The organism is Streptomyces sp. HUAS MS02, from assembly GCF_055702265.1.
Genome location: NZ_CM146747.1, coordinates 3,304,818 through 3,361,108 on the forward strand (window position 1 = coordinate 3,304,818; position 56,291 = coordinate 3,361,108).

At 70.3% G+C, this 56,291-nt stretch carries 51 protein-coding genes and 1 pseudogene (1 of these 52 only partly in view); 30 read left to right on the plus strand and 22 right to left on the minus strand.

Features of this window, described 5'->3' with window-relative positions:
* Window positions 1–138 precede the first annotated feature (138 nt).
* The 4 genes from ACZ9QC_RS13970 to ACZ9QC_RS13985 all read right to left on the minus strand — a co-directional run bounded on the left by ACZ9QC_RS13970 (window position 139) and on the right by ACZ9QC_RS13985 (window position 3,356).
* Window positions 139–546, minus strand: coding sequence for a (deoxy)nucleoside triphosphate pyrophosphohydrolase (locus ACZ9QC_RS13970; RefSeq protein ID WP_033525549.1), 408 nt, complete (start codon window positions 544–546; stop codon window positions 139–141).
* A gap of 45 nt (window positions 547–591) precedes the next feature.
* Window positions 592–792, minus strand: a complete 201-nt coding sequence (locus ACZ9QC_RS13975) for an SPOR domain-containing protein (protein ID WP_472920436.1) — start codon at window positions 790–792, stop codon at window positions 592–594.
* Between the two features lie 446 nt (window positions 793–1,238).
* Window positions 1,239–1,991, minus strand: a complete 753-nt coding sequence (locus ACZ9QC_RS13980; RefSeq protein ID WP_472920437.1) for a GntR family transcriptional regulator — start codon at window positions 1,989–1,991, stop codon at window positions 1,239–1,241.
* 147 nt (window positions 1,992–2,138) lie between these two features.
* Window positions 2,139–3,356: a DUF4190 domain-containing protein gene (locus ACZ9QC_RS13985; protein WP_472920438.1), complete on the minus strand. Its 1,218-nt coding sequence runs from the start codon at window positions 3,354–3,356 to the stop codon at window positions 2,139–2,141.
* 250 nt (window positions 3,357–3,606) lie between these two features.
* On the opposite strand from ACZ9QC_RS13985, the gene ACZ9QC_RS13990 reads away from it, so the two are divergent.
* Window positions 3,607–4,713 carry a threonine synthase gene (locus ACZ9QC_RS13990; protein WP_472920439.1) on the plus strand — a complete coding sequence of 369 codons (1,107 nt, stop codon included), beginning with the start codon at window positions 3,607–3,609 and terminating at the stop codon, window positions 4,711–4,713.
* 36 nt (window positions 4,714–4,749) lie between these two features.
* Here the strand turns inward: ACZ9QC_RS13990 and ACZ9QC_RS13995 are convergent, their stop codons facing one another.
* Window positions 4,750–4,917: a hypothetical protein gene (locus ACZ9QC_RS13995; protein WP_230220345.1), complete on the minus strand. Its 168-nt coding sequence runs from the start codon at window positions 4,915–4,917 to the stop codon at window positions 4,750–4,752.
* 306 nt (window positions 4,918–5,223) lie between these two features.
* Between ACZ9QC_RS13995 and fxsA the strand changes: the two genes are divergently transcribed.
* The 7 genes and pseudogenes from fxsA to ACZ9QC_RS14030 all read left to right on the plus strand — a co-directional run.
* A complete protein-coding gene (gene fxsA / locus ACZ9QC_RS14000; RefSeq protein WP_472920440.1) occupies window positions 5,224–5,394 on the plus strand; it encodes an FxSxx-COOH cyclophane-containing RiPP peptide in 171 nt (56 codons plus the stop codon).
* A gap of 158 nt (window positions 5,395–5,552) precedes the next feature.
* Window positions 5,553–6,854, plus strand: coding sequence for a TIR-like protein FxsC (locus tag ACZ9QC_RS14005; protein ID WP_472920441.1), 1,302 nt, complete (start codon window positions 5,553–5,555; stop codon window positions 6,852–6,854).
* Window positions 6,844–10,815, plus strand: coding sequence for an FxSxx-COOH system tetratricopeptide repeat protein (gene fxsT, locus ACZ9QC_RS14010; RefSeq protein ID WP_472920442.1), 3,972 nt, complete (start codon window positions 6,844–6,846; stop codon window positions 10,813–10,815). The genes ACZ9QC_RS14005 and fxsT overlap by 11 nt, the downstream gene beginning before the upstream one ends.
* A 90-nt stretch (window positions 10,816–10,905) precedes the next feature.
* On the plus strand, window positions 10,906–12,186 hold the full coding sequence (locus ACZ9QC_RS14015) for an FxsB family cyclophane-forming radical SAM/SPASM peptide maturase (protein ID WP_472920443.1): 1,281 nt from the start codon (window positions 10,906–10,908) through the stop codon (window positions 12,184–12,186).
* Window positions 12,183–13,235 carry an aKG-HExxH-type peptide beta-hydroxylase gene (locus ACZ9QC_RS14020; protein ID WP_472920444.1) on the plus strand — a complete coding sequence of 351 codons (1,053 nt, stop codon included), beginning with the start codon at window positions 12,183–12,185 and terminating at the stop codon, window positions 13,233–13,235. Before ACZ9QC_RS14015 ends, ACZ9QC_RS14020 begins: the two co-directional genes overlap by 4 nt.
* A 227-nt stretch (window positions 13,236–13,462) precedes the next feature.
* Window positions 13,463–14,560 carry an alpha/beta hydrolase gene (locus ACZ9QC_RS14025; protein ID WP_472920445.1) on the plus strand — a complete coding sequence of 366 codons (1,098 nt, stop codon included), beginning with the start codon at window positions 13,463–13,465 and terminating at the stop codon, window positions 14,558–14,560.
* Window positions 14,557–14,685, plus strand: a pseudogene (locus ACZ9QC_RS14030) (FAD-dependent monooxygenase); the annotation flags it as partial. The gene ACZ9QC_RS14025 and the pseudogene ACZ9QC_RS14030, both read left to right, overlap by 4 nt.
* 9 nt (window positions 14,686–14,694) lie before the next feature.
* Here the strand turns inward: ACZ9QC_RS14030 and ACZ9QC_RS14035 are convergent.
* Window positions 14,695–15,594 carry a LysR family transcriptional regulator gene (locus ACZ9QC_RS14035; RefSeq protein ID WP_472920446.1) on the minus strand — a complete coding sequence of 300 codons (900 nt, stop codon included), beginning with the start codon at window positions 15,592–15,594 and terminating at the stop codon, window positions 14,695–14,697.
* A 228-nt stretch (window positions 15,595–15,822) separates the two neighbouring features.
* Between ACZ9QC_RS14035 and ACZ9QC_RS14040 the strand changes: the two genes are divergently transcribed.
* From ACZ9QC_RS14040 to ACZ9QC_RS14050, 3 genes are read left to right on the plus strand one after another with little or no spacing between them, the layout of a single operon-like run.
* Window positions 15,823–17,091 carry an acyl-CoA dehydrogenase family protein gene (locus ACZ9QC_RS14040; RefSeq protein ID WP_472920447.1) on the plus strand — a complete coding sequence of 423 codons (1,269 nt, stop codon included), beginning with the start codon at window positions 15,823–15,825 and terminating at the stop codon, window positions 17,089–17,091.
* Window positions 17,088–17,660, plus strand: a complete 573-nt coding sequence (locus tag ACZ9QC_RS14045) for a flavin reductase family protein (protein WP_472920448.1) — start codon at window positions 17,088–17,090, stop codon at window positions 17,658–17,660. Before ACZ9QC_RS14040 ends, ACZ9QC_RS14045 begins: the two co-directional genes overlap by 4 nt.
* A gap of 26 nt (window positions 17,661–17,686) precedes the next feature.
* Entirely contained in the window at window positions 17,687–19,216 is a 1,530-nt protein-coding gene (locus ACZ9QC_RS14050) for an acyl-CoA synthetase (RefSeq protein ID WP_472920449.1), read from the plus strand.
* 89 nt (window positions 19,217–19,305) lie between these two features.
* Here the strand turns inward: ACZ9QC_RS14050 and ychF are convergent, their stop codons facing one another.
* Window positions 19,306–20,394, minus strand: a complete 1,089-nt coding sequence (ychF, locus tag ACZ9QC_RS14055; RefSeq protein ID WP_472920450.1) for a redox-regulated ATPase YchF — start codon at window positions 20,392–20,394, stop codon at window positions 19,306–19,308.
* A gap of 454 nt (window positions 20,395–20,848) precedes the next feature.
* Between ychF and ACZ9QC_RS14060 the strand changes: the two genes are divergently transcribed.
* On the plus strand, window positions 20,849–21,316 hold the full coding sequence (locus ACZ9QC_RS14060; RefSeq protein WP_472920451.1) for a DUF6542 domain-containing protein: 468 nt from the start codon (window positions 20,849–20,851) through the stop codon (window positions 21,314–21,316).
* 570 nt (window positions 21,317–21,886) lie between these two features.
* On the opposite strand, the gene ppgK is transcribed toward ACZ9QC_RS14060, so the two are convergent.
* Window positions 21,887–22,633 carry a polyphosphate--glucose phosphotransferase gene (gene ppgK, locus ACZ9QC_RS14065; RefSeq protein WP_472920452.1) on the minus strand — a complete coding sequence of 249 codons (747 nt, stop codon included), beginning with the start codon at window positions 22,631–22,633 and terminating at the stop codon, window positions 21,887–21,889.
* Between the two features lie 140 nt (window positions 22,634–22,773).
* Window positions 22,774–23,784, minus strand: coding sequence for a 4-hydroxy-3-methylbut-2-enyl diphosphate reductase (locus ACZ9QC_RS14070; RefSeq protein ID WP_107072362.1), 1,011 nt, complete (start codon window positions 23,782–23,784; stop codon window positions 22,774–22,776).
* Window positions 23,785–23,935: 151 nt separating this feature from the next.
* On the opposite strand from ACZ9QC_RS14070, the gene xseA reads away from it, so the two are divergent.
* From xseA to ACZ9QC_RS14085, 3 genes are all read left to right on the plus strand, one after another.
* Window positions 23,936–25,186 (plus strand): exodeoxyribonuclease VII large subunit, encoded by a 1,251-nt coding sequence (gene xseA, locus ACZ9QC_RS14075; protein WP_472920453.1) that lies wholly within the window; start codon window positions 23,936–23,938, stop codon window positions 25,184–25,186.
* Window positions 25,187–25,196: 10 nt separating this feature from the next.
* Window positions 25,197–25,475, plus strand: coding sequence for an exodeoxyribonuclease VII small subunit (locus tag ACZ9QC_RS14080; RefSeq protein WP_472920454.1), 279 nt, complete (start codon window positions 25,197–25,199; stop codon window positions 25,473–25,475).
* Window positions 25,476–25,655: 180 nt separating this feature from the next.
* Entirely contained in the window at window positions 25,656–26,246 is a 591-nt protein-coding gene (locus ACZ9QC_RS14085; RefSeq protein WP_472920455.1) for a malonic semialdehyde reductase, read from the plus strand.
* Between the two features lie 96 nt (window positions 26,247–26,342).
* On the opposite strand, the gene ACZ9QC_RS14090 is transcribed toward ACZ9QC_RS14085, so the two are convergent.
* The gene (locus ACZ9QC_RS14090) at window positions 26,343–26,852 is read right to left on the minus strand and encodes a DUF4245 domain-containing protein (RefSeq protein WP_472921681.1); all 510 of its coding nucleotides are present in this window, start codon (window positions 26,850–26,852) and stop codon (window positions 26,343–26,345) included.
* Window positions 26,853–26,986: 134 nt separating this feature from the next.
* On the opposite strand from ACZ9QC_RS14090, the gene glpX reads away from it, so the two are divergent.
* On the plus strand, window positions 26,987–28,021 hold the full coding sequence (gene glpX / locus ACZ9QC_RS14095) for a class II fructose-bisphosphatase (RefSeq protein WP_472920456.1): 1,035 nt from the start codon (window positions 26,987–26,989) through the stop codon (window positions 28,019–28,021).
* Between the two features lie 108 nt (window positions 28,022–28,129).
* Here the strand turns inward: glpX and ACZ9QC_RS14100 are convergent, their stop codons facing one another.
* Together ACZ9QC_RS14100 and ACZ9QC_RS14105 are read right to left on the minus strand one after the other, a co-directional pair.
* Window positions 28,130–28,507, minus strand: coding sequence for a WhiB family transcriptional regulator (locus tag ACZ9QC_RS14100; RefSeq protein WP_184898982.1), 378 nt, complete (start codon window positions 28,505–28,507; stop codon window positions 28,130–28,132).
* Window positions 28,508–28,691: 184 nt separating this feature from the next.
* Window positions 28,692–29,414 carry a DUF1707 SHOCT-like domain-containing protein gene (locus ACZ9QC_RS14105; RefSeq protein ID WP_472920457.1) on the minus strand — a complete coding sequence of 241 codons (723 nt, stop codon included), beginning with the start codon at window positions 29,412–29,414 and terminating at the stop codon, window positions 28,692–28,694.
* 189 nt (window positions 29,415–29,603) lie between these two features.
* Between ACZ9QC_RS14105 and ACZ9QC_RS14110 the strand changes: the two genes are divergently transcribed.
* The 4 genes from ACZ9QC_RS14110 to ACZ9QC_RS14125 all read left to right on the plus strand — a co-directional run bounded on the left by ACZ9QC_RS14110 (window position 29,604) and on the right by ACZ9QC_RS14125 (window position 36,159).
* The gene (locus tag ACZ9QC_RS14110) at window positions 29,604–31,271 is read left to right on the plus strand and encodes a fumarate hydratase (protein ID WP_472920458.1); all 1,668 of its coding nucleotides are present in this window, start codon (window positions 29,604–29,606) and stop codon (window positions 31,269–31,271) included.
* 237 nt (window positions 31,272–31,508) lie between these two features.
* Window positions 31,509–32,894 carry a class II fumarate hydratase gene (locus ACZ9QC_RS14115; RefSeq protein ID WP_472920459.1) on the plus strand — a complete coding sequence of 462 codons (1,386 nt, stop codon included), beginning with the start codon at window positions 31,509–31,511 and terminating at the stop codon, window positions 32,892–32,894.
* Between the two features lie 114 nt (window positions 32,895–33,008).
* On the plus strand, window positions 33,009–33,701 hold the full coding sequence (gene fomD, locus ACZ9QC_RS14120; RefSeq protein ID WP_472920460.1) for a cytidylyl-2-hydroxypropylphosphonate hydrolase: 693 nt from the start codon (window positions 33,009–33,011) through the stop codon (window positions 33,699–33,701).
* Between the two features lie 343 nt (window positions 33,702–34,044).
* Window positions 34,045–36,159: an ATP-binding SpoIIE family protein phosphatase gene (locus tag ACZ9QC_RS14125; RefSeq protein WP_472920461.1), complete on the plus strand. Its 2,115-nt coding sequence runs from the start codon at window positions 34,045–34,047 to the stop codon at window positions 36,157–36,159.
* 179 nt (window positions 36,160–36,338) lie between these two features.
* On the opposite strand, the gene ACZ9QC_RS14130 is transcribed toward ACZ9QC_RS14125, so the two are convergent.
* A complete protein-coding gene (locus tag ACZ9QC_RS14130; protein WP_472921682.1) occupies window positions 36,339–38,717 on the minus strand; it encodes a transglycosylase domain-containing protein in 2,379 nt (792 codons plus the stop codon).
* Window positions 38,718–39,061: 344 nt separating this feature from the next.
* On the opposite strand from ACZ9QC_RS14130, the gene ACZ9QC_RS14135 reads away from it, so the two are divergent.
* From ACZ9QC_RS14135 to ACZ9QC_RS14175, 9 genes are all read left to right on the plus strand, one after another.
* Window positions 39,062–39,586, plus strand: coding sequence for a PadR family transcriptional regulator (locus tag ACZ9QC_RS14135; RefSeq protein WP_033531809.1), 525 nt, complete (start codon window positions 39,062–39,064; stop codon window positions 39,584–39,586).
* Window positions 39,583–40,287, plus strand: coding sequence for an ABC transporter ATP-binding protein (locus tag ACZ9QC_RS14140; protein ID WP_230219871.1), 705 nt, complete (start codon window positions 39,583–39,585; stop codon window positions 40,285–40,287). The genes ACZ9QC_RS14135 and ACZ9QC_RS14140 overlap by 4 nt, the downstream gene beginning before the upstream one ends.
* Window positions 40,284–42,638: an ABC transporter permease gene (locus ACZ9QC_RS14145; RefSeq protein WP_472920462.1), complete on the plus strand. Its 2,355-nt coding sequence runs from the start codon at window positions 40,284–40,286 to the stop codon at window positions 42,636–42,638. The genes ACZ9QC_RS14140 and ACZ9QC_RS14145 overlap by 4 nt, the downstream gene beginning before the upstream one ends.
* 100 nt (window positions 42,639–42,738) lie before the next feature.
* The gene (ahpD, locus tag ACZ9QC_RS14150) at window positions 42,739–43,272 is read left to right on the plus strand and encodes an alkylhydroperoxidase, AhpD family (RefSeq protein ID WP_472920463.1); all 534 of its coding nucleotides are present in this window, start codon (window positions 42,739–42,741) and stop codon (window positions 43,270–43,272) included.
* A gap of 232 nt (window positions 43,273–43,504) precedes the next feature.
* Entirely contained in the window at window positions 43,505–44,287 is a 783-nt protein-coding gene (locus ACZ9QC_RS14155) for a class I SAM-dependent methyltransferase (RefSeq protein ID WP_472920464.1), read from the plus strand.
* 610 nt (window positions 44,288–44,897) lie between these two features.
* Complete coding sequence (locus ACZ9QC_RS14160; protein WP_316726035.1) at window positions 44,898–45,671, plus strand: isoprenyl transferase; 774 nt, start codon at window positions 44,898–44,900, stop codon at window positions 45,669–45,671.
* 326 nt (window positions 45,672–45,997) lie between these two features.
* Window positions 45,998–47,323, plus strand: a complete 1,326-nt coding sequence (locus tag ACZ9QC_RS14165; RefSeq protein WP_472920465.1) for a PhoH family protein — start codon at window positions 45,998–46,000, stop codon at window positions 47,321–47,323.
* Between the two features lie 386 nt (window positions 47,324–47,709).
* A complete protein-coding gene (locus ACZ9QC_RS14170) occupies window positions 47,710–48,435 on the plus strand; it encodes an aggregation-promoting factor C-terminal-like domain-containing protein (RefSeq protein ID WP_472920466.1) in 726 nt (241 codons plus the stop codon).
* A gap of 164 nt (window positions 48,436–48,599) precedes the next feature.
* A complete protein-coding gene (locus tag ACZ9QC_RS14175; RefSeq protein WP_472920467.1) occupies window positions 48,600–50,009 on the plus strand; it encodes an AI-2E family transporter in 1,410 nt (469 codons plus the stop codon).
* An 18-nt stretch (window positions 50,010–50,027) separates the two neighbouring features.
* On the opposite strand, the gene ACZ9QC_RS14180 is transcribed toward ACZ9QC_RS14175, so the two are convergent.
* Both ACZ9QC_RS14180 and ACZ9QC_RS14185 read right to left on the minus strand, forming a co-directional pair.
* A complete protein-coding gene (locus ACZ9QC_RS14180; protein ID WP_472920468.1) occupies window positions 50,028–50,225 on the minus strand; it encodes a hypothetical protein in 198 nt (65 codons plus the stop codon).
* A complete protein-coding gene (locus ACZ9QC_RS14185) occupies window positions 50,222–50,557 on the minus strand; it encodes a hypothetical protein (protein ID WP_472920469.1) in 336 nt (111 codons plus the stop codon). Before ACZ9QC_RS14185 ends, ACZ9QC_RS14180 begins: the two co-directional genes overlap by 4 nt.
* 157 nt (window positions 50,558–50,714) lie before the next feature.
* Between ACZ9QC_RS14185 and ACZ9QC_RS14190 the strand changes: the two genes are divergently transcribed.
* Complete coding sequence (locus ACZ9QC_RS14190) at window positions 50,715–51,008, plus strand: winged helix-turn-helix domain-containing protein (RefSeq protein WP_472920470.1); 294 nt, start codon at window positions 50,715–50,717, stop codon at window positions 51,006–51,008.
* A gap of 42 nt (window positions 51,009–51,050) precedes the next feature.
* Here ACZ9QC_RS14190 and ACZ9QC_RS14195 read toward each other — a convergent pair whose 3' ends face one another.
* From ACZ9QC_RS14195 to ACZ9QC_RS14225, 7 genes are all read right to left on the minus strand, one after another.
* Complete coding sequence (locus ACZ9QC_RS14195; RefSeq protein ID WP_472920471.1) at window positions 51,051–51,668, minus strand: OmpA family protein; 618 nt, start codon at window positions 51,666–51,668, stop codon at window positions 51,051–51,053.
* A 2-nt stretch (window positions 51,669–51,670) separates the two neighbouring features.
* A complete protein-coding gene (locus ACZ9QC_RS14200; protein WP_472920472.1) occupies window positions 51,671–52,264 on the minus strand; it encodes a hypothetical protein in 594 nt (197 codons plus the stop codon).
* Window positions 52,265–52,279: 15 nt separating this feature from the next.
* Complete coding sequence (locus tag ACZ9QC_RS14205; RefSeq protein ID WP_472921683.1) at window positions 52,280–52,897, minus strand: pilus assembly protein TadG-related protein; 618 nt, start codon at window positions 52,895–52,897, stop codon at window positions 52,280–52,282.
* Window positions 52,894–53,103, minus strand: coding sequence for a hypothetical protein (locus ACZ9QC_RS14210; protein ID WP_472921684.1), 210 nt, complete (start codon window positions 53,101–53,103; stop codon window positions 52,894–52,896). Before ACZ9QC_RS14210 ends, ACZ9QC_RS14205 begins: the two co-directional genes overlap by 4 nt.
* 105 nt (window positions 53,104–53,208) lie before the next feature.
* Window positions 53,209–53,979 (minus strand): response regulator, encoded by a 771-nt coding sequence (locus ACZ9QC_RS14215; protein ID WP_472920473.1) that lies wholly within the window; start codon window positions 53,977–53,979, stop codon window positions 53,209–53,211.
* Window positions 53,972–55,531, minus strand: coding sequence for a sensor histidine kinase (locus tag ACZ9QC_RS14220; RefSeq protein ID WP_472920474.1), 1,560 nt, complete (start codon window positions 55,529–55,531; stop codon window positions 53,972–53,974). The genes ACZ9QC_RS14215 and ACZ9QC_RS14220 overlap by 8 nt, the downstream gene beginning before the upstream one ends.
* Window positions 55,531–56,291 carry the 3' portion of a DUF5936 domain-containing protein gene (locus ACZ9QC_RS14225; protein WP_472921685.1) on the minus strand. It continues 151 nt past the right edge of the window, so 761 of the gene's 912 nt are visible here — the last part of the coding sequence; the start codon falls outside the window, past its right edge; it ends in the stop codon at window positions 55,531–55,533. Before ACZ9QC_RS14225 ends, ACZ9QC_RS14220 begins: the two co-directional genes overlap by 1 nt.

The window sequence follows — 56,291 nt, forward strand, 5'->3', positions numbered from 1 at the left end:
GGCACGAACGGCGTAGCGGCGACAACCCTCAGATGCCGCCCCCACCCCATGAGGGCGCCGGGAACTGCGCGAACGAGGTCCGAGGCAGAGCCCCGAGTCTTCGACGCCGCCGAAGTCGGGGCGGAAGGGGCGGCGGGGTCACACTCCCCCGTCCCCCCAAGCCAGCCGCGCCGCCTCCATCACCGCCGGCACGTCCTGGTCCAGCCAGTCGACGTCCCACACCTCGTCCACGGTCAGCCAGCGCAGCTCGTCATGGTCCTCCAGCGCCCGAGGCTCACCGGACAGCAGATGCGCGATCCACACGCGCAGCACATAGCCCGGCCGCACCACCCACTCACCGGGCACCCGCTCCGCGGACTTCGCCTCGACGCCCAACTCCTCGCGCAGCTCACGCACGAGCGCCTGCTCGGGCGACTCGTCGGGCTCCACCTTGCCGCCCGGCAGCTCCCACCGCCCGGCCAGCTCAGGCGGTGCGCTGCGGCGCGCGGCGAGCAGTCGGCCGCCGCTCAGCAGAGCGGCGCCCACCACCACGATCGGTTCGGTCATGCGCGGGAGCCTACGGGAGCGGACACGGACGCCGGGCGGGGTGCGTCACTTACTCCCACTCATCCCGTTCTGGCTGTTCTGCCCGATACGTTCGACCCAGTAGAGCTGCTTGTGGCCGCGGTCGTCGAGACTGTCCGCGATCTTCTGCGCTTCTGCGCGCGTCGCGTACCTGCCCACCCGGTAGCGATTGCCGTTGTCGTCCTGCCGTATGACGAGCCAGGGAAGAGTGATCGTGCCGTCGTTCATCGACCCCCACCGCTCCTTCCCGCCCCGGCCCCTCCAGGTCCCGCCCCCGGATGTCGCCGCGCCCCGCCACCTAAGGAAACCGCAATCCGCATATGCCCGAGCGTACGCCTAACCTTCACACAGCGAATCCGACTTCTCACAAAGAGGTACGCAACCAGCCAAGACGAGGGGGGCGCACTCCGTCGAACGCGCCGCCGATCACCACCCGCGCGCCCCCCAACGCTCCGACGAGCAGCGGTCCCGCGCCCTTCGCGCGAGACGGGCACCTACCGGGCGCCCCGACGACCCGCCGCCAAGAACGACCGAATTCGAACTACGTTCGGACGGTTCCCCCAGGGCTGTGGTGGTTTCAACTTCCCTCCGGCAAGGGCCACTTGACCCATGCCCGCGTCACCGTCCGCTACACACGGATTCCGCCGGATTCCCGAACGGGCCGCTCTCCGGCTTCACTTCACCGGCAGGTGGTACGCCACCTGGTAACGGTCCGCCGGCACCACCACGTCCGCCGTCTCCACCGGGCGCCCGGAGGCGAAGTAGGTGCGGTGGACGACCAGGACGACATGCCCGGGGACACCGCCGAGGGCGAGCAGTTCGTCGGCCAGGCCGGGGCGGGCGCCGACCTCCTCGGTGACGTTGTCCACGACCACGTCGATGGCGGCCATGCGCTCGACGACGCCCATACCGCCGAGGGGACCCTCCTCCGGGAGCATCACGGGGGTGCGGCCGGTGAGGGCGAGGGGCTCCCAGGAGGTGGAGAGCATCATCGTCTCGCCCGCGTCCCGGAAGGTGTACCTGGTGCACATCACGCGGTCGCCGGGCTGGATCGCGAGCCGCTCGGCGATCGCCCCTCCCGCCTCGACCTGCTCGCTGCGCGACTCCCAGGTGCCGCGCGCCGCGGCGTCGGCCTGCTCCTGCCGGAAGGGTGTGGCGCCCCCTGCGGGCCGGAAGCCGGAGCGGGCGACCCGGCGCGGCACCGGCCGCTCTCGCACATATGTGCCCGACCCTGAGCGGCCTTCCACCAGCCCCTCGGCCATGAGGACCTTGCGGGCCTCCAGCGCGACCGTGTCCGAGACGCCGTACTCCTCGCGGATACGGGCCTGGGAGGGGAGGCGGGTGTGCGGTGGCAGCGATCCGTTCACGATCTTCCTGCGGAGATCACCCGCGACACGCAAGTACGCCGGCTGCTCACCGAAAGTCACTGGCCGCTCCCATCTGGATGTACAGACAGCAACAGCCTGGCAACCGTGGGTTCAGCCATGCAAGCAAAGGCCAGAGAATCACTCGATGTGATGACATGTGCCCGGGGAGGGCTTTACGCAGGCACTTTCTCCCCGCTATGGATGCGATCACACCTCCGCGCCGGGCCCGTCCTCGCCGCCGCCCTCGCCGGTGTCCTCGTCGTCGTACGTCGGCGGCTCGGTGGCCAGCCCCAGAGCCTCGCGCGCGGTGATGGCCTTGGATCCGTCGGTCAGTCGGTGCGCCGCGTCCCAGCGGTCGGTGAAGTCGTCGGCGTCGTCCGCCTCGTGCGCCGCCTCCCACTCCTCGCGCGCCTCGTCCAGGGCCTCGGCGTAGTCGGTGACGTCACGCTCGGCGGTGGGTTCCCAGTCGTGCGCGCGCAAGGCGGCCGTCTGCCGCTCCAAGGCGTCGACCACCTGTGAGGCCCACTCCTTGTGCCCGGCCAGGTCGTCCTCGACGTACTCCGTCTCAGGCATCCCGTCGAAGGCGCCGTTCAGGATCGCGTCGGCCTCCAGGAAGGCGAGCTGGTCGTCGTCGAGGGTCGTCCGGTCCTGCCGCAGCGAGCCCCTCAGGTGGGCCTTCGGGTCGACGTTGCCGAACATGCAGGTGATCTCGCGGTCGCCGTACCGCCAGCTCTCCCGCGTGGGCGTGAAGTAGTAGACGTCGACGTCGTCCGGGAGCGCCCAGGTGTCCATCGCGTACGCCTCCGAGTACCCGTAGCACCGGTCGTCGGCGGCATCGGTGACGGCGTCGTCGCCCGGGAAGTCACCGCCGCCGTCCGGCATCGCGAAGGAAGCGAACACCTCGGCGTCGTGCGCACCGTCGCACGGCACGATGTCGACGTCGTACGCGTACCCCTCCAGGGAGCCGCTGCGCGAGTCGAAGCACTCGCCCTTCGCCACGGAGAACGTGCCACCCGCGCCGCTCGCCACGTCGCGGAAGCCGTCGTACGCGTCGCGCGCGCCGCCCGTGGTGAAGGCGAGGGTCATCAGCAGCGCGCCCACCGTCGACAGCACGATTCCGGCCACCGCCATGCCCTTGCCGCGTTCCCCCTTCCTCCTGATCTGCGCCAGCGCGACGACGCCCAGGACCAGCCCGATCCCCGGCAGAAAGCAGAGCACCCCGAGCACGAGCGCGGCGATCGCGAGCCCGTTGACGGGCGGGGTGGGCGCCCACGCCGGATACGGCTGCCCCCAGGCCCGACCCCAGGGCCCGCCGGCCGCCCCATACGGATACGGCTGCCCACCCTCCGGCAGCGGCTGCCCCGGCGGCGGGAACGGGCCACCTCCGTGAGGCGGCTGGGGCCCGAGGGGCGGGGGTGTGGCCACGGGTGCGGGTACTCCTTGCGGCGAGTAGCGGGGAACTGAGGGGAACTGACGTACGACTGGGCGCATGGTAAGCGGGTGCCGGGCGCGTTGAACACGCCTGGGCGCCCCCGGGCGCCCCCGGGCGGCGCCAAGTACGCGGGCTCGCGGGGCTCGCGGCCGGCCTCGCCGCCCCTCCCCCTCCCCCTCCGCCGCGACCCCAGCCACCACTGCCGCATCTGCCGACCCGCCTCGCCCGAACTAACCTGCGTGCATGACCCCTCTGCCGGATCGCTTCTGCCCGACGGACGGAACGCGCGTCCCCGCCGCCTCCCTCGCCTGGTGCTGCCCGGCCTGCCGAGGCCCCCTGGACCTGGACTTCGCGCCCACACCCGCATCGCTCAAGTCCCTCTCCGGCCGGGTGAACTCGCTCTGGCGCTACGCGGAATGCCTCCCCCTGGCGTCGCCCACGGTCTCGCTGGGCGAGGGCCGGACCCCGCTCGTCGAACTGCGGGAGGGCGTCCAGGCCAAGCTCGACTTCCTGATGCCGACGCTGTCCTTCAAGGACCGGGGCGCGGTGCTCCTCGCCGAGCTGGCCCTGCGGCTGGGGCCCCGGCAGGTGATCGCCGACAGCAGCGGCAACGCCGGCACGGCGGTCGCCGCGTACTGCGCGCGGGCCGCGCTGCCCTGCACGGTGTACGTCCCGGTCGGCACGTCGGACAAGAAGCTGGAGCAGATCGAAGCGCACGGCGCGCGGCTCCACCTCGTCGACGGCGACCGCGAGGCCACGGCCCGGGTCGCCCGCGCGGCGGCGGACGAGGACGGCGTCTTCTACGCCTCGCACGTCTACAACCCGTACTTCCTGCACGGCACCAAGACATATGTCCACGAACTGTGGGAGGACCTCGGCGGGCGCCTCCCCGAAGTGATCGTCGTACCGGTGGGCAACGGCACGCTGCTGCTGGGCGCGTCCCTGGCCGTCGCCGAACTGCACGCGGCGGGCCTCATCGACCGCCGACCCGCCCTCTACGCCGTCCAGTCCGCCGCCGTGGCGCCGCTCGCCCACGCCTGGACCGAGGGAGCCGACGACCTCGTCGGAGACACACCCGTGGCACCCACCTTCGCCGAGGGCATCGCCATCCCCCGCCCGCCCCGGGCCCGCCAGATCCTCCGCGCCGTACGCGACTCGGGCGGCGCCTTCCTCACCGTGACGGAGGACCAGATCCGCCACGCCCAACGCGACCTGGCCTCCCGCGGCCTGTACGTCGAGTCCACGGGCGTGGCCTGCTGGGCGGCGGTGCGGGAGGGAGCGCTCGGGTCACGCACGGCGGTGGTGCCGCTGTGCGGCGCGGGCGTGAAGACGGGGCTGGCGGGGAGCTGACCGACGAGGACGAGGGCCCTCGGGGGCGGGCCGGGCTCAGTACGCCGCGTACAGCATCAGCGCGAGGAAACCCGCCCCGACCGCCGTCAGCAGCATGCTGCTGCGCTTGTGCCCCACCCACAACAGGAGCGCTCCGGCGGCGACCGCCAGCACCCGGAACTCTCCGTTGAACACGACGAGCACGCCGAGTATCGCCAATGCCACCCACATGTGGTCCCCCTCCCGGCCCGACACACCTACCTGCCGAAAAGCTGCCCACCCCAGGAGATCGACACCCCGGAACCCCGCCTTCCTGCAGGCCCCGCTCGGGAGCGCCCTTCTCCGGCCAGACCTGCTACAACCGATCACCGTCGGCAAAGGGCACGAATATCCTGGCACCGGGCTGCGGACTGCGTAACAGAGCCGGCTCTTGCGACTAGGCTCTGTCCCGTCGCCCGGTGCTCCGGCGTGGCACCGGACAACAGGCACGCCCGCCGAAGTCGGCGCGTGCGGGGTAGAAAGGCACTGCAGGTGCTGAGAGAGACGAGCGGCTCCGAGTACGTCTCGGACCTGGTGGACATCACCGACCTGCCCATGGACGCGTTGGACGACCTGCCGGACACGGTCCTCGCGTCGGTGCTCCACGACGTGCGCTTCCCCTCGGGCGAGAGCTTCGCCGCGTTTGCGTCAGCACTTCTCTGACACGCCGACCATCCTCGCCACCTTTCGGCCAACTACTGTCCATCCCCCCGTGGTGCGTTGAGTCCCCCCATCAGGGGGGTATCACGTTGCTACGCACGTGTCCCGGCTCATAGGCGCGGCGAAATGCCTGCGGCCGGATACGGCGGCCGGGGGGTGTTTTGGAGCGAGAGCCGTACTTCTTCCTCAGCTATGCGCGCCGGGACGATCGTGGCAGCGCCTTCGTGGGCCGTTTCTACGACGACCTGGTCGCGGAGCTGAGCCGTCTGGGCGCGGACTGCAGCGGACAACAGCCGTTCCTCGACATCGAGCGGATCGGCCTGGGCATGGACTGGGAGAGCACGCTCGGCAGCGAGATTGGGCACTGCCGGGCCGTGGTGGCCCTGTGCTCGCCCGGTTACGTCAACAGCCTCTACTGCGGCAAGGAATGGGCCGCGTTCGAATCCCGGCTGCTGAGGTACCGCGAGCAGACCGACATTGAGGTTCCGGCGCTCATACCGGTCCTGTGGACCCCCCTGCACCATGCGATGCCGCCGGAGATCAGCAAGTACCAGTACTTCGAACCGGCGATGGGTCAGGAGTACCTGGAGCAGGGTCTGATGGGGCTGCTGCGTTCCGCCCCCGGGGGCCGCGCCTACCGCGCCGTCCTGGAACTCGTCGCGAAGCGGGTGCACCACGTGGCCGATCACTTCCGGCTGCCCCGCGCGCAGGGCCTCGACCTCGGGACCGTGCGCAGCCCCTTCGAGGGACGGGAACCCGCGGGGCCGGGGAGACACAGCACGGGTCACGTCCGGATGTTCATCGCGGCGGGCGTCACCGACCCCCTGCCCACGGGCCGGCAGCGGCGCGAGTACTACGGGCCCTCGCCGCTCGACTGGACGCCGTACCACCCTCCGATCCATCCCACCGTGGCCCTACGGGCTCAGCGCGTCATCATCGACGAGGGGTGCACCACCAGTCTGGAAGTCGTCGACCGGGGCCTCGGCGAGAAGCTCGACGAGGCCATGAACAACAACCAGACGTCGGTGCTGCTGGTCGACGCGTGGGCGGCCCGGGAAAGCCAGTACCGCGCTCCGCTGTCCGACTACGACCGGCAGAACCACCCCGTCACCGGCGTACTCGTGCCGTGTCACGAGACGGACGAGGAATCCGGTGACGAGACGCTGTGGACCGACCTCCAGCAGGTCTTCAGACGCAACTGGATGCGGCGCAACGACCCCTACGACCCACTGTTCCAGGTCCAGGTCGAAAGACACCGGTTCGAGGACCGGCTGGCCCGCATGGTGGTGGTCGCCCAGAACCGTCTCATGGAGAAGGCCGCTCCGCGCCGGCTGCCCGCCACACCGTCGGTACCGCCCATGCCTGGACTCAGCGTCCCGTACGCACCACCGCCCAGCACCGACGATCCGACCGAGCAGCCGGGTCGTACCCCCCTGCAGAAGGATCAGGACGATGAGCTCTGAGGCCGAGGCTCGGGACGCCGGCAAGATAGTCACCTTCTACTCCTACAAAGGTGGCACAGGCCGCACGATGGCCCTGGTCAACGTCGGCTGGATCATGGCCAGCAACGGCAAGCGGGTGCTGCTGGTCGACTGGGACCTCGAGGCCCCCGGCCTGCACCGTTATCTGCGCCCTTTCCTCCTCGACCCGAAACTGCGGGACACCGACGGCCTGATCAACATGGTGAACGCCTTCGTCGGCCAGGTGATACGCCCCGGGGAGCCGCCGGATTCCGGCGCCGAGGCCACGGTGATGAGTGACGACGAACTGCGGTCCCACGCACGGCTCGGCGCTCGCACCACCGGCCTGGACCTCCGGTTCCCCGCGGGTGGCCGGCTCGACTTCCTGCCCGCGGGGCGCATGTCCCCGTCGTACTCCGCGGACGTCACCAGCTTCAACTGGCGCGCCTTCTACGAACGCCTGGGCGGCGGCGCCTTCCTCCAGGCGCTGCGGGAGGAGATGAAGGCCTCGTACGACTACGTCCTCATCGACAGCCGCACGGGTGTCAGCGATATCTCGGGGATCTGCACCACCGTGATGCCGGACGTCCTCGTCGACGGGTTCGTGCTGAACCACCAGAGCATCGAGGGCGGCCTGGACGTCGCGCAGTCGGTGGCCGCGGAGGCGCGCCACCCCGTACGCATCCTTCCGGTCCCCATGCGGGTCGAGGACGGCGAACAGGAACTGCTCGAATGGGGCCGGGACCTGGCTCGTGCCGAGTTCGGACCGTTCCTCGCCTGGCTGGCCGAATCGGAGCACGAACAGTACTGGGGAGAGGTCGAGATCCCCTACAAGAAGTACTACGCCTACGCCGAGATCCCGACCACGGTCCGGGACCGGCCCTCCCAGCCGGGCAACCTGCTCGCGGCTTTCGAGCGGCTCACCGCGTGGGTCACCGACGGCCGGGTGCGATCCCTCGTCCCCCATCCGGAGGAGGAGCGGCAGCGGATGCGTGCCGCCTACCTCGACCCCAGGACGTCGTGGCCGCGCATCCACGTCAGCTACGCCTCGGGCGACCGCATGTGGGCGGAGTGGATCGCGGCCCGGCTGGAGGGCATCGGGTACCAGGTCTCGCTGCACAGCACCGCCGAACCGGGCGCCGGGGCGCTGCCCGAGGTCGCCCCCGTCCTGAAGGGACGCGGGCGGCTGCTCGCCCTGCTCTCCCCCGAGTACATGGTGCAGCGGCGCGCCCAGGACATCTGGAAGCAGGTGCGAGGTCATCAGAGCGCCGACGGATCGCTGCTGGCGGTGCGCGTCCAGGAGGGCGAAACCACTGCTCGGGATCCCTTCGGGGGGCGGTTCGCCGCCGATCTCACCCACTGCACCCCCGAGGAGGCCGAGGCCCAGCTGCTGTCGGTCGTCGGCCCGGTCCGCCGCGCCCGTATCCCGGGCAGCGTCGCACCGGCTCCCGGCTCGCCCGCCCCGCCGTTCCCCGGCACGTCCCCCGCGGTGCAGCGCGTCCCCTCCAGGAACGTCTCCTTCACCGGCCGGGGTTTCCTGCTGGAGCGGCTGCGCAACGGCTTCACCTCCGGCAGCACCACCCAGGTGCTCTACGGACTCGGAGGCGTAGGAAAGACGCAAATCGCCCAAGAGTATGCACACCGCTTCAAAGCGGCCTACGACGTGGTCTGGTGGGTCACCGCCGCGCAACCCGGTCTGATCCGCCCGGCCCTCGCCGATCTCGCACCGCGCCTCGGCCTGGAGGTCGGCGAGGACATGGTGAGCACCGCGGAGTCGGTGCTGAGGGCGCTGCGCCGGGGAGAACCCTTCGACCGCTGGCTCCTGGTCTACGACAACGCCGGACGCCCCGAACAGCTCGCGGAGTTCATCCCGACCGGGCCGCCCGGCGGACACGTCCTGCTCAGTTCTCGTGACCGGACCTGGGTGAACGACGCGGGACTGGTCGAGGTCGAGGTGTTCCAGCGCCAGGAGAGCACCGATCTGCTGCACCGCCTCAACACCGGGCTCACGGCCTCCGACGCCGACGAGGTGGCCAGGGAACTGGGCGACCTGCCGCTCGCCGTCGCCCAGGCCGCGGTGTGGCTGAGCGAGAGCAGCATGCCGGTGGCCACCTATCTGGAGCTGCTCAAGGGCCGCCTCACCGAGGTGCTGCAGACGACCCGGCTACCGCAGCGGGACTACCCGCGCTCCGCGGCGGCGACCTGGAACCTGGCGGTGGACGAGCTGCGCCGGGTGAACCAGGCGGCGGCCGAGATGCTGGAGATCTGCTCCTTCTTCGGACCCGATCCCATTCCGTTGCGACTCCTCTACAGCAAGGCCGTCACCAAGGCGTTGACCCTGCCGCCGGGTGAACCGCGCGACGAGATGGCGGTGGCCCAACTCGTCCGGGCGATCAACCGGTTCGGCCTGGCCAAGAGCGACCAGAGCAGCGCGACCCTCACGGTGCACCGGCTGGTGCAGGCCGTCATCCGCGACCAGGTCGACGAGATACGCACCCCGCAGGCCCGCGGTGTGGTGCACGCCGCGCTGGTGGACGCCGACCCGGGCGACCCCGACGTACCGGGGGACTGGGACCGCTATGCGGAACTCCTTCCCCATCTGCGGCCCAGCCTGGCAGCCGAGAGCCCGGACCCCGAGGTACGCAAGTGGGTCACCGATTCCGTGCGTTACCTGTGGAAACGCGGCCTGCACACTGACGGCCAGGAGCTCGCGGAACGCACGCTGGCCCGCTGGAAGGCGTGCGGGATCGGGCACCCCGACGACCCACAGACCCTGATGCTGCGCATCCAGCTCGGCAACGTGCTCCGTTCCAGGGGGCGGCTGGAGACGGCGTACGAGATCGACCACGACACCTTCGAGCGGTTCCACCGCACCAAGGGCCCGGACTACGCGCACACGCTCGCCGCCGCCGGGAACGTCGCCGCCGACCTGCGCGCGCTGGGCCGCTACCTCGAAGCCCGGGAACTCGACCGTCAGACCCTCGAGGGAGCCCTGCGGACACTGGGGGACGACCATCCGCGCACCCTCATGTACACCAACAACCTCGGTATGTCGGAGTACCTCGCGGGCGATCGCCGGGCGGCTCTGGCTCTCCACGAACTCGCCTACCGGCAACAGAGCGATGCCCGCGGCCGGGACAACTTCTACTCCCTGCTGTTCGCCAGCAACTACGCCCGGGATCTGCGGGAGACCGGGAGTCTGCGGGAAGCCCTGGACCTGCTGCGCTCCACCGTCCAGTGGTACGAACAGACCCTCGGGGACAGCCATATGGAGACGCTGAGGACGCGCCGCAACCTCGCCGTGGCGCTGCGTCGGGCGGGTGACTACGAACAGGCGAGAAAGATCGACGAGGACATCCACTCCCGGTACGTCGAGGCGCACGGCACGGAGCACCCAGACACGCTCGCCGCGGCCTGCGGTCTCGCCTGCGACCTGGGGGCGCTCGGCGAACCGCAACGGGCACGGCAACTGGCCGAGCGGGCGATGGACCGCTACAGCGCCTACCTGGGCGCGGAACATCCCGTCACCCTGGCCTGTGCCACCAACCTCTCGGTGTACCGGCGCCTGACGGGCAGTACCGAATCCGCATGCGAACTGTCCCACAGGGCTCTGCACCAGATGTCACGGATCGCCGGGGAGAGCCACCCGTACAGCCTGAGCTGCATGATCAATCACGCGAACGACCTCTTTCTGGCGGGCGAACTGGAGCAGGCGGTCGACTGGGACCGGCGTGCGCGGCGGTACTTCCTCGACATCCTGGGGCCCGACCACTACGACGCCATCAGCATCACCTCCAACCTGGGCCTGAGCCTGCGGGCGATCGGCCGTACCGAGGAGGCTGGGCAGTTGGCGGAGGAGGCCGCGCTGAGGGCCCGGGAGAAGTTGGGAGAGGCACACCCCACGACCCGGGCGATTCTGTCCGGGAAACGACTCGACTCGGACATCGAACCGCCGACCACCTGATCAGATGACGTCATCCGCCCCACGAGCCACACGGCGTCCACGGGGTACCTATGATGGCCTCTTTCCTCCGCCGCCATAGCAGAGCGATCGATGCCGATGTCCGCCACCAACGCCCCACCCGCCGCACCTTCCGCACCCTCCGCACCGGACAGCGGGGCGAAGGCCGTGCCCTTCCGGCAGTTCCTGCTCAAGGTCCACAGCCGGTGCAACCTGGCCTGCACCTACTGCTACATGTACGAGGCGGCCGACCAGAGTTGGCGGCAACGGCCCAGGAGCATGGCTCCGGCGACGGTGCGGCGGGCGGCGCGGCTGATGGCCGAACACGCCACGGAGCACGCACTGTCCGAGGTGCACGTGGTGCTGCACGGCGGCGAGCCCCTGTTGGTCGGAGCGGAGTACCTGGAAGATCTCCTCGGGACGGTCACGGACGCCCTGGCCGGGATCGCCACGCCGCGCTTCGCCCTGCAGACCAACGGCATCCGGCTCGCCGAGGACCCGCGACTGCTCCCCGTACTCGACCGTCACGAGGTCCGCATCGGGGTGAGCCTGGACGGCACCCCCGCAGGACACGACCTGCATCGGCGGCGGGCCGACGGAAAAGGCAGTTACGCCGCCACCGCCCGCGCGCTCGAACTGCTGACGCAACCGGCCCACCGGCACCTGTTCGCCGGCCTGTTGTGCGTGATCGATCCGACCACCGGCCCGCTGGAGACGTACGAGGCACTCCTGCGGTTCGCTCCGCCCCGGCTGGACCTGTTACTCCCCCATGGGACCTGGCAGGCTCCGCCGCCCGGCCTCGGCACGCGGATCTCCCCGCCCTCGGCTCCGCCCGCGCCGGGCACGGCCGCGTGCGCCACCCCGTACGCCGACTGGCTGTGCGCGGTCTTCGACCGCTGGTACGGCGCCCCGCGCAGGGAAACCGGCATCCGGCTGTTCGAGGAGATCATGGTGCTGCTGCTCGGTGGCACCGCCCGCAGCGAGGTGGTCGGACTCACACCGGTCGACCTCGTCGTCGTCGAGACCGACGGGGCGATCGAGCAGGCCGACTCGCTCAAGGTCAGCTATCCCGGTGCCCCCGAGACCGGGTTGCACGTGCTCCGCGACACCTTCGCCGACGCCGCCGCGCATCCCGCCTTCCGCGCCCGGCAGCGAGGGCTGAGCGGGCTCGGCCCGGTCTGCCGATCCTGCACCCGCTCCCGCGTGTGCGGCGGCGGCCTGTACGCCCACCGATACGCTCCCGGAGCCACTCCGGTCTTCTCGGCGCCCTCCGTGTACTGCGACGACCTGGCGGTACTGGTCGACCACATCGGCGCCCGGCTCCGCCAGGACGTCGCGGCACTGACCGTGCCCCCACGGAAGGCGCCCCGATGAGAGCGCACACCGTGCCCGCCCCCGTCTTCACGGCGCTGGCCCGCGCCCGCGGCGGTGCGGCCGCCGTGGACCTGTTGCGAAGCGGGCAACTCAGCAAACGCATGCTGATGGTGCGGGCACTGCGCCAGGCGGCGCACGGGCATCCGGACGAGGCCGCCACGGCAGCGGTGTACCGCGGCCTGGTCGAACTGAACCGACGGGACCGCGCGGCTTGGCGCGAGGTCATGCTGCATCCCTATCTGGACGAGGGTCTGAACCGCGCCCTCATCGCGCTGGAGCGCGGGGTGCCTGGGGATCTGCGGTGGCTGGAACAGCTGATGGCGGACCCGGGCAGACGGGCATGGCACCGCGTCGAAGCCGTCTGTGACGGCGCGGCACTCGAACTGCGGCTCGCCGACCATGGCCCCTTCCGTGAGGCGCACGGACACGAACTCGCCGAGCCCCTCACCCCCGGGCAAGTCAGGGAGTGGACCCGAGCACTGGATGCGGCCTGGACCGTGCTCGTGCGGCGGCACCCCTGGCACGCCCAGACCATCGCCGCGGGCCTGACCACAGTGGTGCCGCTGCTTCCCCACCCCGACGGCACCGAGGTGAGCTCGGCGGCCCGTCGTGCCTTCGGAGCCGTAGCCGCTTCCCTCCCGGAGGACCCGGTACTTCTCGCGCTGACCCTTGTGCACGAGTTTCTGCATGTCCAACTCGGCGCACTGCTCGACCTGTTGCCGCTGCACGGTCCGCCGACGCAGGCCCGCTACCACGCACCGTGGCGCCCCGATCAGCGGCCCGCCGGAGCGCTGCTCCAGGGGACGTACGCGCATCTGGGCGTGACGGACTTCTGGCGCACCGAACTGGCCTCCGGTACGGGAGGCAAGCGTGCCCGGCGCGAGTACGACACCTGGCGTGAGCACACCGAGGCTGCCTCCCACACGCTGCTCGCGAGCGGTGAACTCCTGCCCGCGGGCGAGCGGTTCGTGACGGAGCTGCGCGAGGCCGTGCGTCGTCGGCCCGCGCGTGCAGAGGCGTTGCACGGCAGCGGCGGACCTCGCCCATGACCTCCGTGGGAACAAGCCGCCGGTCGTCGAGCAGCTGGAGGCCGCGCTCCGCACCGACGCCCTGGTCACCCTCGCCGCCACGCGCACCTTCCCGGTGAAGCAGCCGCCCTCGGGGACCGCTGATGAGCGCCATGCATCACGGCGTCCCCAACCGGCATTGGACCGCCCCGGAGCCGGTCACCAATAGTGCTGGGCATGGGCGCAGACGCCGTGACGGAGGTTCACCGATGACCATCTCCCCAGCACCCGGAACCACCGAGCCGGCCCGTGCCGCCTCGCCGTTGACGATCAGCGAGCAAGGCGCGTTCTGGGTCGGTGCCGGGCGCAAGCCGACCGAGGCCGGGACCGCCGCCGAGGCCGCGATGTACGTCCAGTACCAGATCCCGGCCGATCTCCGGCATTCGCTGCCCGTGGTGATGGTCCACGGGGGCGGCGGCCAGGGCACGGACTACCTGTCGACGCCGGACGGGCGCCCCGGCTGGGCCACCCGGTTCCTCCAGGCCGGTTACGCCGTCTACGTGGTCGACCGTCCAGGTCACGGGCGCTCCCCCTACCACCCCGATGTCCTCGGGCCCATCGAGGGCGCGGCGCCGACGTACGAGTTCATCCGCTGGCTGTTCTGCGAGGGGGCGGGACGACCTGGTGGCCAGTGGCCCGGCAGCGGCGAGATCGGCGACGACTCCGCGCTGGACCAGTTGATGGCGAGCCAGGGCCCGACGCTGCCCACCTTCGCCGAGAACGAGGAGCAGATGCGGCGCTGCGGGGCCGAGTTGCTGGACCGTATCGGACCGGCCGTGCTGATCACCCACTCCATGGGTGGGCCGTTCGGCTGGCTGGTCGCCGATGCCCGGCCCGGGCTGGTGAAGGCCGTTGTCTCCGTCGAGCCGATCGGGCCGCCGTTCACCGAACTGCCCGGCCTCGGAAAGCTGGAGTGGGGGCTCACCGCCGCCCCGATCACTTACGAGCCGCCGGTAACGACCCCGGAGGAACTGCGCCTTCGGCTGCGCGAGGCGGGGGGCGACGGGCTGCAGGACTGCCTCGTCCAGGACGAAGAGGCCGGCCCCGTGCGGTCCCTGCCAGGGCTCCAGGGCTTCCCGATCGCCGTGGTCGCGGCCGACCACTCGCCGGTCGCGTCGTTCCAGCACGGTATCGCCGACTACCTCGCCCAGGCCGGTGCCGACGTCGAGTTGCTGCGCCTGGCGGACCTGGGACTCACGGGCAACGGTCACCTGCCCATGGGCGAGAAGAACTCCGACGACGTGGCCGAGGCACTGATGACCTGGCTGAACAAGCGACTGGCGGACGGGGAGGAAACATCCCGATGACAGCCGTGACAACCGTTCCGACCGTCGAGACCGATGTGCTCATCGTGGGAAGCGGGCCCGCGGGAGCGAGCGCCGCACTGGCGCTGAGCACCTATGGCGTGCCGAACGTCATGGTCACCCGCTACTGACCCCTCCTACCGGGAGATCTCGGCGTACGGAACGCCGGTCGCGCGTCGGGCCACCCGGCGTGCGACCTCGGCGAACGCCGGGGCGGCGGGCGAGTGACCGGCCTCCGGAAACACGACGGCGGCCACCAAGCCGAGGGGCTCCTTCGGAGCGACGTTCTCCACTCCCGGGTGCGGGAACATCCGGGTGGCCGACAGCGGCATCAGTCCCACCATGTGCTGGTAGGCGATCTTCAAGGACACGTCCTGGGCCGAGCGGGCGTGGAAGCCGACCGTCGGGGCGTCGTCCCCGTTTCGTCCGCCCACCCAGAAGTCGAGGCCCGGCTCGGGGGTGACCCAGGGCTGGTCGAAGACCTCGGTCACGTCCACCGCGGCTGCCCCAGCCAGCGGATGCCCCTTCCACAGCGCGAGGGAAGCGGGCTCGGTGAAGATCGGTACTCGTGTCACGCCCGGCATGTCGACGTTCAGGGGCAACAGCGCCACGTCGTACTCGCCGGCCAGCAACGGGGCGAGCCCCTGGTGGAAGTCCGCTTCATGTACCCGGACCGTGACGCTGGGATACCGCTCGCAGAACGCCTCGATGACCGGATGAGTGAGTTCGGCCAGAGCCACGCCGTAGCACGCGACCCGCACCTCGTCCCGTCGCCTGGCCCGGATGGCGCCCGCGGCGGCGGCGAGCCGGTCGGCGTCGGCCAGCACCTCGCCCGCCCGTTGGAGCAGTTCCGCGCCGTCGGCGGTGAGCGCCACATGCCGTTTGTCGCGGTCGAACAGCTGGACGCCCAGCTCACGCTCGAGGGCGGCGATCGATCGCGTCAGCGCGGGCTGGGTCAGGTGCAGACGCTCGGCGGCGACCCGGTAATTCAAGGTCTGGGCGAGCGCTGAGAAATGGCGCAGGTTCCGGAGTTCCACTCAGCCCTCCAGAAAGGCGAGGTCCACAGCGTTGTGGTCCGCGCCAGGTTACAGCGCGCTTCCCCGCACGTCACCGGGCAGAAATGTGCGGCATTCCCGTCACCCCCACCGACCTGCTGTGATGCACGGCACTCATCAAACCCGCAGTCACCGGCATTGGACGGTCCTCCGCCGCGCTGCCAACACTCCCTTCAGGCCGACCCAGAACACCAGCGGATGGGGTGCGAATTGTCCGAGACAACCGAGACAACAAAGGCAGCCGAGGCAGCCGAGGCAGCCGAGAAGATCATCGAGATTCCGCAGCCGGAGCCGGACCTGACACCGGAGGAACTGGTGCGCCGGGCCGCCGCCATGAGGACCTGGCTACGTGATCATCAGGACGAGACCGAACAGCGGACCGGTATCCCTGAGGACACGCACAAGGCGTTCCTGGAGGCGGGTTTCTACCGGTCCCTCCAGCCACGCCGCTTCGGCGGCTACGAGTTCGACCTGCGGACCTACTCCCGGATGGTCACCGAGGTGGCCCGCGGCTGCCCGTCCAGTGGCTGGAACCTGTGTCTGGCCGCCTCCCACAGCCTGGTGGTGGCCGGCCGCTTCCCCGAGAGCACCCAGCGCGAGGTGTTCGGTCCGGACGGTGACTTCCGGGCCCCGCTGCCGATCGCCCCGAGCGCCACCGCGACGAGGACCCCCGACGGGTACCTGGTCAACGGCCGCTGGGACTACTCCTCCGGAGTCAACGTCTCCACGCACTTCCTGGGTGGCGTGCTCATCATCGACGAAGAGGGCGGCATACCCACGCCGGGCATGGTGCTCGTGCCCTCCGGCTGGCGGATGCTCGACAACTGGGGCGAGATCCTGGGCTTCCGCGGCAGCGGGTCCAACAGCGTCGTGGCCGAGGACGTCCTCGTACCGCATGAATACGTGTCCAGGACCCACCTCGCGGCGAGCGACGCCACCGACGGGCCGGGGGTGGAACTGCACGGCAACCCGATGTACGCGGGCCGGCTGATGTCGTTCTTCAACATCCAGCTGTGTTCGATCGTGGCGGGCACCGCCTGGGCCGCGGTCGACGAGTACCGGCGGATCATCACCACCAAGAACAGCCCGCTGCCGCCCTTCAAGCCGCGCAGCCACGATCCGGAACACCAGCGCAACCTCGGCCTGGCCACGGCCCTGGCCGACAGCGCGCAGCGGATCATCCTGTCGGTCGCCGACGACTACACCGCGTACGCCGCCCGGGGCCTGGCAGGGGGCGAGCCCTTCTCCGAACTGGACGACCAGGCCCTCTCCCTCACGGCCCGGCAGTCCGGCCAACTCGCCTGCCAGGCCGTTGAGATGCTGGCCTCGGCCAGTGGCTCCAGCGCGCTGGCGAACGGCGAGCGCATGCAGCGGTACCTGCGCGACGTAGCCACGTACAAGACACACATCAACGCGCAGCACGGCTCGTGGGCCACGGGGTACGCCCGTTCTCTGCTCGGGCTGGAGACCCCGGCGTGAACCGGCAGACGCCCGCCGCGACAGCGCCCGGCGGTGGCCCGGCGGACGACCCCGGCCTGTTCCGGCACGTGCTCGGCCACTACCCGACGGGTGTCACGGTGGTCACCGCGAAGGAACCCGACGGCACCCCGGTCGGCATGGTGATCGGCTCGTTCACCTCGGTGTCCCTGGACCCTCCGCTCGTCGCGTTCCTCCCCGGCCGATCCTCCACGACCTGGCCCAGGATCATGGCCGGCGGCGCCTTCTGCGTGAACGTGCTGGCCGCCGGCCAGGAGGGCCTCTGCCGGGACGTCAGCGCCAAGGCACCCGACGTCTTCGACCGCCACCCGTGGCGCGGCGCGGCCTCGGGCAGCCCCGTCCTCGCGGGCGCCGTCGCCTGGATCGACTGCGACATCGCCGACGTGTGGACCCTCGGCGACCACTACTTCGTCCTCGGCCACGTGCGGGAACTCGGAGTGGAGAAGACCGGCGTCTCGCCGCTGGTCTTCTCCCGGGGGCGGCTCGCCCCGTTGCCGCCCCGCCGGGACCACGACGAATCAGCCGACTACATATGGCCCGACTGGCTCTGAGAGCTCTGAGAGAAAAGAGACGCACCATGCGCGATCAAGGGCTCGGCTCGTGGCCCGCGCGGCGTGCCCGCATGGCACCGGAAGCCACCGCCGTCGTGCACGACGGTGGATCCCTGTCCTACGGAGAGCTGGCCGCGCGCGTGACGCGGCTCGCTCACGCCCTGCGTGCCCTGGGGGTCGGACACGGCGACCGGGTGGCCTACCTCGGCGCGAACCATCCGACCCTGGCGGAGACCCTGTTCGCCGCGAACGCGCTGGGCGCCGTCTTCGTCCCGCTCAACACCCGCCTCGCGGCACCCGAGTTGGCCTTCATCCTGGGCGACTCGGGAGCGGCGGTGCTGGTGTTCGGGGCCGAACTCACCGACACCGTCGACGCGTTCAGGGACGACGTCGAGGTGAAGCACTACGTCGAGGTGGGGAGCGCGTACGAGGAGCTGCTGGCGAACGCACCCGACGGCCCCCTGGACGAGACGGTCGGCCTCGACGAGGTGTGCATGATCCAGTACACCTCCGGCACCAGCGGCCGTCCCAAGGGGGTCATGCTCACCCACGCCAACATCGCCTGGAACTGCTTCAACATCCTGCTGGACGTGGACATCGCCTCCGACGACGTCGCTCTGGTGGTGGCACCGATGTTCCACACCGCCGCCCTCAACACCGTCTTCCTGCCGGGCTTCCTCAAAGGAGGGACGTCGGTGCTGATGGGCGGTTTCGACCCGGAACGGGTGCTCGACGTCATCGCCGAGCACCGGGTGACGAGGATGTTCGGCGTGCCCGCGATGTACCAGGCCATGGCCCGGTCGTCGCGGTGGGCGACGGCCGACCTGTCGTCGATCCGGATCCTGATGTGCGCGGCGGCACCCGTACCCAAGGCCCTCATCCACACCTACCAGGACCGTGGCCTGACCTTCCTCCAGGCGTACGGTCTGACCGAGACCGCTCCCGCCGCGCTGGGCCTGCGCGCACCGGACAGCATCCGCAAGGCCGGCTCGGCCGGTACACCCTGCTTCTTCACCGACGTACGCGTGGTGCGGCCCGACCTCACCGATGTCGCGCCGGGCGAGGTCGGCGAGGTGATCATCGAGGGCCTCAACGTGATGAAGGGCTACTGGCAGTGGCCCGAAGCGACCAAGGACGCCTTCGTCGAAGGAAGTTGGTTCCGCTCCGGAGACGCGGCCACCGTCGACGAGGAGGGGTACGTCACGATCGTCGACCGGATCAAGGACATGTACATCTCCGGCGGGGAGAACGTCTATCCGGCCGAGGTCGAGCAACTCCTCTACCAGCATCCCGCGGTCGCCGAATGCGCGGTGATCGGCGTACCCGACGAACGATGGGGCGAAGTGGGCAGAGCGCTGGTCGTGCCCCGCGTGGGCGCCGACGTGTCGCCCGACGACATCATGGACTCCCTGTCCGGCCGACTCGCCAAGTACAAGCTCCCCAAGTCGGTCGTCCTCGTCGACGCCCTGCCCCGCAACGCCACCGGCAAGATCCTCAAGGCCCGCCTGCGCAGCCGGTACGGCTCCCTGTCGGACCGCGGCGCCGAGGATGCATGACGCCAGGCCAAGGGGCCTGACCCCAAAGAGTCAGACCCCTTCTGACCTGCATTTTTGCCACATCAGCGATGTGGTGTCACTTCATCCGCTCAGACATTGAAGCGGAACTCGACGACGTCCCCGTCCTGCATCACGTAGTCCTTGCCCTCCATGCGGGCCTTGCCCTTGGCGCGGGCCTCGGCCACCGAGCCCATTTCGACCAGGTCGGCGAAGGAGATGACCTCGGCCTTGATGAAGCCCTTCTGGAAGTCGGTGTGGATCACGCCGGCCGCCTCGGGGGCCGTCGCGCCCTTCTTGATCGTCCAGGCGCGGGATTCCTTGGGGCCGGCCGTGAGGTAGGTCTGCAGGCCCAGGGTGTCGAAGCCGACCCGGGCGAGGGTGGCGAGGCCCGGCTCCTCCGCCCCGACCGACTCCAGCAGCTCCATCGCGTCCGCCTCGTCCAGCTCGGCGAGGTCCGCCTCCAGCTTGGCGTTGAGGAAGATCGCCTCGGCCGGGGCCACCAGCGCGCGCTGCTCGTTCTTGAAGTCCTCGTCGGTCAGCTCGTCCTCGTCGACGTTGAAGACGTAGAGGAACGGCTTGGTGGTGAGGAGGTGCAGGTCGTGGAGGAGCTCCTCGTTGCCGGAGCCCTGCACGATGCCCTGCGAGAAGAGGGTGTCGCCCTTCTCCAGGATCTCCTTGGCTGCCTCGACGGCGGCGACCTTCGGCGCGATGTCCTTCTTGATGCGCGACTCCTTCGCCAGGCGCGGCAGGACCTTCTCGATGGTCTGCAGGTCGGCGAGGATCAGCTCGGTGTTGATCGTCTCGATGTCGTCCTTGGGCGAGACCTTGCCGTCGACGTGGACGACGTTCTCGTCCTGGAAGGCACGGATGACCTGGCAGATCGCGTCCGACTCGCGGATGTTCGCGAGGAACTTGTTGCCGAGGCCCTCGCCCTCGCTGGCGCCGCGCACGATGCCCGCGATGTCGACGAAGTCGACCGTCGCCGGGAGGATCTTCTGCGAGCCGAAGATCTCGGCCAGCTTCGTCAGGCGCTCGTCCGGGACACCCACGACGCCGACGTTCGGCTCGATCGTGGCGAACGGGTAGTTGGCCGCCAGCACGTCGTTCTTGGTCAGGGCGTTGAACAGGGTCGACTTGCCGACGTTGGGCAGACCGACGATTCCGATCGTGAGCGACACGTTTGCGACTTCCCGTATGTAGGAGGGCCAGGCGGCCGGGGCTGGAGCGGCTGGGCCTGGGGCCGGCCCGGAGCCTGTCCGGCGGATCGTGCCCCAGCGGCCGGAAGGCCGGCCGATCCCCCAGTTTACGGCGTACCGGCACCCGCCCCGGCGAGGTATCGAACGCTTGGCCAAGGTCCGCTCGACGGCGTGTCTGTATACCCATTCGGCACATTAACCGACCTAAGTTGGGCGAGTGGACCAGCAGCAACGGACGTACCCTCCGCCGCCCTCTCGGACCGGGCCGCAGCGCGGCGCCTCTCCGCTTCCGCCGCAGGCGGGCAGAGGGGGCCGGGTTCCCGGCGCGGGGGCGCCGCGTCGTGCTCCGGTCGCGCGCGGGCCCGTGCCGCCTCCGGTCCGAGCGGTGCGGAGCGTCGCGCGAGCCGTACGGAGCGCCCGCCGGGCCGTGCGTCGGATGCCGGAACCGCGCCTCACCGGGCTGGGCTGCGGGTTGTTCTGCGGGGTGTCCATGTTCGTGCTGGCGGGGCTGGACCGGCTGCTTCTCGGTTCGTCCGCCACCGTGTACGGCGTGCTGTTCCTGCTGGTCAGCGCGTTGGGGGCGGGGTGGGTGCGGCGCGGTGACCTGGCGAGCGCGCCCGTCGTCGTGCCGATCGCCTTCGCGGTGGGGCTGCCGTTGCTCGCCGAGGGGGAGGGTGGCCTCGGGGGGCATCTGATGGCCCTCGTCACCGCCCTCGCCATGCAGGCCGGCTGGCTGTACGGCGGCACGCTCGTCGCCGGGGTCATCGTGACCGTGCGCAAGCTGCGGCTGATGTCCCGCCGGGCCGCCGAGCGGGACCGGCCTCCGTCCGACCGCCGGCCCGTGGGGCCCCGGACGCCGAGGCCTCCGGCCCAGCCGCGCCGTACGGTCCCGCGAGGCCACTGAGCGCTCCGCGCGGGGGCCGCCGTCCGGGGGCGTGCGGCTGCGGCGCCGTCGGGGTCGGTTGCGCAGTTCCCCGCGCCCCTAGTCCCCTAGGGGCGCGTCGGGCGCAGAAGGCCAACCCTCCCGGGGCTCGACCGACCGACATGCCGTCGTACGGCTGCCGCGCCGTCGGGGCCGGGCACGCAGTTCCCCGCGCCCCTGGTGGGTGCCGTCGGGCGCAGAAGGCCAACCCTCCCGGGGCTCGACCGACCGACCTGCCGTCGTACGGCTGCCGCGCCGTCGGGGCCGGGCACGCAGTTCCCCGCGCCCCTGGTGGGTGCCCGTCGGGCGGAGAAGACCAGCCCTCCCAGGGCCCGACCGACCGACCTGCCGTCGTACGGCTGCCGCGCCGTCGGGGCCGGGCACGCAGTTCCCCGCGCCCCTGGTGGGTGCCCGTCGGGCGGAGAAGACCAGCCCTCCCAGGGCCCGACCGACCTGCCGTCGTACGGCTGCTGCGCCGTCGGGGCCGGGCGCGCAGTTCCCCGCGCCCCTGGTGGGTGCCGCCGTGAGCCAGAGGGCGTAGGCCTCCTTTGGTTACTCGGCCTTTGCCGCTCTCATCGCCGCTCCCACGATGCCCGCGTTGTTCTGCAGCTGGGCCGGGACGATCTCCGCCCTGATGCCCTCGATGAGGTGGAGGAACTTCGCGGACTTGCGGCTGACGCCGCCGCCGATGATGAAGAGCTCGGGCGAGAAGAGCATCTCGACGTGCGCGAGGTACTTGGTGACGCGCTTGGCCCAGTGCTCCCACGTCAGCTCGTGGTCCTCCTTGGCCTTGGTGGAGGCGCGGGTCTCGGCGTCGTGGCCGTGCAGCTCCAGGTGGCCGAGCTCCGTGTTCGGGACGAGAACCCCGTCGGAGAAGACGGCACTGCCGATGCCCGTGCCGAAGGTGAGCAGGATGACCGTGCCCTGCCGGTCGCGCCCGGCGCCGAACTGGACCTCCGCCACACCCGCCGCGTCCGCGTCGTTCACCACCGTCACCGGCAGCCCGCCGATCCGCTCGCTCAGCAACGCACGTGCGTCGACGTCGATCCAGCTCTTGTCGACGTTGGCCGCCGTACGGATCGTGGCACCGCCCGCGACCACGCCGGGGAAGGTGATGCCGACCGGTCCGGTCCAGCCGAAGTGGCCGACGACCTCCTTGACCCCGTCGGCCACCGCGTCGGGCGTCGCCGGGTGCGGGGTCAGCACCTTGTACCGCTCGTCCGCCAGGTCGCCCAGGTCCAGGTCCACGGGAGCGCCCTTGATCCCGGAACCGCCGATGTCCACGCCGAAGATGTGCATGGCCCTACGTTACGTCGTACGACTGACAGTCACGCTCATGAGGTGGGCGACCGCCGACGGGGGCCGGAATCCTCACGTCCTCGAACGGGTACGGCCCCGGAACCTTCACGTCCCGGGGCCGTACGCGCGCATGCGGAGGGTCAGGCGCCCTGGCCGGTGCGCTCGGCGACCAGGGAGGCCGCCTCCTCGCGCAGGTCGCGGCGGAGCTCCTTGGGCAGGGAGAAGGTGATCGACTCCTCTGCGGCCTTCACCAGTTCGACGTCCTCGTAGCCGTGCTGGGACAGCCACTCCAGGACCTCCTCGACGAGAACCTCCGGCACCGAGGCGCCCGAGGTGACGCCGACGGTCTCCACGCCCTCCAGCCATGCCTCGTCGATCTCGCTGGCGAAGTCCACGAGGTACGCCTCGCGGGCGCCGGCGAGCTTGGCCACCTCGACGAGGCGGACCGAGTTGGAGGAGTTGCGGGAGCCGACCACGATGACCAGCTCCGCCTGGGCGCCCATCTGCTTCACGGCGAGCTGACGGTTCTGCGTGGCGTAGCAGATGTCGTCGCTGGGCGGCGAGACGAGCAGCGGGAACTTCTCCTTGAGCGCGCCGACGGTCTCCATCGTCTCGTCGACGGACAGCGTGGTCTGGGAGAGCCAGACGATCTTGGACGGGTCGCGGACCTCGACCTTGGCGACGTCCTCGGGGCCGTCGACCAGCTGGATGTGGTCCGGCGCCTCGCCCGAGGTGCCGATGACCTCTTCGTGTCCCTCGTGTCCGATCAGGAGGATGTCGAAGTCGTCCTGCGCGTACCGGATCGCTTCCTTGTGGACCTTGGTGACCAGCGGGCAGGTCGCGTCGATGGTGGCGAGCTTGCCGCGTGCGGCCTCTTCATGGACGGTCGGGGCGACGCCGTGGGCCGAGAACATGACGATGTTGCCCTCGGGGACCTCCTCCGTCTGTTCGACGAAGATGGCGCCCTTCTTCTCCAGCGTCTGCACGACGTACTTGTTGTGGACGATCTCGTGGCGGACGTAGATCGGGGCCCCGTACTGCTCCAGGGCCTTCTCGACGGCGATCACCGCGCGGTCGACACCCGCGCAGTAGCCGCGCGGGGCGGCGAGGAGGACACGGCGGCGGCCAGGCGAAGCGGTCATGTCCTCCATCGTAGGGGGTTCCCGCTCTGGGGCCCCGCCGTGGGGCGGGGGCGCGCAGCAGCTCGGGAGTACGCGTGTTCTGGCGGGTGCGATCCCCCGAGCTGTGTGGCGGCCTTGTCCGAACCCCCGCTGTCCGAACCCCCCCGCTACGCTCGGCCGCATGGCTCTGAACACGTCCGCCGAATCTCCCCTCCCCGTCGGCGAGGTCTCCCGCCTCATCGGCGGCTGGATCGACCGGCTCGGCGCGGTGTGGGTGGAGGGGCAGATCACCCAGCTGTCGCGGCGCCCGGGCGCGGGCGTCGTGTTCCTCACGCTGCGGGACCCGTCGCACGACATCTCCGTGGGCGTCACGTGCTACCGCCAGGTGTTCGACGCGGTGGCCGACGTCGTGAGCGAGGGCGCCCGGGTGGTCGTGCTGGCGAAGCCGGAATGGTACGCGCCGCGTGGGCAGCTGTCCTTGCGGGCCACCGAGATAAAGCCGGTCGGGGTCGGTGAACTGCTCGCCCGGCTGGAACAGTTGAAGAAGTCGCTGGCCGGCGAGGGGCTCTTCGCGCCGGAGCGGAAGAAGCCGCTGCCCTTCCTGCCGCAGCTCATCGGCCTCGTCTGCGGCCGCGCCTCGGCCGCCGAGCGGGACGTGCTGGAGAACGCCCGGCACCGCTGGCCGGCCGTCCGCTTCGAGGTGCGCAATGTCCCCGTGCAGGGCGTGCACGCGGTGCCGCAGGTCGTGCAGGCGGTGAAGGAGCTGGACGCGATGGAGGGCGTGGACGTCATCGTGGTGGCGCGCGGCGGCGGCAGCGTGGAGGATCTGCTGCCCTTCTCCGACGAGCAGCTCGTACGGGCGGTCGCGGCCTGTCGTACGCCGGTGGTGTCGGCGATCGGGCACGAGCCGGACACCCCGTTGCTGGACTACGTGGCCGACCTGCGCGCGTCCACGCCCACCGACGCGGCCAAGAAGGTCGTACCGGACGTGGGCGAGGAGTACGAGCGGGTGCGGTGGCTGCGGGACCGGGCGCGGCGGTGTGTGCAGGCGTTCGTGGAGCGGGAGGAGCGGGGGCTGGCCCACGCGCTGGCGCGTCCCTCGATGGAGGACCCGCACCGCATGATCGACGAACGCGCCGACCACGTGGCGTCGTTGCTCGACCGGGGGCGCCGCTGCCTCGGGCACCATCTGGACCGTGCCTCCTCGGAGTTGACGCACACGCACGCGCGCGTGGTGGCCCTCTCCCCCGCGGCGACGCTGCGGCGGGGGTACGCGGTGCTGCAGAAGGCGGACGGACATGTGGTCCGCGCCCCCGGCGAGGTGGGGCCGGAGGAGCCGTTGCGGGCGCGGGTGGCCGAGGGCGAGTTCGCCGTCCGGGTCGACGGGACGGGGGCCGTGCAGGAGACCGGCACTGTCGGAGGGGACGCATAGGGTGGGCCGTATGACCAGCAACGTGAGTGAGGCCGAGGGGACGACCGAGGCCGCGGGGGTCTCGGAGGCCGACCGCGCCCTCGGGTACGAGCAGGCGCGGGACGAGCTGATCGAGGTCGTCCGGCGTCTGGAGGCGGGCGGTACGACGCTGGAGGAGTCCCTCGCCCTCTGGGAGCGGGGCGAGGAGCTGGCCAAGGTCTGCCGACGCTGGCTGGACGGGGCGCGAGCGCGGCTGGACGCGGCGCTGGCGGAGGGCGAGGAGAGCGAGGGGAACGCCGAGTCCGGCTGACCGCTGACCTCGTCTTGACGGCTCTCCCAGCAGCACCTCTCACCTGCGGAGCCACTGTTCTCACCTGCCGGAGCCACTGTGAAGCAGCTCACCAGGGCTCGCTTTGGTTGAAAGTTGAATTTCTCTGCCGTACGGTTGAGGACGTACACCTCGCACCGCCCGACGCACAAAGGTTGTTCCATGTCGCTCGTTCTCGACCCCGCCGCCCAGGACCTCCTGTTCCGTGAGGCCCACACCGCCAACACGTTCACCGACGAGCCGGTGAGCGAGGAGCAGGTGCAGGCGATCTACGACCTGGTCAAGTACGGCCCGACGGCCTTCAACCAGACGCCGCTGCGCATCGTCCTCGTCCGCTCCGCCGAGGCCCGTGAGCGCCTCGTGCCGCTCATGTCCGAGGGCAACCAGGCCAAGACGGCGACCGCCCCGCTGGTCGCGATCCTCGCCGCGGACAACGAGTTCCACGAGGAACTGCCGACCCTGTTCCCGGCGTTCCCGCAGGCCAAGGACCTCTTCTTCGCCGAGCGCGCGGCCCGTGAGTCCGCGGCCGGGATGAACGCCGCCCTCCAGGCCGCGTACTTCATCATCGGCGTCCGCGCCGCGGGTCTGGCCGCCGGTCCGATGACGGGCTTCGACTTCGCCGGTGTCCAGAAGGAGTTCCTGGACGACGACCACACTCCGCTGATGATCGTCAACATCGGCCGGCCGGGCGAGGACGCGTCCTACCCGCGCTCCCCGCGCCTGGACTACGACCACGTCGTCACCACGGTCTGAGACCCACCGCAGTCATGACGAAGGGCCCCGGCGCACTCGCCGGGGCCCTTCGCGTCTCGTCCCACCGCTCGCGCGGTCTCTCCGTCCGAGCGCCGGTCACTCCGTCCTGAGCGCCTCGGCCATCTTCGTCAGCTGCGCGAAGGACGCGGAGCCGGTGACCACCGTGGTGGAGTCCGTGCCCACCAGGACCAGGGCGTCGTAGCGGTCGCCCTCGTAGCGGGTCCAGGTCTCGTCGCCGATCTCCTGCGTGGTCCCGGTCTTCTTCGCGTCCTGCGTGGCGTCCGCGATGAACCGGGACGGCTTCTCGGCGGACTGCTCGATCCCCACGTAACTCCCGTCGGGATCGTGGAACCCGAGGTGCCACCGGTCGGACTCGTCGCCCCGGAAGCGGACGGAGGTCGCCTTCCAGTCGGCGGGCAGACCCTCGGGCGCTGCCACCGGATAGGACGCCGCGCGCCGTGCCGTCAGCAGTTCGACGCGGTAGTCGACGCGCTTGGGCTCCTGCTCGGTCTCGTCATGCGGGATGAAGAGATAGATGACGCACGCCGCCAGCACGATGAGCCCCAGGGAGAGGACCATGTCGCGAACGGTCTGCTTGCCTTTCATACCTGCCACGCCCTCATCGTCGCAGGTGCCCTGGTCTGCTCATCCGTGGGGTCCCCTGCTCATTCTGTCGAACTGACGATAGAGTCGAACGGAACCCTCATCCGGCCGTCGCCGTATCAGAAAGGTGCGCTCCGATGACCGAGAACCATCATCTGCCGTCCGAGCTCGAAGTCCCCTCCGAGGCCCCCGACCGCAACCTCGCCCTGGAACTCGTACGGGTGACCGAGGCGGCCGCCATGGCCGCGGGCCGCTGGGTCGGCCGCGGGGACAAGAACGGGGCGGACGGAGCGGCCGTGCGCGCCATGCGGACCCTCGTCTCCACCGTGTCGATGAACGGTGTCGTCGTGATCGGGGAGGGCGAGAAGGACGAGGCCCCGATGCTCTTCAACGGCGAGCGCGTCGGTGACGGCACCGGCCCGGAGTGCGACATCGCCGTGGACCCGATCGACGGCACGACGCTGACGGCCAAGGGCATGACGAACGCGATCGCCGTACTCGCGGCGGCCGACCGGGGCACGATGTTCGACCCGTCGGCCGTCTTCTACATGGACAAGCTGGTCACCGGGCCCGAGGCGGCCGACTTCGTCGACATCGACGCGCCGATCTCGGTGAACATCCGCCGGGTGGCCAAGGCCAAGCGGTCCGCGCCGGACGATGTGACCGTGGTCATCCTGGACCGACCTCGGCACGAGGGGATCATCAAGGAGATCCGGGAGACCGGGGCGCGCATCAAGCTGATCTCCGACGGCGACGTCGCGGGCTCGATCCTCGCGCTGCGGGAGGGTACGGGCGTCGACCTGCTGCTCGGGGTGGGCGGTACGCCCGAGGGCATCATCTCGGCCTGCGCGGTGAAGTGCCTCGGCGGCACGATCCAGGGCAAGTTGTGGCCGAAGGACGACGCGGAGCGGCAGCGGGCGATCGACGCGGGGCACGACCTCGACCGGGTGCTGACGACCGACGACCTGGTCTCCGGGGAGAACGTGTTCTTCGTGGCCACGGGGATCACCGACGGTGAGTTGCTGCGGGGGGTGCGGTACCGGTCAGAGACCGCGACCACCGACTCGATCGTGATGCGGTCCAAGTCGGGGACGGTGCGGCGGATCGACTCGACGCACCGGCTGAGCAAGCTGCGGGCCTACAGCTCGATCGACTTCGAGAAGGCCAAGTAGGTCGAGAAGGCCGAGTAAGTCGAGTTCGCCCCTGACGGGGCGCTGCTCCTCGGCACCGACAGGGCGCCCTCTTGTGCGGAGAGGGCGCCCTTTACGGTGTCGACGGGGTCAACCCGCCGCCGCTATCGTCCCGTTCGCCCGCGCGGCCTTCTGCAGTTCGAGGTCGCGGCGGCGCCTGCGGGCCAGCACCACCCGGCGCTCGGCGGCGGTGAGGCCGCCCCAGACGCCGTAGGGCTCGGGTTGCAGGAGTGCGTGTTCCCGGCACTCGACCATGACGGGGCAGCGGGCACAGACCCGCTTGGCGGCTTCCTCGCGGGAGAGCCGGGACGCGGTGGGTTCCTTGGAGGGGGCGAAGAACAGCCCGGCCTCGTCACGCCGGCACACGGCCTCCGTGTGCCACGGGGCGTCCTGGTCCCTGTCTCGCACTGGCACCCGCTGGGGCGGTACAGCAGCGACCTGCAGGGACGAATGCGGCGGATGCAGCACGGTCTACTCCTGACGACGGCTTCGCGAGCGAGAGACGATGCAGCAAGGGATACCCGCTGTGCGCGGGCCTATGCACTGAGTCCCGAACCGCTGGAATTCGCTGTCAACACCGCGTGGTCACGACAGGATCGGCACCGGATCGGATCTCTTCGGGGCTGTCCGGGCATGGTCGAATTCACAAGCGTCAACGATCCATGCGTTTGCGCAAATGGTCGTCGACCTTGCGGGCCACATGGTCGGTGACCCGGCCGAGGAGGTCCGAGATCACCTTCCCCCGCTTGGGCTTGGCCTCGACGCTCCCGAGGACCGCCAGTCCGTCCACATAGACCACGGGGGCGTCGGTCTCGCCCGAATCCAGTGCGTCCACCGTGAAGTCACCGAGGACGCCGCCGCCGCTGCCGCGCAGCGAGACGTTCTCCGGGACGCGGATCTCCACGCTGCCGAAGACGGATATCGCCTTGATCATCACCTGGCGGTGCTCGAAGAGCGCCTCGCTCAGGTCCAGCTCGACACTGCCGAATATCGCGTAGGCGTGGATACGGCGGCCGGGCCGCCAGCGGCCCTTGCGCGTGGAGGCGCTGAAGACGGCGACCAGACGGTCGTCGGGGTCGATGGGGATGGCGCCGGGCGTCGGCCGGTTGGGCACGGAGGAGACGGCCGGCACATAGACCGGGCCCGCCTTGCGGGCCTGGCCGGCCGGCAGGTCCCGTACGAAGACGTCCAGCTCACCCACCGTCTTCGCGGCGAGCACGCCCTCGACCCGCTCGGCGTGCTCGTCGGCGGTGAGGCGGCCCTCGGCGAGGGCGTCGCGCAGGAGGTCGGCGATCCGGTCGCGGTCGGCGTCGGAGGCGCGCAGCTCGGCGGCGGACAACGGCGGTTCCTGGGTGGGGCGCTTCTGAAGGTCCACGGCAGCAGCGTACCCACTCGCGATAGATCGCGACCAGGGGTGTGGACAACTCGGGACCGACGAACTGAGCCCTACCTCACAAGCCCGCCCCGCGAGCCAGGTTCTACGCTGGTGGACGCTGCCGATGGAGGCCAGCCGCGCCGTCTTGTCGAGCGCCGAGCGCCGAGTGCCGAGTGAGGAATGGGCGACATGCCTGAGTTCGAGTACACCGATCTGCTCCCCATGGGAGAGGACACCACCCCGTACCGGCTGGTGACCTCCGAGGGTGTCTCCACCTTCGAGGCCGACGGGCGGACGTTCCTCAAGGTGGAGCCGGCGGCACTGCGCAAGCTGGCCGCCGAGGCGATCCACGACATCCAGCACTATCTGCGTCCGGCGCACCTCGCGCAGCTCCGCCGGATCATCGACGACCCCGAGGCGTCGAGCAACGACAAGTTCGTCGCGCTGGACCTGCTGAAGAACGCGAACATCGCGGCCGCCGGTGTGCTGCCGATGTGCCAGGACACCGGCACGGCGATCGTGATGGGCAAGCGCGGGCAGAACGTGCTCACCGAGGGCGGCGACGAGAGGGCCCTCTCCCAGGGCATCTACGACGCGTACCTGAACCTGAACCTGCGCTACTCGCAGATGGCTCCGCTCACCATGTGGGAGGAGAAGAACACCGGGTCGAACCTGCCGGCGCAGATCGAGCTGTACGCGACCGACGGCGGCGCGTACAAGTTCCTGTTCATGGCCAAGGGCGGCGGCAGCGCCAACAAGAGCTTCCTCTACCAGGAGACGAAGGCCGTCCTCAACGAGGCCTCCATGATGAAGTTCCTGGAGGAGAAGATCCGTTCGCTGGGCACGGCCGCCTGTCCGCCGTACCACCTGGCGATCGTCGTGGGCGGTACGTCCGCCGAGTACGCGCTGAAGACCGCGAAGTACGCCTCCGCGCACTACCTGGACGAGATCCCGGCCGAGGGGTCGCCGCTCGGGCACGGGTTCCGGGACAAGGAGCTGGAGGAGAAGGTCTTCGAGCTGACGCAGAAGATCGGGATCGGCGCGCAGTTCGGCGGCAAGTACTTCTGCCACGACGTGCGGGTCGTCCGGCTGCCGCGGCACGGCGCCTCCTGCCCCGTCGCGATCGCCGTCTCCTGCTCGGCCGACCGCCAGGCCGTCGCGAAGATCACCGCCGAGGGGGTCTTCCTGGAGCAGCTGGAGACGGACCCGGCGCGGTTCCTGCCGGAGACGACGGACGAGCACCTTCAGACCGACGGCGACGTGGTCGAGATCGACCTCAACCAGCCGATGGACGACATCCTCGCCGAGCTGACCAAGTACCCCGTGAAGACGCGGCTCTCGCTCTCCGGGCCGCTGGTCGTGGCGCGCGACATCGCGCACGCCAAGATCAAGGAGCGGCTCGACGCGGGCGAGGAGATGCCGCAGTACCTGAAGGACCACCCCGTGTACTACGCGGGACCGGCGAAGACCCCCGAGGGGTACGCGTCGGGGTCGTTCGGCCCGACGACGGCCGGGCGCATGGACTCGTACGTGGAGCAGTTCCAGGCGGCGGGCGGCTCCAAGGTGATGCTGGCGAAGGGCAACCGGTCGCAGCAGGTCACGGACGCGTGCGGGTCGCACGGCGGGTTCTACCTCGGCTCCATCGGCGGTCCCGCCGCGCGGCTCGCGCAGGACTGCATCAAGAAGGTCGAGGTCGTCGAGTACGAGGAGCTCGGCATGGAGGCCGTCTGGAAGATCGAGGTCGAGGACTTCCCGGCGTTCATCGTCGTCGACGACAAGGGCAACGACTTCTTCAAGGACCCGGCGCCGGCGCCCACATTCACGTCGATCCCGGTGCGGGGGCCGGGGCTGGCGTAGTGGCTTCGGGGCGGCGGGAGAGGGTTCTCGCCCCCGCCGCCCCTGCCCGGCCCGTCCCAGGGGCTCCGCCCCTTCGACCCCGCCGGGGTTCCGCCCCCGACCCCGTTCCGGCCTGAACGGCCTCGTCCTCGAATGCCGGACGGGCCGATCAGGGCACCCTCTGCGGCGACGGCCGACCGTCCACCCTCATGGCCCACCGCCGGGAACACCACGGGCGGCCGGGACGCTGTACCCGTCATGAGTGACTACCGCGTCGAACACGACTCCATGGGCGAGGTCCGCGTGCCGGCGAACGCCAAGTGGCGGGCCCAGACCCAGCGGGCGGTCGAGAACTTCCCGGTCTCCGGGCAGCACATCGAGCGCGCCCACATCGAGGCCCTGGCCCGGATCAAGGGCGCGGCCGCGAAGGTCAACGCCGAACTGGGTGTGCTCGACAAGGACATCGCCGAGGCGATCCGGGAGGCGGCCGAGGAGGTCGCGGAGGGCCGCTGGGACGAGCACTTCCCGGTGGACGTGTTCCAGACGGGCTCCGGGACCTCGTCGAACATGAACACCAACGAGGTCGTCGCCACCCTGGCGAGCGAGCGGCTCGGGCGGGACGTGCACCCGAACGACCACGTCAACGCCTCGCAGTCGTCCAACGACGTGTTCCCGTCCTCCATCCACATCGCCGCCACCGCCGCCGTGACGCGTGATCTGATCCCCGCCCTGGAGCATCTCGCCGACGCCCTCACCCGCAAGTCCGTGGAATTCTCGGACGTCGTGAAGTCCGGTCGTACCCATCTCATGGACGCCACGCCGGTCACCCTCGGCCAGGAGTTCGGCGGGTACGCGGCCCAGGTGCGGTACGGCGTCGAGCGGCTCACTGCCTCGCTCCCCCGGCTCGCCGAACTCCCCCTGGGCGGAACGGCGGTGGGGACAGGCATCAACACGCCGCCCGGGTTCTCCGCGGCCGTCATCGCGGAGGTCGCGCGGACCACCGGGCTGCCGCTCACCGAGGCGCGGGACCACTTCGAGGCGCAGGGCGCGCGGGACGGGATCGTCGAGACGTCCGGGCAGCTCCGTACGATCGCCGTCTCCCTCACCAAGATCGCCAACGATCTGCGGTGGATGGCGTCCGGCCCGAGGACCGGCCTCGCGGAGATCTCCCTGCCCGACCTCCAGCCCGGCTCCTCGATCATGCCGGGCAAGGTCAACCCGGTGATCCCGGAGGCCGTGCTCATGGTCGCCGCGCAGGTCACGGGCAACGACGTCACGGTCACCACGGCCGGCGCGTCCGGCAACTTCGAGCTCAACGTCATGCTGCCGGTCATCGCCAAGAACGTCCTGGAGTCCGTCCGGCTGCTGGCGAACGTCTCGCGGCTGCTCGCCGACCGGACCGTGGACGGGATCGTCGCGAACCGGGAACGGGCCCGCGAGTACGCCGAGTCGTCCCCCTCCGTGGTCACCCCGCTCAACAAGTACATCGGGTACGAGGAGGCCGCGAAGGTCGCCAAGAAGGCGCTGGCGGAGCGCAGGACCATCCGGGAGGTCGTCCTGGACGGCGGGTACGTCGAGCGCGGCGACCTGACACTGGAACAGCTCGACGAGGCACTGGATGTCCTGCGGATGACACGGCCGTGACCGGACGGCGGATTCCGGCCTTCGTGGGTGTCACCCGGGTAACCGATTCCCGCCAAGGCGTGAACCGTGACCGGTACCGCAGCGTCATATGCGCATGACACCTAATATCTGCGCATGGGAGACGACGGAGTGGTGAGACGAGTGGAAGCGGGCGGGTCGGCGGCGTTCTGGGAGCAGGGAAGTCAGATCCTGTGGCGTTACCGGGAGAACGGCGGCGAACGCTTCCATATCGCGCGTCCCGTCACGGTGGTGCGCGACGACGCGGAGCTGCTGGCCGTGTGGATGGCGCCCGGTACCGAGTGTGTACGGCCCGTGCTGGCGGACGGCGCCTCGCTGAACTCGGTACCCCTCGCGTCCCGCTACAAGGAGCCGCGCGGCGTGCGGCTCGGCAGGTGGTCGGGCTCCGGAGTGCTGAAGCTGGCGCGGCCGGGAGAGCCGTGGTCGGTGTGGCTGTTCTGGGAGCAGGGTTGGCGTTTCAAGAACTGGTACGTCAACCTGGAGACGCCGCTGGCCCGTTGGGACGGCGGTGTGGACTCCGAGGACCACTTCCTGGACATCTGCGTGTATCCGGACCGAACGTGGAACTGGCTCGACGAGGACGAGTTCGCGCAGGCCCAGCAGGACGGTCTGATGGATGCTCAGGCGGCGGAGCAGGTCCGGGAGGCGGGGCGTTCGGCGGTGGAGGTGATCCACGCGTGGGGCGCGCCGTTCTCGGACGGTTGGCAGCACTGGCGCCCGAACCCGGCGTGGGGAGTACCGTCTCTCCCGGACGACTGGGACCGTACACCCGCGCACTTGTCCTCATGAGACCCTTGATGCGCCCCCGGTCCGCAACCGTAGGATCGTCCTCCGCAATGGTTCACAGGGGCAACTCCCGCAGTTCGGGCAGGGCTTGACCGTACGTCACCGAGGGGCGGCAAGACGTGATCAAGGGGTACGAGGGTTACACCGGGACGAGCCGGAGACGGCCCGACGGACGGGCAGTGCTGTCGTTCGCCGAGCCCGCCGGTACCGTGTGTGGCACAGGAACTGCCTCTGACCACGCGGGAATTCCGTTCCCAGGACACGTAATCCGGGTATCGGCCTTTCTGCGGGACGAAGTATCGGGTTTGCGGGACGCACTGCGCTCACCACGCGCAGTCCCGGACGGATGGATTCGACACGCGTGACGGAGCACCCCACCTCCCACGAGCGCCCTCAGGGCGGCGCCGGCCCCACGGACCCCCGCGGGGCGCTTCTGCGTACCCAGGAGCCGCGCACCACGCCCGCCACGGCCTTACCCGCTCAGGCACGCAAGGGTGACGCGTCGGCCGAGCCGGGCACCACGGTCCCCTGCGCGAAGAGCGGACAGGCACCCTCGGAGCACGCCCAGCCGGCGGTCTCCGAGCACTCGCAGCCCGCGGCGACCGAGCCCGACCCGCACCGCCCGAGGCCCGCGCCGGAGACCATCCCGGCGCAGCCCGGCGGCGAGCCGGACCGGTCGGGCGGCGGCACCGGCGGCGGTCTGGAGCGGCGCGGCGGTCAGGGAGTGCCGCCCGGCGCCCCCATGCCGATGCGGCGCGACGGCGACCGGCTGCGCTTCGTGGGCGCCGCGACCCGGCGGATCGCCCGGGGCATAGACCTCGACGAGATCGTGATGGGTCTGTGCCGGGCCACCGTGCCGACGTTCTCGGACGCGATCCTCGTGTATCTGCGCGAGCCGCTGCCGGTCGGGGACGAGCGGCCCACCGGGCCCATGGTGCTGCGGCTGCGCCGCACCGACCGGATCCCGGAGGAGCGGGACACCGAGGGCGGCTTCATGCCCTCCTCGCTCCAGCCCGAGCAGCCCATGGACCTGGCGGTCGTCACCGCCGAGCAGTGCGAGGTGCGGCCCGGAGGGGCGCTCGCCGAGGTGCTGCGGGGCGTGCGCCCGGTCTTCGCGGACGCGCCCGCCGCGCACGACGCGCTGCCGGAACTGCTCGGCCCGGACGCCGAACTGACCGTGCCGACCGGCCAGCGGGCGATCCTCGCCCCGCTGCGCGGCCGGCGCCGGGTGATCGGCGCGGCCGTCTTCCTGCGCCGCCCGGAGCGGATGGCGTTCGAGCAGGACGACCTGCTGGTCGCCGCGCAGCTCGCCACGCACAGCGCGCTCGGCATCGACAAGGCGGTGCTGTACGGCCGCGAGGCGTACATCGCCGACGAGTTGCAGCGCACGATGCTGCCTGAGGCGCTGCCGAAGTGCACCGGCGTGCGGCTCGCGCACCGGTATCTGCCGGCCGCCGAGACCGCGCGGGTCGGCGGCGACTGGTACGACGCGATTCCCCTGCCGGGGAGCCGGGTCGCGCTGGTCGTGGGCGATGTGATGGGTCATTCGATGACCTCGGCCGCGATCATGGGTCAGCTGCGGACCACCGCGCAGACGCTGGCGGGGCTGGACCTTCCGCCGCAGGAGGTGCTGCACCACCTCGACGAGCAGGCCCAGCGGCTCGGTACGGATCGCATGGCGACCTGCCTGTACGCGGTGTACGACCCGGTATCGCACCGGATCACCATCGCCAACGCCGGGCATCCGCCGCCGGTGCTGCTGCATCTCGGCGGCCGTGCCGAGGTGCTGCGGGTGCCGCCGGGCGCGCCGATCGGTGTGGGCGGGGTGGACTTCGAGGCCGTCGAGCTGGACGCGCCTGCCGGTGGCACGCTGCTGCTGTACACCGACGGGCTCGTGGAGTCCCGGCTGCGGGACGTGTGGACCGGGATAGAGCAGTTGCGGGAGAAGCTGGCCGCGACCGCGCAGTTGACCGGGCCGGATCATCCGCCGCCGTTGGAAGCGCTGTGCGACGAGGTGCTGGACATGCTCGGCCCGGGGGACCGGGACGACGACATCGCGCTTCTTGCCGCGCGCTTCGATGGGATCGCTCCCAGCGATGTCGCGTACTGGTTCCTGGAACCGGAGGAGATGGCTCCGGGGCGGGCGCGTCGGCTGGCCCGGCACGCCTTGTCCCGCTGGGGTCTTGAGGAGTTGACCGATTCGGTCGAGCTGCTCATCAGCGAGGTCGTGACGAACGCGGTGCGGTATGCGACGCGGCCCGTCACCCTGCGGTTGTTGCGGACCGATGTGCTGCGGTGCGAGGTGACCGATGACGTGCCTCAGCTGCCGCGGCTTCGGCAGGCCCGGGCGACGGACGAGGGGGGCCGTGGGCTCTACCTGGTCAATCGGCTGGCGAAGCGGTGGGGGGCCACTCGGTTGAGTGCGGGGAAGGTTGTCTGGTTCGAGCTCAACCAGGCGTGAGCGCTCTGCTGGGTTGAGCCGTTGAGAGCTCGGGGGCGACTGTGCTCGGCGGGGTGCGGGTTCGTCGTGGCTGGTCGCGCAGTTCCCCGCGCCCCTGGAGGGCCTACGGCCCTCAGACGCGCCAAGGGCGCCCGGTGAGATCACCGGGCGCCCTCCGCTTTCTCGTGCGAGTGCGCCAGCTAGCCCTCGAACTGTGGATCGTTCGGGTTCGTCGGGAACCCGACGCCGCCGTTGTCGCCCGACGGGGTCTCGTCCGGGGAGGTCGGCGGAGTCGTCGGGGGCTCGGTGGTCGGCTCCTCCGTGGTGGGTGTCTCCGAAGGAGTCTTGGACGGCGTCTCCGAAGGGGTCTCGGAGGGCGTCTCCGAAGGAGTCTCGGACGGTGTCTCCGACGGGGTCGGGGACTCCGTCGGCGCGACCGCGGCACCCTGCTTGGTGTCGAGCTCGAACTTGGTGGGCTTGCCCATGACGCCGAAGGTGTACGTGGCCCAGATCTGGGCGGGGAAACCACCGCCGTTGACCCGGGGGACGCCGAGGGCGTTGTACATCGAGACGTGCTTGCCGTTCTTGCTCATGTCCTCGCCGAACAGGCCGACGGAGGTCACGAGGTTCGGCGTGTAGCCGGTGAACCAGGCGGAGCGGTTCTCGTCCGAGGTACCCGTCTTGCCGGCGACCTGCTGGCCGTTGCGGGCCGGGTTGTCGCGGACGGACGTCTTGGCCGTACCGTCGTCGACCACGCCGGTGAGGACCGAGGTGACCGTGTCGGCGGCCTCCTTGCTGATCACCTGCTCGCCGATCGGGTCGTCGAACTCGACTTCTTCGTCCCGGCGTTCGGCCCCGGCGATGATGGTCGGGGTGACCTTCTTGCCGTGGTTGTCGAGGGTGGCGTAGATGCCGGCCATCTCCAGCGGGCTGGCGCCCATGGAACCCAGGGTCTGGGCGGGGACCGCCTGCATGCCCTCGGTGTCCATGCCGAGCTTCCCGGCGACCTCCATGACCTTCTCCATGCCCACGTCGACGCCCATCTGCGCGAAGACGGAGTTGATGGACTTGTTCATGGCGGTCTGCACGGTGACGTCGCCGTAGTCGACGTTGTCCTCGTTCGGCGGGGCGAAGCCGACCGCGGTGCCGTCGTCCTTGACCTTGTGCCGGCTGTCACCGTCGTAGACCGTGCTGGCGGTGATCGGGTCGCCGTCCTGCGTCTCGGCGTTCTCGTCGACGGCCGCGGCGAGGATCACCGGCTTGAAGGTGGAGGCGGGCTGGTAGTCGCGGCGGGTGGCGTTGTTGGTGAAGTGCTTGACGTAGTCGACGCCGCCGTACATGGCGACGACCTTGCCCGTCTTCGGGTCGACGGAGACGGCACCGGCCTGGATGTGCTTGTCGACCTTGCGCTTCTTCGGGTCGAGCTTGCTGGTGAGGCGTTTCTCGACGGCCTTCTCCAGCGCGGCCTGCTTCTTCGGGTTGATGTTCAGCGTGATCGTCCAGCCGCGCGCCTCGATGAGCGCCTTGGCGTCCTCGGTGTCGTCCGCCTTGCCCGAGGCCACGAGCTGCTTGGCCAGCTGGTTGTTGGCCGCCTCGACCAGGTAGCCGTTCTGGCCTGCCATGCCGGCGGCGGCCTGGGGCGCCTTCGGCTTGGGGAGCTTCATGTCCGCCCGCTCCGAGGCGGTCAGCTGCTTCATCTCGACCATGTTGTCCAGCACGTAGTTCCAGCGCGCCGTGACCAGCTTCTTGCCGGTCGGGGTGGCCGTGGCCAGGTCGTACTGGCTGGGGGCCTGGAGCAGCGCGGCGAGATAGGCGCCCTCCTCCACGGTGAGCTTGTTGGCGTCCTTGCGGTAGTACGCCTGGGCGGCGGCCTGGATGCCCCATGCGCCACGGCCGTAGTAGCTGGTGTTGATGTAGCCCGCGAGGATGTAGTCCTTGGTCTCCTCGCGCTCCAGCTTCAGGGAGATGACCAGTTCGTTGAGCTTGCGGGTCACCGTCTGGTCGGACGTCAGGTAGTAGTTCTTGACGTACTGCTGGGTGATGGTCGAGCCACCCTGCTTGCCCTTGCCGGAGAGGGTGTTGATGACACCGCGCGCCATGCCCTTGAGGTCGACGCCGGGGTCGCTGTAGAAGGTCTTGTTCTCAGCGGCGACGAAGGCCAGCTGGACCGGCTTGGGGACCTTGTCGAGTTCGACGATCTCGCGGTTGGTGTCGCCGGTGCGGGCGAAGATCTTGCCGTTGGAGTACTTGTAGACGTTGCTTTCCTGCGTCGCCTCGGGGTTCCCCTTGGGGATGTCGATCATCAGGTAGAGCACGATGAAGGCGCCCATGCCGAGGAGACAGACACCGAAGAAGGCGCCGAGGATCTTCTTCCAGGTGAAGAGGCGGCGCAGGAAGCTCCTCTGACCCTTCTTCTGCTTCTTGTTGCCGGCCTTGGCCGCGGCGCGGGCCGCCGCCCGGCCTCCGCCCTCCGGCGGGGCTATGACCGCCGTCGCCCCCGCATCGCCTCCGGACGAGGGCTGGGGCGCCGCGCGGCGACCGCCGCGCTGCCGCGCTCGTCTTTCTTCCGCTCGTCCCATGGCTCCGGTCCGCTCCGCCTTCTGCTCGGTCTCATACGTCACTCGGGTCTTGTCAGCTCAGCAAGCTAACACCGAGGACTATGACAAGGGGGAGTCGGTCCGCTCCGTGGCGACGTGACAAAGCGCACGCGCGACGCGTGTCCACAGACCTCATCCCACCGGAACGGACGTTCCAGCAGGGGCGATGGTTGCCCCACCCGGCTCACGAGTTTCCGACGCGTTCCTGACGTTCTCGGTGACAGAACCGTGACAATCACCTCTGACCTGCGCCCCCTCCCCTCCGGTAGCGACCTATACACAGTAGGTATACGTGCGGTGTATACCCCGTGTGTACAGTCGTGCTCATGTCCATCGGTCACACTCTCCTGGGACTCCTCGAGTCCGGGCCCCGACACGGTTACGACCTGAAGCGGGCCTTCGACGAGAAGTTCGGTCACGACCGGCCTCTGCACTACGGCCAGGTCTACTCGACGATGTCGCGCCTGCTGAAGAACGGCCTCGTCGAGGTCGACGGCATCGAGCCCGGCGGCGGCCCCGAGCGCAAGCGGTACGCGATCACCGAGGCCGGCATCACGGACGTCCAGCGGTGGCTGGCGACACCCGAGAAGCCCGAGCCGTATCTGCAGTCGACCCTCTACACGAAGGTCGTCCTCGCCCTGCTCACCGACCGGAACGCGGCCGACATCCTCGACACCCAGCGTTCCGAGCACCTGCGCATGATGCGCATCCTCACCGACCGCAAGCGCAAGGGCGACCTGGCCGACCAGCTGATCTGCGACCACGCCCTGTTCCATCTGGAGGCCGATCTGCGATGGCTGGAGCTGACCGCCGCCCGACTGGGCAAGCTGGCCGAGGCGGTGACCCGGTGAACCCGACCGCCTCTCCGGCCCCCGCCGGCTCCCTGCTCGTCGCGACCGACCTGCGCAAGGCCTACGGCCCGACCACCGCGCTGGACGGCGCCGAGTTCTCCATCCACCCCGGCGAGGTCGTCGCGGTGATGGGGCCCTCCGGCTCCGGGAAGTCGACGCTGCTGCACTGCCTCGCCGGGATCGTGCCGCCCGACTCGGGCTCGATCACCTACAACGGCCGCGAGATGGTGTCCATGAACGACGCCCAGCGCAGCGCGCTCAGGCGCAGCGAGTTCGGGTTCGTCTTCCAGTTCGGCCAGCTCGTCCCGGAGCTGACGTGCGTGGAGAACGTGGCCCTGCCGCTCCGGCTGAACGGCGCCTCCCGCAAGGAGTCCGAGCGGACCGCCCTCGGCTGGATGGAACGCCTGGAGGTCGACGACCTCGCCCGCAAGCGGCCCGGTGAGGTCTCCGGCGGCCAGGGCCAGCGGGTCGCCGTCTCGCGCGCGCTGGTCACGGGCCCCCGGGTGCTGTTCGCGGACGAGCCCACCGGCGCGCTCGACTCCCTCAACGGCGAACGGGTGATGGAGCTGCTCACCGAGGCCGCCCGGTCCACCAACGCCGCCGTCGTCCTCGTCACGCACGAGGCACGGGTGGCCGCCTACTCGGACCGCGAGATCGTCGTACGGGACGGGAAGTCCCGGGACATGGAGCGCGTCGTATGAGGTCCGCCGTGTTCCGCCAGTGGTACCGGGACCTGGCGATGGGGGTGCGGTTCGCCTTCACCGGGGGCCGTGAGGGCTGGGTGCGCGCCGCGCTCACCGCGGTGGGCGTCGGCCTCGGCGTGGCGCTGCTGCTGCTCACCGCCGCGGTGCCGAACGCGCTGTCGACGCGGGGAGCCCGGGAGGAAGCCCGGCAGGACCGGGGAATCGGCTACCTGGAGAACAACACCCGATCCAAGCCGACCGACCGGAGTCTGCTCGTCGCCGACACCGACACCGAGTACCGGCACCGCGAGATAAGGGGACGGCTCCTCGAACCGGAGGGCGAGCACGCGCCGCCACCACCGGGGCTGGGCGAGTTCCCCGCACCGGGCGAGATGATCGTCTCCCCCGCGCTCGCCGACCTGCTGAAGTCGGACGCCGGGGAACTGCTGCGCGACCGGCTGCCGTACGAGACCGCGGGCACCATCGGCGAGGCCGGGCTGATCGGCTCGGGGGAACTCGCCTACTACGCCGGCGCCGAGGGGCTCGCCCAGCGGATCGACGGGTCGGTGGTGGCCCGGATCGACCGGTTCGGGGCGACCGAGCAGCCCGCCGACGAGGAGATGGACCCCATCCTGCTCCTGCTCGTCCTGGTCGTCTTCGTGGTGCTGCTGATGCCGGTGGCCGTCTTCATCGCGGCGGCCGTACGGTTCGGCGGGGAGCGGCGCGACCGCCGACTGGCGGCACTGCGGCTGGTCGGTTCCGACGGGCGGATGACACGCCGGATCGCGGCGGGCGAGGCCCTCGCGGGTGCCGCGCTGGGGCTGGTCTTCGGCACCGGGTTCTTCCTGCTCGGCCGGCAGATCGCCGGTTCGGTCGAGGTGTTCGACGTCAGTGTGTTCCCGAGCTACCTCGACCCCTCCCCCGGCCTCGCGCTGCTGGTCGCGTTCGCGGTGCCGGCCGCCGCCGTCCTCGTCACCCTGTTCGCGCTGCGCGGCGTCGTCATCGAACCGCTCGGGGTGGTCCGTACGGCCAGGCCCGCGCGGCGCAGGCTCTGGTGGCGGCTGCTGCTGCCGCTCGGCGGTCTCGCGCTGCTCTACCCGATGGTCGGCCAGGGGTCGGAGAACGGGGAGTTCAACGAGTACCTGGTGACCGGCGGTGTCGTCCTGCTCCTCGTCGGCATCACCGCGCTGCTGCCGTGGGTCGTCGAGGCGTTCGTCGCCCGGCTGGGCTCCGGCCCTCTCTCCTGGCAACTGGCCGTTCGCAGGCTCCAGTTGAGCAGCGGACCGGCAGCCCGCATGGTCAACGGCATCGCGGTGGCGGTGGCCGGCGCGATCGCCCTGCAGATGCTGTTCGCCGGGGTCGAGGGCAGGTTCACCCGGCCGACCGGGAAGGACACCACACGGACCCAACTGGAACTCTCCATGCCGGACGACCTCCCGGTGAGCGCGGTGGGCCAGGAGCTGAAGCGGGCCAAGGGCGTGAAGGCCGCCGCGACGCTGTCCGACGCGGAGGTCTCCGCCACCGCCAAGGACCCCGAGGAATGGGCCCGGGTGACCGTCGGCGACTGCGCCGCGCTGCGCGAGCTCGCGAAGATCTCCTCCTGCCGCGACGGCGACGTCTTCACGCTGAGGGCCTCGGAGGACCCGGTCACGGCGAAGCTCGTGACCGCCGGGAACACGCTGTACTTCGACGCGTCCTACAGCGGAGAGGAGCGGGGCTCCGAGATCGCCTGGAAGCTGCCGGACTCTTTGCGGAAGGTGTCCGCCCGCGCCGACACGCTGCGGCCGGGGACAGGGGGGCTGCTGGTCACTCCGAGCGCCCTGCCCGCCAAGGCGGAGGACGAGCTCGACAGCACCGTCTACGTACGGGCGGATCCCCGGGTTCCGGACGCCCTCGACGAGGTGCGCAACGCCGCCGTCGCCATCGATCCGCTCATCCGGACCTGGGAGTGGGAGTCGATCACACGGGCCGACGAATTCACGGACATCCGCACCGGTCTGCTGGTCGGCGCGTCCGCCGTACTGGTCCTCATCGGCGCGAGCCTCCTCGTCTCCCAGCTGGAGCAGCTGCGGGAACGCCGCAAGCTGCTGTCGGCGCTGGTCGCTTTCGGTACGCGGCGCCGCACGCTCGGCCTGTCCGTGCTGTGGCAGACCGCCGTCCCGATCACGTTGGGCCTGGTCCTCGCCATGACGGTCGGGCTGACCCTGGGCGCGGTGCTGCTGCGGATGACGAACGTGGACGTGTCCGTCGACTGGTCCGGGGTGCTGTCCATGACCGGCATCGGCGCGGGCGTCGTCGTCATGGTCACGGCGCTGAGCATGCCGCCGCTGATGCGGTTGATGCGGCCGGAGGGGCTGCGGACGGAGTAGACCGGTGCCGCGGCGACCCCGCGGCACCGTCACACTGGACCCCGCCAGCCGCTCGCCCGGCAGTGAGGACGACCGGCAGTGAGGACGAAGTGAGGACGCCATGTCGCTCGACACCCTGAGGTCCCTGATCCCGGACTACGCCAAGGATCTCCGCCGGAACCTCGACGCGGTGCTCGGTGACTCCGGGCTGTCGGCACAGCGGCTGTGGGGGACGGTGCTGGCCACGGCGATCGCCTCGCGTTCGCCGATCGCGCTGCGCGAGCTGGCGCCGGAAGCGCGGGCGCGGCTGTCGCCGGAGGCGTACACGGCGGCGAAGTCCGCGGCCGCGGCGATGGCGTTGAGCAACACCTTCTTCCGGACCCGGCATCTGCTGTCCGACCACGAGTACGGGACGCTGCGGACGGGGCTGCGGATGAATGTCATCGGCGACCCCGGGGTGGACAAGGTCGACTACGAGTTGTGGGCGCTGGCCGTGTCCGCGATCAACGCGTGCGGGGCGTGTCTGGACTCGCACGAGCGGGTGCTGCGGAGGGCCGGCGTGAGCCGGGAGACCGTGCAGGAGGCGTTCCGGGTCGCGTCGGTGGTGCAGGCAGTGGGGGTCACGGTGGAGGCGGAGTCGATTCTCTGCGAGTAGGGCGCGGGATTCTCTCCGAGCAATGCGCGGGATTCTCCGAGCAGGGCGGCGGGAGCGGGTGGCCTGGAATCGCCTACGAGCTCGGGAGGTGAGGTCGTGGGGCGGCCGCGGGTCGGATGTGGTTGATCGCGCAGTTCCCCGCGCCCCTGAAGGGCAGGGGCTTCGCCCTCTGCCCTTCGGCGCCCGGAAAATCGGTCGCCGCCCGCTCCTTCCCTCGGGAGAATCGCCCCCCATGTCCTCCTCCCCCTTCCCCCGCACCTTCGAGAGTCTCGTCGCCGAGGCCGATGCCGTGCCCACCGACGGGTGGGACTTCTCCTGGTTCGAGGGGCGGGCCACCGAGGCCCGGCCCTCGTGGGGGTACGCGCGCGGGATGGCCGAGCGGCTCGGGCGGGCCTCCGCGGCGCTGGACATCCAGACCGGGGGCGGTGAGGTGCTCGGTTCCGCTCCGCGGTTTCCGGCGGTGACCGTGGCCACGGAGGGGTGGCCGCCGAACGTCGCGAAGGCGACCGCCCTGCTGCACCCCCGGGGCGCGGTGGTGGTGGCCAGTGCGGAGGACGCGCCGCTGCCGTTCGCCGACGGGGCGTTCGACCTGGTCACCAGCAGGCACCCGGTGCGGGCGCACTGGTCGGAGATCGCCCGGGTGCTGCGGCCCGGCGGCACGTACTTCGCGCAGCACGTGGGGCCGAGCAGCGTCTACGAACTCGTCGAGCACTTCACCGGACCGTTGCCGGAGGAGAACCGGAACGCCCGCCACCCGGACGGGGAGCGCGCCGACGCGGAGGCGGCCGGCCTGGAGATCGTGGATCTGCGGGCCGAGCGGCTGCGGATGGAGTTCTTCGACATCGGGGCGGTCGTGCACTTCCTCAAGAAGGTCGTCTGGATGGTCCCCGGCTTCACCGTCGAGGCGTATCTCCCGCAGCTCCGCGCCCTGCACGAGCGGATCGAGGCCGAGGGCCCCTTCGTGGCGCACAGCGCCCGCCATCTGTTCGAGGCCCGCAGGCCGTCGACCGGCTGAGCCGGTGTCCACATCGTTATCGCCCGCGGCTTGGCTTCCCCGGGTCTACTCGCGTAGGTTCAGACCAAGGTAATTCGCGTGAGCAAAGCTGCGCGGCACGGCTTCGCGCAGTGGAGGGGGCTGCGCGAAGCCGTGCGCCCCGTCGCCGGCGTCAAGCGCGCGTTCCGCCCGCGCTCACCCGTACGGGGCGCCGAGACCCTTCTCCTCGGAAGTCGCACAAGGGTACCCAAACCCCACATCTCCACTGGGATTCCTTCATTTCCCCTTGGAATCCGCCGGGATTCGGCCATGATCACCCCTCGATCACGCCCTGAATGAGCGCTTCCGCGCTCACCGCCACGCTGTCGCCCGACTTCGGAGAGTAGTTGTGGCACGCCGATGCACGCAGCATCACTCACGAAGGGTTATGGTGGAAACCCCCCCTCGGGCCGGTCCGTCTCCCCCCCACGGACCGGCCCGTTTTTCTGCCCGGAAGGCGGCCCTCCGACGAGGCCGCCGCGGGGCCCCGGAGGGCGTCCGACCCCACGCACCCCTTGGCGCAGTTGGCCTCCAGCCCCGGTAGGCTCTGCCAACCTAGGGGACTGCCACCGCACCGGAGGGGCTGGAAGACGTGAACCTGCGCGACACACTGCGCGGCCTGTTGGTCAAGGTCTACGCACGCAGGGTCGAGGGCCACCTGGACCACGCCCAGGTGCCCGAGCACATCGGCGTCATCGTGGACGGCAGCCGCCGCTGGGCCAAGGCCGCGGGCTCCACCACGGTGCAGGGCCACCAGGCCGGGGCGAACAAGATCGAGGAGTTCCTCGGCTGGTGCACCGAGACGGACGTGAAGGTCGTCACTCTCTGGCTGCTCTCCACCGACAACTTCAACCGCCCGAAGGAAGAGCTCGTCCCGCTGCTCGGGATCATCGAGGACACCGTCCGCTCCCTCGCCGCCGACGGTCGCTGGCGCGTGCACCACGTCGGCGCGCTGGACCTGCTCTCCCCCGGGATGCAGCGCGCGCTCAAGGAGGCCGAGGAGTCCACCGCGGACATCGACGGAATACTGGTCAACGTGGCCATCGGGTACGGCGGACGCCAGGAGATCGCCGACGCCGTCCGGTCGATGATCCAGGACGCGCAGGAGCGCGGCACCTCGATGGAGGAACTCGCCGAGAACGTCTCCGTGGACCTGATCGGCAGTCATCTCTACACCGTCGACCAGCCCGACCCGGATCTGGTGATCCGCACGAGCGGCGAGCAGCGACTGTCCGGATTCATGCTCTGGCAGACCGCCCATTCCGAGTACTACTTCTGTGACGTCTTCTGGCCGGCCTTCCGCAAGGTGGACTTCCTGCGCGCACTCCGCGACTACGCTGCGCGACACCGCCGTTACGGAGGCTGACCTTCCGTGATACGCGTGAGGTGCGTATCGCTCCCACCGGGACAGAAGTAACGAGGAGTTCACCGGGCCGCCGTCGTACCGCTTGGCATGGCAGCGCACGTTCGAGGGCATAAGCCAGTCAGGTCGACGCCCGAACCACGGGTGTCGGATCTCAGCGGGCGGCTCGGGGCCGTCCGCCCGGGAGGCCCTTTGCACCAGCCCGATCGTGCGGTCACAGCACGGACGAAGCAGCGGAGGGCCGGTCACCGGCCCGTGCAACGGCGCCGACGACCGGCCCAGTTCGAACCCGTCGCTCCCCGACCTCATCCGAGGGGGTACGTCCTTCCGTGGTGACCAGCACAAAGCGCCGTATGCCAGACCGGCGCACCTACGTTCTCGACACCAGCGTCCTGCTGGCCGACCCGAATGCTTTGAGCCGCTTCGACGAGCACGAAGTCGTGCTGCCGATCGTGGTGGTCACGGAGCTGGAGGCGAAGCGGCACCATCCCGAACTCGGCTACTTCGCCCGGCAGGCCCTGCGCCTGCTCGACGAGTTCCGGGTCCGGTACGGCCGCCTCGACGCCCCCATCCCGATCGGGGACCTCGGCGGCACCGTACGGGTCGAGCTCAATCACTCGGATCCCAGCGTGCTGCCGAGCGGCTACCGCCTGGGGGACAACGACTCCCGGATCCTCGCGGTCGCCCGCAATCTGCAGGCCGAGGGCTTCGACGTCACCGTCGTGTCGAAGGACCTCCCGCTCAGGATCAAGGCGTCCTCCGTGGGCCTCCTCGCCGAGGAGTACCGCGCGGAGTTGGCCATCACGGACGCCTCCGGCTGGACCGGGATGTCCGAGCTGACGCTGCCGGGTGAACAGGTCGACATCCTCTTCGAGGAAGGCACGATCTACGTTCCCGAGGCGAGCACGCTGCCCGTCCACACCGGCCTGACGATCCAGTCGGAGCGCGGCAAAGCACTCGGCCGCGTCACGCCCGACGGCAACATCCGTCTGGTGCGCGGCGACCGGGAGGCGTTCGGCATCAAGGGGCGCAGTGCCGAGCAGCGCATCGCGCTGGACCTGCTGCTCGACCCGGACGTGGGCATCCTGTCGATGGGCGGCCGGGCCGGCACCGGCAAGTCGGCGCTCGCGCTGTGCGCGGGCCTGGAGGCCGTGCTCGAACGGCGCCAGCACCAGAAGGTGATGGTGTTCCGGCCGCTGTACGCGGTGGGCGGGCAGGAACTCGGCTATCTGCCCGGTTCCGAGTCGGAGAAGATGAGCCCCTGGGCGCAGGCGGTCTTCGACACGCTGTCCGCGGTCACCAGCCGCGAGGTCATCGAGGAGGTCACCGCGCGCGGCATGCTGGAGGTCCTGCCGCTGACGCACATCCGCGGCCGTTCCCTGCACGACGCGTTCGTGATCGTGGACGAGGCCCAGTCGCTGGAGCGGAACGTCCTGTTGACCGTTCTGTCCCGGATCGGTGCGAATTCGCGGGTCGTTCTGACGCATGACGTCGCACAGCGGGACAACCTGCGGGTCGGCCGGTACGACGGTGTCGTGGCCGTGGTCGAGAAGCTGAAGGGCCATCCCCTCTTCGCCCACGTCACGTTGACGAGGTCCGAACGGTCCCAGATCGCGGCCCTTGTGACCGAAATGCTGGAGGACGGCCAGATTTAACCCGACTCCCGCACCAACCCCGGGGCGCCGCCCGGCAAAAGGCTCAGCAGCCTAGCCGGGCGGCGCCTCGGCGTGTGGGTGTTTCCTGGAATCTCCGGCGTCAAACGAGGTGTGACCTTTCACACTCACCACTGAATTGCCTCCCGGTGTCGGGTTACGGCAGAGTCTCATTCCTGTCAGGCCCCGCATACGACACACCTGTACCCCCAGCGGTACGGAACCACAGCACCACCAAGTCAACTCAACAGCGTCGTCGTATGCCGCCCGAGCACCACGCGGCGCTCCCGCAAGGGAGTTGCCCACCGGGCCCGCGCCTCCGTGACCCCGCAGTTGGGAGGCCAGCGTCAGGGGCACGATTGCGTCCGCCAGGGTCACCGAGGCGGGCGATGCTGGAAGGAAACCGTGTGAGCCGGATTTCGGTCCGGGGATTCGCAGTGGCCTCGGCCACCGCGGTCACCGCAGTCGGCAGTGTCGTCGGAGTAGCCTCGGGCAGCACCGCCCAGACGACCATTGACGACGCCGAGGCGGTCGCGAACGACACCACGTTGCTCGCCGACATACCCGTGGGCCAGCAGGCCCAGGTGCAGACCGCGTCCCTGACTGCTCAGGCCGACGCCCAGGCCATCGCCGCCGACGCGAGCGCCCGCAAGGACGCCGAGGAGACCGCCCGTAAGAAGGCGGCCCAGGACGCGATCGACAAGCAGAAGGCCGCGGAGAAGGCGGAGCAGGAGCGCAAGGCGAAGGAAGCGGCGGAGGCCGAGGCCAAGTCGAAGGCCGCTGCCGCCGGCTCGCTCGGTGACATCCCCGCACAGAGCTCGTACACCGTCGCCGAGATCCAGGCGATGGCGAAGGCGGTCGTGGCCAGCGACCAGTGGACGTGCTTCAGCAACATCGTGAACCACGAGTCCACCTGGAACTACAAGGCCGTGAACCCCTCCTCGGGCGCCTACGGTCTCTTCCAGGCGCTGCCCGGCTCCAAGATGTCGTCCGCCGGTTCCGACTGGCAGACCAACCCGGCCACGCAGATCAAGTGGGGCCTGAACTACATGGAATCGCGCTACGGCAGCCCGTGCGAGGCCTGGGCGTTCTGGCAGGCCAACAACTGGTACTAGGCCGGTCGGCGCAGGGTGACGCACACCCGCCGCTCAACCTTCCGAAGCCCTCCACCGTCCTTTGGTGGGGGGCTTCGGCCATGTACGGTCGGAGCCCCCGAGAGGATTCGCGGCCTCCGGGAGGAGTGGTGACCCACAGGAGCGACGGGGGAAGAGGACGGATGATGTCGCGAGTTCCAGGGTGGCTCGGCCGGCTCGGCGCCGGACTGAGCGGATGGAGCGAGCGGTTGGAGCGGCGCCGGGCGGAGATGGAGGCGGAGGACTCCGAGACGGGCTCGGAGGGCCGCACCGGCTCCGCCAAGGGTCCCGGCACGGGCGGCGCTGACGCGGCCGCCGGGGCCGGTGGATCCGACACTCCTGCCGGGGCGCACGGCTCTGACGCACCCGCCGAGGCGGGCGGCTCCACCGGCCCTGCGGGTGCGGCGGGTTCAGCCGGATCCACGGCCCCGCAGAGCCGGCCGACGACCACCCCCGTCCTCTACAGCCGTCCGGACCCCGCGTCGGTGGTGCCCTGGGGCATGCGGGTGGCGGCCGAGGCCGGCTGGCGGCTGCTCGTGCTCGCGGGCACCGTCTGGGTGCTGATGCGGGTCATCAGCTCGGTACGGCTGCTGGTGCTGTCGTTCACCGCCGCACTGCTCGTCACCGCCGTGCTCCAGCCGACCGTGGCACGGCTGACCCGGCACGGCGTACCGCGCGGCCTCGCCACCGCGCTGACCGCCGCCCTCGGCTTCATCGTCATGGGACTGATCGGCTGGTTCGTCACCTGGCAGGTCATGGAGAACATCGACGACCTCTCCGACCAGATCCAGGACGGCATCGACGAGTTGCAGCGCTGGCTGCTCGACAGCCCGTTCCACGTCACCGAGAACCAGATCAACGACATCGCCAAGAACCTCCGTGAGGCGGTCAGCGACAACACCGACACGATCACCTCGGCGGGGCTGGAGGGCGTGACGGTCATCGTCGAGGCGCTCACCGGCATCCTGTTGACGATGTTCTCCACGCTCTTCCTCCTGTACGACGGCAAGAGGATCTGGCAGTGGACGCTGAAGCTGGTGCCCACGGCGGCCCGGCCGGGTGTCGCCGACGCGGGGCCGCGCGCCTGGCGGACGCTGACGGCGTACGTGCGCGGCACGGTGGTCGTGGCGCTGATCGACGCCATCTTCATCGGTCTGGGGATCTACTTCCTCGATGTGCCTATGGCGGTCCCGCTGGCCGTGTTCATCTTCCTGTTCTCCTTCATCCCGCTGGTGGGTGCGGTCGTCTCGGGTGCGCTGGCCGTGGTCGTGGCGCTGGTGACCCAGGGCGTGTTCACGGCCGTCATGACGCTGGTCGTGGTGCTCGCCGTGCAGCAGATCGAGGGGCACATCCTCCAGCCGTTCATCCTCGGCCGGGCCGTCCGGGTACACCCCCTGGCCGTCGTGCTGGCGGTCGCCGCCGGTGGCATGATCGCCGGGATCGGGGGCGCGGTGGTGGCCGTGCCGCTGGTCGCGGTCACCAACACGGTCGTGGGGTCACTGCGGGCGTACGCGGACGAGCACGGGCGGGGCGAGGCCGTCGGCCCTGGGGCCTGACGTCACACGGGCAGGGTGTCAGCACGGCCTGTCCGGTCCGTCCGTCGGCGGTGGGTAGTGCGGGGCGCATTCCGTGCAGGCGTACACGTTGAAGCCGGGGCCGGTGGCGCCGTGGTGCTCGTGGACCAGGACCGGGCTCTCGGTGACGCGTTCGCAGCGGGCGCACATACGGACAGGGGGACGTCGCGGTACGCGGTGGTCGGCGCGGCTCGTCATCGTGTCGCTCCCGTCAGGGCGCCGGGGCCGTGCGCCTCACCGGGTGCGGGGGGCGTGTCGAAGCCGAGGCTCGCCAGGTAGAGGGCGCGGCGTCGTTCACGTAGGCCACGGGTCGCGCGGCGGCGGACGCGGTCGTCAAGGGTGCGGGGGCGGGAGTGGGGCGGGGTGGCGGTGCGGGTCACCGTGCCGGGTGGGCGCGGTGACGCCGTGCGGTGGGGAGCTGGGGCGGACGGGACGGGGACGGGGCCGGGGCCCGCGCGGTGGCGGCCGTGTGAGTGCGGCAGCCAGACGCCCAGCATCCGGGCCAGGGGTCGGACGATAAAGTCCAGCATTGTCGGCGCTCCTTCGAAGCGTTCGGCCATGCCCCGGGGCCCTGCACGGCCGCCGGGGTCTGTCCATTCCAGCCTACATTGCTACGCATGTCAGTGCATAGCAGTACGCAGCAATACGGCCATTGCTGCAGCTCAGAGCTGTTCTACGGTGGGAGGTATGGCAGCAGAAGCAGGCGACTCACCCATCGACCCCAACAAGATTGCCTACGTCTACATGCAGGTGGCCGACCACATCGCTGCCCGAATCGCGTCGGGTGAACTGAGGCCCGGTGCACGACTGTCCGGCGAGAGGGATCTCGGCACGGAATACGGAGTCGCCTACCTGACCGCCCGCCGCGCCATCCGCGAGCTACGCGAACGCGGCCTGGTCGTCACCCTCCCCGCGAAGGGCACCTTCGTCGCCTATCCGCAGGAGTCGGAAGCGGACGGCAACACCGATCCGGACCGTTAAGACTCCGGAGCCGTACGCGAAGGACGTGCCGTCGCCGGCCCCCTACGCGGTCCTCGGGAACGAGACCTCCACCCGGCGGTTCTTCTTGCGGCCCTCCTCGGAGGAGTTGTCGGCGATCGGGTAGTCCTCGCTGTAGCCGCGCACCTCGAAGGTGACGTTGCCGCCCAGGTCGGCGGCGAGGAGGTCGTGGACGGCCTCGGCGCGTTTCTTGGAGAGGGTCAGGCCGTGGGCGTACGAGCCGAGGTTGTCCGTGAAGCCGAAGACGCGGACGGTGCCCGCGCTCTGCTTCTTGATCTCCTCCGCGATGGTCTGGATGCGGGAGCGGGCCTGCGGGTTGAGCTTCGCGCTGTCCTTGGGGAAGAGGACCTCGGCCTGGAGGGCGAACGTGACGTTCTCGTTGGTGTCCTCGCGGCGTTCCTCGCCGCCGAGGTCCTCCACGACCGACTTGATGTCCAGGACCTTGGCGGGGGCGAGCGTGGCCCCCTGGGCGAGCTTCAGGCCCGGACTGTTCGCGTCAACCTCGGGGGGTGGGGAGGTGGTGACGGTGCCCGGGGGTTCGCTGGGGTCGTCGGCGGCGGCCGGGGAGGGGGTCGCCAGGGCGAGGCCGAGGGCGGCGAGGGTGGCCAGGGCCGCGGTGACCCGTGGGGTGAGGACAGTCATGGTCACTCGTCCTCGGAGAGTTCGATCGTGGCGGGGGGCATGGAGCCGACTTGGAAGTCCACGGAGGTGGTGCCTTCGGGAGGGGCGGGGAACTGGGCGAACCAGTCGGTGGTCGCGCCGGTCCGGACGCCGCCGGTGAACCTCGTGCACAGGCAACGCCCCTCGGTGTCACGGAGGACGAGGTACTTCTTCTTGCCGGCCTGGTCGACCAGGTTCGCGCCCGCGATCGAGCCGCCGTTCTTGACCAGCTCGCTCTCGTCGCCGCGCCACTCCGCGCCGACCCACGGCTTGCCGGTGCCGTTGGTCACCGTGCCCTCGACCGTGACGAAACCACCACCGTCACGGGCGGCCGAGGTGACTTTGAGCGTCAGGCCACCGGCCTTGACCTCGGCCAGCACCGACTCCGTAGTGGGGGCATCGGAATCCTGCTCCTCGTCCGCTCTGTTGTCCTTGGACGGGGTCGACGATGACTTCGTGTCAGACGCCTTGTCGTCATCCCCTCCTCCGCCACAGCCGGCCACCGTGAGAACCAGCCCGGTGGCGATCGTCACCGTGGACAGAGCCATGCGGCCCTTCATGGTGTACCGGAACTTCATGGACACAGCTTCCTCTCACTCGGCCAGACGCACAGCGAACATCACAGACGCGTCGGGAAGGTCGTCCGGATCGAAATCTCCGGGGTCGATGTCCACGGGCACGCCGTCGCAGTCCAGCGTGACGGGCTTCGTGGGGTTGGCATTCACGTCGAAGTCACAACGCGGCTGGATGACGGCGACCGCACTGGCGGTGGCCGTCATGTCCTCGGTGCCGGGAATGATCGAATCGCCCACGGTGTAGTCCGTCACCACGTCGACCTGAAATCCTGGATCGCCGCCCACCTCAGTGGGCTGAGCTCCGCCTTGGAGTGTCGAGTCGTTCTGCGCGGCCAGCGCCGCCGCGGCAGCAGTGGCATCTCCTTCGGCAGGGAGTCCTCCCGACAGGTCGAGCCAGTCCAACCAGTCGACATCGCCCCCGCCGATGGCGTCGCCCAGGTCCAGCAGAAGTTCGTCCCGCGCCTGTTGTGCCGCCGCCAACGCAGCAGCGTCCGCCGCAGACTGGGCACCATTGCGGGCGGACGCAGCTTGAGCGAACGCGAAGAAGGCCAACGCCGTAAAGAGCAGGATCGCCGTCAGCCAGATGTAGAGGGGAAGGGTGGACCCACGGTCGTCGAACCTCCGTGAGCCGCTCAGCCGCCGATGACGTTGCTCACGGCCGTCAGGATCGCGCCCGAGATCAGCCCGTCCAACCCCAGACCATCGATCATCACGAAGATCCCCGCGACGATGATCATGATGCCCGCGTACTCCACGAAACCCGCGCCCGCGTCGCGGTCCTTGCCGCGCATGCGGGACGCGACCGTGGTCCTCCAGGTTTCGAAACGGTGTTTCACCTTCATGGCGGTTGCCTTCCCGCGCGATGCCGACACCAACCGGATCACCGTACGTGAGTCGGCCCGTACGGGGGGTGGGTCCGGGGGCCCAACTTTTGTCGGAGGGTGGGGTCATCGGGACCACCCCCCGAGGGCGGTACCCAGCCAGTGGGCTATCGCTTCGCTGCGGGTCGAGCTGTGCAGTTTCGCGAAGATGCGGTTGATGTGGTTCTTGACGGTCTTCTCGCTGATGAAGCAGGTGGCGGCGATCTGACGGTTGTTCATGCCGGACGCGATGAGGTCCATCACCTCCACCTCCCTTGAACTCAGGCCGAAGGACGGTCGGTTGGAACGGTCGAGAGAACGGCGGTGCAGGGTCGTCGTGCGAGCGGGGACTGCCTTTGGCGACTGTGTCATGAATGGTTGCAGCTGCGAAGGCGGGTCGTGACTTTCGTGTGAAGTTTCGTAGGAAACGCCGAGTGAAGTTGAGACAGTCGCGGAGATGGTCGGGCGCCCCTCCCGCAGATCCCGTACCGCTGCCATCAGTTCGGGGGCCGTGAAGTCACCGTGGACCAGGTAGCCGGACGCTCCGCGGCGCAGGGCTTCGGTCACCACCTCGGGCTCCGTGCTGTAGGTCAGCATCATGACGGGGCAGAGGGCGGCCAGTTCGGGGAGCGCGGTCAGGCCGTCCGTTCCCGGCATGCGGACGTCGAGGAGGGCGACGTCCGGGCGGAGGCGGCGCGCTTCGGTCACGGCTTCCTCGCCGTTCGTGGCCTGGGCCACCACCGTGATGTCGGGGTGCGCGCCCAGCAGCGCCGTGAGGCCGGCGCGGACCACCGGGTTGTCGTCCGCGACGAGTACGCGGAGGGGCGGGCCGGGGCGTGCCTGCGGCTGGTCAGGCATGTGCGGCCTCCTGTCGGGGAGTGAGGGGGGTGGCCGGGGGTGCGGCGGTGGGCAGCGGGAGAGTCAGCCTTACTTCCGTGCCGGTGGGGGTCGTGCGTACGTCGAGGGTCGCGGCCGTGCGGGCCGCTCGTTCCGCCATGCCCAGGAGACCGAAGTGGCCGGATCTTTGCGCTTCTTCGAGGGTCAGGGTGGGCGGCAGGCCCACTCCGTCGTCCTTGATCGTGAGCTGGAGCGTGTCCGGGGTGGTCGTCAGGGACACGACCGCACTCGTCGCGTGGGCGTGGCGGTGGACGTTCTCCAGGGCCTCCGAGGTGATGGCCAGGAGGTGGTGGGTCGTCTCGGGTGGGAGGGGTGGGGGTGCCTCACCGGTGTGGGGGGTGACGGTGACGTGCGTGGGGAGTGCGGTGCGGGTCGCGAAGTCCGCCGCCCTCGCCTTCAGTTCGGCCGTGAGGTCGGTGGGCGGGGCCGGTGTCGTCAGGTCGGTGTGACGGCGTAGGTCCGTGAGGAGGTCGCGGGATTCGGCGGCGGCCCGGCGGGCGGCCGACGCGACCAGGCCGGCCTGTTGTCTGAGGTGGGCCGGGTCGGGGGTGGGGTGGCCGGCCGAGGTCGCCAGGGCGTCGGCGGCGAGGGCCAGGCCGTGGAGGGTCTTGGCCACCGAGTCGTGGAGGTCGCGGGCCAGGCGGGCGCGTTCGGACTCCACGGCCTCCGCGACGGCCAGGCGGGAGGTGGCCTCGGCGAGCGCCTGGGTGGCCGTACCGAAGCGGAACATCAGGTTGCGGAGGGTGACGCCGATGATGCCGGCGGCGACGCAGAACCCGGCGATGAGGAGAGTGTTGGCGCCTGCGCCGGGGCGGTGTTCCCAGGCGCGGTGGACCGTGAGGAGGACGGCGAGCTGGAGGCCGGTGAGGACGCCGGCGCCGCGCCAGCCGTAGAGGAGGCCGGAGAGGAGGGGGGTGCAGACGGTGGCGTAGGCGAGGGGGGAGACCGGGGAGGCGGTGAGGAGGAGGACCGCGCCGAAGAGGAGGTCCAGGGCCATGAGGGTGGGGTGGGCGAGGAGGCGGGGGGCGAAGCGGTCCCAGTCCCTGAGCATGGCGTACGAGATGGTGATGCCGAGGACGGCGGCGATGAGTACGGCGTGGGTCGGGGGGCCGTTCGTGGTGTTGGCCATGGCGAAGGGCGTGCCGATGGTGAGGGTGACCAGGCGGACGGCGAAGGTCTGGCGGGCCAGGGCCTGGAGGGCGTTGAGCTGGAGGCGGAGGGTGGCGGGGGGTGTGGCGTCGTCGGCGAGGTAGCCGGTGGTGGGGGCTCCGCCGGGGGTGGGGGGCTGTGGGCGGGGGTTCTCGCTGGTGTCGGGCGGGGGCTGCGTGCGGGGGCCCTTGCCGGGGCTGGGCGGGGGTGGGGTCCGCTGCTCGGCGGTTACGAGGTGCCGCCTGCGCCCACCCGTGCCGCCCCAGCGGCACGACTGCCCGCAGGAGGGGGAGGGGGAGGGGGAAGGTAGGAGTGGGAGCTGCAGGCGGGCCCGCCAGGGGCTGCGCGCGCTTTGGGGGTTCATCAGCGGCCCAGGATTTCGCCGAAGTTTGTTCCTGAGCCCAGGAACATGCCCGTGGCGATGAGGATCATCGTGGCCGGGAGCATGAAGACGAGGGTGACGAGGGTGGCCTTGGGGATCGTGCGGGCGGCTCGGCGGCGGGCGTTCTGCGCGTCGGTGCGGCGCATGTCCGCGGCCAGCTGGATCAGGGTCTCGGCGATGGGGGAACCCAGCTCCTCGCCCTGTTGGAGGGCCGAGACGAACTGGGCCACCTGTTCCGAGGAGTTGCGTCGGCGGAGTTCGTCGAAGGCCTGGCGGCGGCTGACGCCCATGTCCATCTGGCGGAGGGTGATGCGCAGTTCGTCCGCCCAGGGGCCCTCGTACTTCTCCGCGACCCGGTCCAGCGCTTGGCGGAAGCCCAGCCCCGCCGAGACCACGACCGCGAGCACGTCGAGGAAGTCGGGCAGCGTGCGGTCGATGACGTCCTTGCGCTCGCGCACGGCCTGCCAGATCGCCGCGTCGGCGGCGAGGAGGCCGAAGGCGAAGGTGAACGCGGCGAACAGGGGGCGCCCGCTGGTGAGGAAGACGAGGCCCATGAAGGCGCCGAAGAAGCCGTAGACGGCCCGGCGGGCGGCGTAGCGGTTGAGGGTGAGGCCGCCGGGGTTGCCCGCCATGTCGATGCGGTGGCGTTTGGCCTCCACCCGGCGCGGGCCCATGAGGCGCAGCACGAGGGGCGCGAAGCGCATGCCCAGGCGGTCGACGGCCGAACCCGTCTTGGAGACGC

Excerpts from the sequence above, each read along its gene's own strand:
- ACZ9QC_RS14015 (WP_472920443.1), top strand. The coding sequence starts at position 10,906 with ATGCCGATGTCCGCCACCAACGCCCCACCCGCCGCACCTTCCGCACCC.
- ACZ9QC_RS14185 (WP_472920469.1), bottom strand. The coding sequence starts at position 50,557 with ATGCTGGACTTTATCGTCCGACCCCTGGCCCGGATGCTGGGCGTCTGG.
- xseA (WP_472920453.1), top strand. The coding sequence starts at position 23,936 with ATGGCTCTGAACACGTCCGCCGAATCTCCCCTCCCCGTCGGCGAGGTC.
- ACZ9QC_RS14115 (WP_472920459.1), top strand. The coding sequence starts at position 31,509 with ATGAGTGACTACCGCGTCGAACACGACTCCATGGGCGAGGTCCGCGTG.
- ACZ9QC_RS14070 (WP_107072362.1), bottom strand. The coding sequence starts at position 23,784 with ATGGAGGACATGACCGCTTCGCCTGGCCGCCGCCGTGTCCTCCTCGCC.
- ACZ9QC_RS14130 (WP_472921682.1), bottom strand. The coding sequence starts at position 38,717 with ATGGGACGAGCGGAAGAAAGACGAGCGCGGCAGCGCGGCGGTCGCCGC.
- ACZ9QC_RS14025 (WP_472920445.1), top strand. The coding sequence starts at position 13,463 with ATGACCATCTCCCCAGCACCCGGAACCACCGAGCCGGCCCGTGCCGCC.
- ACZ9QC_RS14020 (WP_472920444.1), top strand. The coding sequence starts at position 12,183 with ATGAGAGCGCACACCGTGCCCGCCCCCGTCTTCACGGCGCTGGCCCGC.
- ACZ9QC_RS14135 (WP_033531809.1), top strand. The coding sequence starts at position 39,062 with ATGTCCATCGGTCACACTCTCCTGGGACTCCTCGAGTCCGGGCCCCGA.
- ACZ9QC_RS14060 (WP_472920451.1), top strand. The coding sequence starts at position 20,849 with ATGCCGGAACCGCGCCTCACCGGGCTGGGCTGCGGGTTGTTCTGCGGG.
- ACZ9QC_RS14215 (WP_472920473.1), bottom strand. The coding sequence starts at position 53,979 with ATGCCTGACCAGCCGCAGGCACGCCCCGGCCCGCCCCTCCGCGTACTC.
- ACZ9QC_RS14080 (WP_472920454.1), top strand. The coding sequence starts at position 25,197 with ATGACCAGCAACGTGAGTGAGGCCGAGGGGACGACCGAGGCCGCGGGG.
- ahpD (WP_472920463.1), top strand. The coding sequence starts at position 42,739 with ATGTCGCTCGACACCCTGAGGTCCCTGATCCCGGACTACGCCAAGGAT.
- ACZ9QC_RS14210 (WP_472921684.1), bottom strand. The coding sequence starts at position 53,103 with ATGAAGGTGAAACACCGTTTCGAAACCTGGAGGACCACGGTCGCGTCC.
- ppgK (WP_472920452.1), bottom strand. The coding sequence starts at position 22,633 with ATGCACATCTTCGGCGTGGACATCGGCGGTTCCGGGATCAAGGGCGCT.
- ACZ9QC_RS14190 (WP_472920470.1), top strand. The coding sequence starts at position 50,715 with ATGGCAGCAGAAGCAGGCGACTCACCCATCGACCCCAACAAGATTGCC.
- ACZ9QC_RS14195 (WP_472920471.1), bottom strand. The coding sequence starts at position 51,668 with ATGACTGTCCTCACCCCACGGGTCACCGCGGCCCTGGCCACCCTCGCC.
- ACZ9QC_RS14050 (WP_472920449.1), top strand. The coding sequence starts at position 17,687 with ATGCGCGATCAAGGGCTCGGCTCGTGGCCCGCGCGGCGTGCCCGCATG.
- ACZ9QC_RS13975 (WP_472920436.1), bottom strand. The coding sequence starts at position 792 with ATGAACGACGGCACGATCACTCTTCCCTGGCTCGTCATACGGCAGGAC.
- ACZ9QC_RS14175 (WP_472920467.1), top strand. The coding sequence starts at position 48,600 with ATGTCGCGAGTTCCAGGGTGGCTCGGCCGGCTCGGCGCCGGACTGAGC.
- ACZ9QC_RS13970 (WP_033525549.1), bottom strand. The coding sequence starts at position 546 with ATGACCGAACCGATCGTGGTGGTGGGCGCCGCTCTGCTGAGCGGCGGC.
- ACZ9QC_RS14220 (WP_472920474.1), bottom strand. The coding sequence starts at position 55,531 with ATGAACCCCCAAAGCGCGCGCAGCCCCTGGCGGGCCCGCCTGCAGCTC.
- ACZ9QC_RS14125 (WP_472920461.1), top strand. The coding sequence starts at position 34,045 with ATGGATTCGACACGCGTGACGGAGCACCCCACCTCCCACGAGCGCCCT.
- ACZ9QC_RS14180 (WP_472920468.1), bottom strand. The coding sequence starts at position 50,225 with ATGACGAGCCGCGCCGACCACCGCGTACCGCGACGTCCCCCTGTCCGT.
- fomD (WP_472920460.1), top strand. The coding sequence starts at position 33,009 with ATGGGAGACGACGGAGTGGTGAGACGAGTGGAAGCGGGCGGGTCGGCG.
- ACZ9QC_RS14170 (WP_472920466.1), top strand. The coding sequence starts at position 47,710 with ATGCTGGAAGGAAACCGTGTGAGCCGGATTTCGGTCCGGGGATTCGCA.
- ACZ9QC_RS14145 (WP_472920462.1), top strand. The coding sequence starts at position 40,284 with ATGAGGTCCGCCGTGTTCCGCCAGTGGTACCGGGACCTGGCGATGGGG.
- ACZ9QC_RS14110 (WP_472920458.1), top strand. The coding sequence starts at position 29,604 with ATGCCTGAGTTCGAGTACACCGATCTGCTCCCCATGGGAGAGGACACC.
- ACZ9QC_RS13990 (WP_472920439.1), top strand. The coding sequence starts at position 3,607 with ATGACCCCTCTGCCGGATCGCTTCTGCCCGACGGACGGAACGCGCGTC.
- fxsT (WP_472920442.1), top strand. The coding sequence starts at position 6,844 with ATGAGCTCTGAGGCCGAGGCTCGGGACGCCGGCAAGATAGTCACCTTC.
- ACZ9QC_RS14085 (WP_472920455.1), top strand. The coding sequence starts at position 25,656 with ATGTCGCTCGTTCTCGACCCCGCCGCCCAGGACCTCCTGTTCCGTGAG.
- ACZ9QC_RS14155 (WP_472920464.1), top strand. The coding sequence starts at position 43,505 with ATGTCCTCCTCCCCCTTCCCCCGCACCTTCGAGAGTCTCGTCGCCGAG.
- ACZ9QC_RS14200 (WP_472920472.1), bottom strand. The coding sequence starts at position 52,264 with ATGAAGTTCCGGTACACCATGAAGGGCCGCATGGCTCTGTCCACGGTG.
- ACZ9QC_RS14090 (WP_472921681.1), bottom strand. The coding sequence starts at position 26,852 with ATGAAAGGCAAGCAGACCGTTCGCGACATGGTCCTCTCCCTGGGGCTC.
- glpX (WP_472920456.1), top strand. The coding sequence starts at position 26,987 with ATGACCGAGAACCATCATCTGCCGTCCGAGCTCGAAGTCCCCTCCGAG.